The organism is Vibrio sp. 99-8-1, assembly GCF_013114595.1.
In the GTDB taxonomy this organism is placed as follows: domain Bacteria; phylum Pseudomonadota; class Gammaproteobacteria; order Enterobacterales; family Vibrionaceae; genus Vibrio.
In genome coordinates, this window is sequence record NZ_VTXE01000023.1 from 1 (window position 1) to 57,671 (window position 57,671).

Consider the following 57,671-nt stretch of genomic DNA (forward strand, 5'->3'; position numbering starts at 1 on the left):
TGATAGGTTTAAATTGTTAAAGAGCGTTGCTTTAAGTAAGCGGGTTAGCTTCTCAAAGCGGACGGCCATTTTAGCGAGTTAGCCTTCAGTGTCAAACACTTTTTGCAATTTTATTTCACTTAACTAAGAAGGAAATAAAAACCAAACTCATTAACTCTGGCGTCTTGTTATCACTGCGCTTCTTTTCGAAGTTTGCCCTGACAACGGAGGCGCATTATAGGGAGATATTTAGATAGCACAACCCTTAATTTTACTTTTTTTATAAAAAACATTTTGTTCGACTATTATTCGCACAAAATGGCCAATAAAAAGGCGTATCCCCTCTTAATTAGGCCATTTTATTCATTTAGCTAGTTTTATTGATGAGCAACAATGCGGTCTTTGCTCACCTTTAGCTGTATTTTTTTATCAGGATCGACTTTTCCTGCAAGAATAGCTTTTGCTAAAGGATTTTCCACAGCTTGCTGTATTGCCCTTTTTAATGGGCGAGCTCCATAAACCGGGTCGAAACCAACTTGAGCGATAAGATCCAACGCTTTGGGCGTTGTCTCCAACTCATATCCAGCTTCGGCCATGCGATAAGAAAGCTTATCTAACTGTATTGAAGCGATAGACTTAATATGTTCTTTGCCTAGAGGATGGAATACCACACTTTCATCAACCCTATTAAGGAACTCAGGTTTAAAATGTTTAGTGACGACGTCCATTACCTCTCGCTTGATACCTTCGTAGTCCAGTAAAGAGAAATTCTCTTGTATGCTAGCCGACCCAAGGTTCGAGGTCATAATAACAACGGTGTTTCTAAAATCGACCGTTCTACCCTGACCATCCGTTAAGCGGCCATCATCTAAAACCTGCAACAGTATATTAAATACATCAGGATGGGCTTTTTCTACCTCATCCAGCAAAATAACCGAATAGGGTTTCCTTCTAACCGCTTCCGTAAGATATCCGCCTTCTTCGTATCCTACATATCCGGGAGGGGCACCAACCAATCTTGCTACTGAATGTTTTTCCATAAATTCGGACATATCGATCCGTACCATGGCATCTTCACTATCAAACATGAAGTTAGCTAAAGTTTTACATAGCTCTGTTTTACCCACACCAGTAGGACCCAAAAACAGAAATGAACCAATCGGTTGATTCGGATCAGACAAACCAGCTCGACTTCTGCGAATCGCGTTAGCTACGACTTCAACCGCTTCCTGTTGTCCTATCACCCGTTTGTGCATTACCTCTTCCATATGAAGTAATTTCTCTTTTTCGGCTTCAAGCATTTTTGAAACAGGTATCCCTGTCTGCTTAGAGAGCACTTCTGCAATTTCTTCATCAGTAACTTTATTGCGCAGCAGTGTCATCTCTTGCATTTCCGCTTGTGTGGCGAGATCTAACTGCTTCTCAAGTTCAGGAATACGCCCATATTGCAATTCTGACATGCGGTTTAGATCTCCTGCACGTCTTGCAAAATCCATATCCATTCTTGCTTGTTCTAATTCAGACTTTATATGCTGGGTTCCAGAAAGTGCGGCTTTTTCTGCATTCCAAACTTCATCAAGTTCAGCATAGTCACGCTCTTTCTCGCTCAGCTCTTCATTGAGTGAACGTAAGCGCTTGGTGCTGGCATCATCACTCTCATTATTTAGAGCTTGCTGCTCAATTTTTAATTGAATGATTTTTCGTTCTAGCTTATCCAAGGCCTCTGGTTTTGAATCTATTTGCATCCGAATGCTAGATGCAGCCTCATCAATAAGATCGATCGCTTTGTCTGGAAGTTGGCGGTCAGAAACATAACGATGAGACAAACTCGCAGCCGCAACTATAGCAGGGTCGGTAATTTCAACATGATGGTGTAATTCATAACGTTCTTTCAAGCCACGTAATATCGCAACGGTATCTTCTACGGTTGGTTCATCGACAAGCACTTTTTGAAAGCGACGCTCTAAGGCAGGATCTTTTTCAATATATTGACGATACTCATCCAGTGTTGTGGCCCCAACACAGTGAAGCTCACCTCTGGCTAGCGCTGGCTTTAACATATTACCAGCATCCATTGAGCCTTCTCCTTTCCCAGCTCCAACCATGGTATGAAGCTCATCGATAAAGAGGATTATGTTCCCCTCTTCTTTAGAAAGTTCATTCAAAACAGATTTTAAACGTTCTTCAAACTCACCACGGTATTTGGCTCCCGCCACTAATGAGCCCATGTCTAATGAGAGAACTCTACGACCCCGTAATCCTTCTGGAACTTCATTATTGATGATACGTTGAGCCAGACCTTCAACTATCGCTGTCTTACCTACACCAGGTTCACCAATAATAACCGGGTTATTTTTAGTTCTTCGCTGAAGAACTTGAATCGTCCGTCGAATTTCATCATCTCGACCGATAACAGGATCAAGTTTTCCTTGCTCTGCCCGTACCGTAAGGTCAATAGTAAACTTTTCTAATGCTTGGCGTTTCTCTTCAGCATTGGGATCATCAACTTTTTGCCCCCCTCTAACCTGCTCTATCGCATTAGAGAGCGACTCTTCAGTTAGACCAAACTCTTTTAACAATTCGCCAAGAGGACCTTTATCTTCAATGGCTGCAAGTAAAAACACTTCAGATGATATATAGCTGTCTTGTCGCTGCTGAGCCACTTTATCACACAGATTAAACAGTACCCCCATTCCACTCGACAACTGTACGTCGCCGCCAATCCCACTTACTTTAGGTAGTCGGTCGAGTAGCTCTGATAGCTTAGAACGTAATTGAACCACATCAACATCTAACATGGTTAATAGAGGACGAATAGCGCTACCGTCTTGGTTTAGCAACGAAACCATTAAATGGACGGGTTCTATATATTGATGGTCACGCCCAAGAGCCAATGATTGAGCATCAGAAATTGCTACCTGGAACTTACTGGTAAATCTATCTAAGCGCATGGCAACCTCCATAGAGATAAATAACTAATGCTAAAAAGATGGATACAGCTACTTCGTTTTTCAAGGGAGTAAATCTCCCTTAATAAATAAATGAGGGGTTAATCGTCAATCCAGATAAAGGAGGCTTGCCGGCCAGTGATGCCATCTCGTCGGTAAGAGTAGAACTTAGCAGGATCAGAATACGTACACATATCACTGCAAAATACCTGCTCAACACCAACAGCATTTAGCCTTTGTGTCGCGAGAAGATTCATATCAGCAACATATTTTTGATTGCTTTTGCTAATAAATGCCTCTTCTGCTTGAGGGGAGTGCTGAACAAATTGTTGAAACACATCTTGTCCCACTTCAAATGCTTGAGCTCCAATTGCAGGACCAAGCCATGCAATAACTGGCTTATCAAAAGCTTTCACCGCATTTTCTAAAATACCGTCTGCAAGCCCTCGCCAGCCGGCATGAACGGCAGCGACTTTTGAACCTTCAATATCGGTTAATAAAACAGGCAAGCAGTCTGCTGTCATTACACAACAGACCACCCCTTTCACCGATGTAACACTCGCATCGGCATCAAGAGCCTTGCTTGTTGGCCCACCCAGCTCTGCAACCTTTACAGAGTGGGTCTGATTTAACCAGACGGGATCAGAAGGAAAACCGGCAGCCTTAGTCAATAAAGATCTATTTTGTAGAACAACAATAGGATCATCCTCAACATGAATCCCTAGATTCAATCCATGATAAGCATTGGTCGACATTCCACCTTGACGTGTTGAGCTGACGGCTTTGACATGACTAGGTGCATTCCAGTTTGGGATGATCAAATCCATTAAATGTCATCTTCCTTATTAAGTCTGGCATCTTCTCTTAACGCTTCAGCCATTACCACCATATCGTCAGGAACAGGGGCATGGAACTCCATCTCTTCCTTTGTGACAGGATGGATAAATCTTAACATCACCGCATGCAAGGCTTGTCGATCAAACTGTCGAATCATATCCGTCAGTTCGTCGCTTGCACCTTTCGGTATACGAGCACGACCACCATAAGCAATATCACCAAGCAATGGATGCTGAAGGTAGGACATATGAACACGAATCTGGTGAGTTCTCCCTGTTTCGAGTCGCAATCTTATTCTAGTGTGCTCACGAAAATGTTCCGCAACACGATAATGAGTAATAGCTGGTTTACCCAACTCATTCACCGCCATTAACGTTCTCTTCGTCGTGTGACGTCCAATCGGCTTTTCTATCATGCCGCCAGCGGTCATTTTACCAATGGCAATGGCTTCATACTCACGAGTAATCTTACGCTTTTGCAGCGCTCGTACTAAACGAGTTTGGGCAGGAACCGTTTTCGCGACCACCATTAACCCGGTGGTATCTTTATCAAGACGATGAACAATACCCGCACGCGGCACTTCCGCTATCGAAGGATAGTGGAAAAGCAGTGCGTTTAGCACGGTTCCATCTGGAGTACCTGCTCCCGGATGAACAACAAAATCTCGCGGTTTGTTAATGACAATAATATCGTCATCTTCATAAACAATGTTTAGTGGAATATCTTGAGCTTCCCAACGCTCTTCATCTTCAAGTTCAGCATGCACGACAATTACTTCACCGCCCATCACCTTGACGCGAGGTTTTACAACAACCTCACCATCCACCTGAATTTTACCTTCCAATAGCCATTCTTTTATCCTAGAACGGGAAAAATCAGAAAATAGTTCTGCTACGGCTTGGTCTAATCTTTGACCAAGTTGAGTTTCTTTTACTGTATCGGTTAATTCTATCTGCTGTGCCATATCGAACTTTTTAAAAAACTATGAGACTAATGCTCATGACTGTGAAAAAATACCCTATTGCTTTTTATTCTATCTGTTAACTGCTAGAAAGTAACGGAAGCTTAAGATTTAATTTATATCCAAGGAATCTAATTCGGACATGAAATACCGCACTTTATCAGGCTTATTAACCCTTTCACTGCTTTTTGGTTGCTCTACTAGTGACGAAATCGTTCCTGATGTTCCAGCAGCCGAATTGTATTCAGATGCCCAATCATCACTGAGAAGCGGTGCTTGGCTCAACGCGATCGAGAAATTAGAAGCACTTGATTCGCGTTATCCGTTTGGCCCTTACTCCGAACAGGTACAGCTCGATCTCATCTATGCTTACTATAAAAATAATGATCTACCTTTAGGTCTTGCCACTATCGAGCGATTTATCCGATTAAATCCAACTCATCCAAAAATGGACTGGGTTCTCTATATGAGAGGCCTATCGTACATGGCTCAAGATAGAAACTATATGCATGATATTTTGAATATCGATAGATTTGATCGTGATCCTGAACCGGCAAAATCGGCTTTTGCTGATTTTAAACGTTTATTGCAACGATACCCTGACAGCGCATTTACGGCGGACGCACAAAAGAGAATGTCTGCTCTAATCAATCGCTTAGCCAACTACGATCTTGCCACTGCGGATTTTTATCTGCGTCGCAAAGCTTGGATAGCGGCGATAAATCGCAGTCAAGAGCTACAAAAAACCTACCCAGATACCGTTGCCGCCAGAAAATCGTTAGAAATTCAGTTAGAAGCTTATCAACAGCTCAACTTGACTGAATCGGTTGAACGCACAAGACGCATGATGGAATTAAACGCGCTTTAATTTCACACCATCATTAAACCGTTAAACCGTTAAGCCGCTAATCAATAGCGGCTTTTTTATTTTTGCTGCTATTTGCAATTGCAGAGAAAGGATTGATTCGTTAATAGATCAATCTCACAACTTTTAATTGATTAGAATTCAAACAGGAAAGGATTTTAAATCGAACAAAAGCACTAAAAATAGAGGGATTTTCAGTACGCTACTTGTTACCAATGTATAGAGTTTAATTGGGACTACAAGCTTTTTTTATCAAACCAACAATAAAGATTTGTGGCAGATCACATTTACTGATCTATCAATTTCCCCCTTACATTTAGGTGATCAAGATCACATTATTAAATCACTAAAACAGTAATCTGAAGTTAACCCATAAGGGATGCAACAGAGGAAAACATCTATGAAAATAAACATTACTGGTAAAAATATTGAAATCACCTCTGCAATCCGTGCGCATGTTGAAGCGAAATTTAAAAAGCTTGAAAAATGGCAAGTAGACATTATCGGATGCCAAACAAGCGTCAGTGAAGAACCTGGCAAAAAAATGAAATTTGAAGCGAGCATTTCGGTACCCAAAGGCAAACTTGTCGCCTCATCCATTAATGAAGATCTTTATAAAGCTGTGACTGAAGTGGAACAAAAACTTGAGCGTCAGCTAAATAAACTCAGCCATAAGCCCGAATCCCGTCGTGCCTCTCATGCTGAAAAGCCAGAAATGGATGAAATTGAATAATAGTTAAGTATGAATACTGATTTATTAGATAAAGCGCCTTAGGGCGCTTTTTTGCTTGACGGGATAATGCCCCTTGCTTATGGTGTATATTCAAACGCTAACCAATTGCAATAATGACAATGACGCTAAAACCACTGTTTCTTTTTGATTTATTTTTTATCTCCTAATCTGGAGGCTGAGCTCGTTTTAAAAAATAAACCAAAAACGAACAGAAAGCCTCCCAAAGGGAGGCTTTTTTATTACAAGGAAATAGGCAACCAAGATGACGGACAGTAAATACTCTCTCGATGAGATTCGAATTCGATTAAATGACCTAGATGATCAATTATTACAACTTCTTTCAGAAAGAAGAGCTTTAAGTATCGAGGTTGCAAAAAGTAAGATAGAAACAGCAAAGCCAGTTAGAGATGCCAACAGAGAGCAGCAATTGCTGGTAAAACTTATCGAGAATGGTGATAAAAAATACCAACTTGACGCGCAATACATTACTAAACTATTTCACACCATAATTGAAGATTCTGTACTACTTCAGCAATCCTACTTACAAAATATTGCTAATCCAGCACTGAGTCGAAAACCCATCGCTAGAGTCGCTTATCTGGGTTCAAAAGGCTCTTATTCACATCTGGCCAGCCGAGAATACTTCAGCCGAAAAAATACAGAGCTTATCGAGCTAAATTGCCATCACTTTAAAGAAGTGACAAAAACCGTAGAGTCCGGCCACGCTGATTTTGGTGTATTACCCATTGAAAATACGAGCTCAGGCTCTATCAATGAAGTTTACGACTTACTGCAACACACCACTCTCTATATCGTTGGTGAGATAACCCTACCTATCGAGCACTGCATTCTTGCCGATAGCGACATTCGCCTAGAAGAGATTAAAACACTTTACTCTCATCCACAGCCTCACCAACAATGCAGTGAGTTTCTTAGTCGACTTAAAGGGGTATCTTTAGAGTCGTGTGCCAGCACCGCAGACGCAATGAAGAAAGTTAAAGAGATTAATAGCAACGATGTCGCGGCAATTGGTAACGCCTCTAGCGGCAAATTGTACGGGCTGCAACAGATTCAAGGTAACATTGCCAACCAGACAGAAAATCATACTCGCTTTATTGTTGTGGCGCGTAAACCTGTCGAAGTATCCGCACAAATACCAGCAAAAACCACGCTGATTATGTCCACTTCGCAAGAAGCAGGCTCACTAGTGAAAACATTGCTGGTACTACAAAAATATGACATAAACATGCGCAAACTAGAGAACCGCCCCATTATAGGAAACCCTTGGGAAGAGATGTTCTATGTTGATCTTGAAGCTCACTTAGAATCAGAGAGCATGCAACAAGCTATCAGTGAACTGACACAGATCACGCGACATTTAAAAGTTCTTGGCTGCTATCCAAGTGAAAACGTAAAACCGACTCAAGTGAGGTTAGGTCAATGAAAACCGTTATTGTCGCCTCATTAAATCCAGCAAAAATAAACGCCGTAAAAGCGGCCTTTGAAGATGTCTTTAATGATGAACAATTTACCTTTCAAGGTATCAGTGTCGCAAGTGAGGTGCCTGATCAACCTATATCCGACCAAGAAACCAAACAAGGTGCTTTGAACCGAGTTAAAAATGCAAAACTGGCTGATAACAAAGGGGACTTTTATGTGGGATTAGAAGCTGGCAATGAAGGCGATTTTACCTTTGCTTGGATGGTTATTGAATCACACTCACAACGAGGTGAGTCTCGCTCTGCTAGCCTTATGTTGCCGCCCGTTGTGTTAGAAAAACTCCGCACAGGCAAAGAGTTAGGGGATGTGATGGATGAAGTGTTTGCGACTGAAAATATCAAACAGAAAGGGGGAGCCATTGGCTTACTAACCAACCATCTTTTGACGCGAAGCTCGGTATACCATCAAGCATTAATTCTGGCACTGATCCCTTTTATAAATAAAGATCACTTCCCAACAACGTTGTAACGAGACTCAATACAAACGCTATTGATCAATCATCCTTAAATAAAGATATCAGCCTTTGTTGGTATACTAAAGTGACCTCAAGATGCAGGATTCAGAGCGACATCAACAAGTTCAGTTCAAGAAAGATAATTGAAGGAATGGCATTCCCTTTCAAGATTATCTGACGCAGAAATGGGCGTGTTGATGTCACTTGAGTATATCTTTATTCTCAACCAAAAGCTGAAATAAACTCTCTTTTTCTTCATCTGTATGAGACTTAAGCTCGTTAGAACCTCGCGTTATAGTGGCAATGCCAACACCAAGCATTTGGCTTATCTGCCGCTGAGAAATATCCCCTTTAAGTAACTCATTAAAAATATTCACTCTGGCAACAAGTGCGTCTCTTTCATCTTGAGTTAACAATGAGGTCAACAACATCTCATGTTGATCTTTCTCAGCAGCACTTTTCACTAAACGAATGACGTGTTGCCAGTCCGTAAACTCTGGGGATAAAGACATAATTATCACTCTTATTGGCGGTACAAAACTTAATAAAAAAACAAAAGCTGGCTAACGTTAAGTGGTTCCGTCAAGCCAGCTCATCTCATTGAGTATATATAATTTTCAGTTTGGTTTTAAATTAATATTTCGTTAGCAGTTCTTGAGGATGAAGAAACTCCCCTTCAACTCTCATCAACTGACGATAGTAGGTTTCAAACATCAGTATATTCTGCACATATCCCCGAGTTTCTTTATAAGGAATAGACTCTATGAAAGCAAAAGCATCCAGTTTACTGTTACTGCGTTTACGCCATGTTTTTACTCGATGAGGTCCCGCATTATACGCTGCCAAAGCAAAAATTCGGTTATTATCATACTGATTTAAAAGGCTATTAAGATATCGACTGCCTATCTCTATGTTCTTTTTAACATCATAAAGTTCACTGGCACCTTTGTAATTCAACTTAAACTTTTTAGCCGTGTATTTTGCCGTTGTAGGCATGATTTGCATAATACCTCTGGCTCCTACCGGAGAACGAGCCTGCACATCCAGTGCACTCTCTTGTCTTGCTAGAGACATGAGTGTAATCGGATCAACATTGTGTTTGTCGCCATAAAAGTTGAACCACCATTGATGCGCTACAGGGAACCTCAATGCTGTGTGATCCCACATCTCTGCTTCAATGGTCGCTTTTACCGTTAAATGGTGCCAATTTTTCTTTGCCGCATAAAGAGCCAGCGCTTGCTGCTCCTCTTTATCCACTTGCCACAATAACCAATTCCACTCTCGCTTAGCTGCGGCGATTTTATCAACATCAATAAGTTCATTTATCCGCACTAAACTCACTTGATAGGGTTTCAGTATATCTAGCGTGGTGTTAACACGAGACACTTGATAAGTGACAGGCTTATCCAGTGATTTAGCAGCAGCAACACTGTAAAAATTGCGCTTACCTAACAGTTTTTGTAGTCGCTCTATCCCTTCACTCGATGCTCCTAACGCCAGTTCACTTCTGCCCAACCAATACTGCCAACGCATAGAGTTTTGATTGGATTCCGGCAGGTAAGCAATCCATACCGGGATCATAGGCCAGTCCGCTTGACGAATCGCCAAACGAATTCTCTGCTCAATCATGGAGACATTAGTGGAGTGTTTTAATACCTCATCTCGCCACACAGCAAGATAAAGCTCCTCGGTCTCCAGCAATCGAATAGCAATAAAATCTGACAACCTTTGCGCTTGTTCTCCAACTATCTGTTGGGCATCAAGCACAATCGGTAACGTACGCTGTGCTAAGGCAGGATCTTTTCTAGCTAATTTTTTTAAAGCAATTTCAGATTTCTTTCGGTTATCCTCGTTTGCCGGATGCTTTTGTGAAAATTCCGTCACATATTGAGGATTTCTTAATAGATACTTTAGCTCTTTGGCAAGAAACTGACTGCGTTCACTGGTCGTCATTTTTGCCAGATAATTCATTAAGGTAGCGCTATTTCTCTCATAGCTAAGCAACATACGCCGCAGTACCAAATCGTCCGTTCTTAATCCTGCTTTCTGCCATTCAAGAAACAGAGGTTCGCAATTATCGGATACGCTGTTACCACTGAGCCAGAGTTCAGTCGCACCTTTATACGCTCTATCTTCATTACCATTTTTCAGCTGAGCATAATAGAAGCTACAACGATACTTCTCCATCCTAGGCTCTGTTGTCTGATATTGATAAAAAGTTTGCCAATCTCCTTTCTTTATCAAAGCATCTAGATACGCTGCACGGATGCTATTAGAGAAAGGGAATGATTGATGCTGACTAACAAACTGATTGACTTCTTCAGGTGTCCTTTTACCTATATTGACCAGAAATGTTCGGTAATCAACATACGGAGTAAGAGGATAATTGGCGATTTGATCGCGAATTTGCATGTACTTTTCTATCTGTTTCTTATCCAGATATTTTTGAGCTTTTTGATATGTGACTCGCTGCTGTTCTAAAGACGCAGGCGCCGCGAATGCGCCTGTAGAAATAGCCAATATAGGCAACACAGCAGATACAAGTTTGTTCATGCGAAACATTGATTACCCATTTCCTAGCCAGTTAGCTGATGATTGATGGTTATAAACACAATACAGCAGACTGTTTAAATACATGTAACGCTAATGTTAGAAAACTATCATGCTATAGATCAAGCCCTATCTCTCATTATTTTGTCACGAAACCAAGCTTTATTAATCTCATTCTCACTTGAGATAATTTGGTATAAAATAATCCCTCATTTTTTCAAAACATAGGATCAATCGGCAATGGCTGAATACGTCTATACCATGTCGCGAGTGAGCAAAGTCGTGCCACCTAAGCGTCAAATTTTAAAAGACATTTCTCTAAGCTTTTTTCCTGGAGCCAAAATTGGTGTTCTAGGTTTAAATGGTGCGGGTAAATCTACCTTACTTCGTATCATGGCAGGTATCGACACTGACATTGATGGTGAAGCTCGTCCACAACCGGGACTCAATGTAGGTTACCTACCTCAAGAACCGAAGCTTGATGAGTCAAAAACCGTACGTGAAATTGTAGAAGAAGCCGTTGCCGATGTTGCGGGCGCTTTATCAAGATTAGATGCCGTTTATGCCGCTTACGCAGAACCAGATGCAGACTTTGATGCTTTGGCCAAAGAGCAAGGTGAACTTGAAGCGCTCATTCAAGCTAAAGATGGTCACAATCTAGATAACGCATTAGAACGTGCCGCAGATGCACTTCGTCTCCCAGAGTGGGATACCAAAATTGAAGTTCTTTCTGGTGGTGAACGTCGTCGTGTGGCTATTTGTCGTCTATTGCTAGAAAAACCCGATATGCTGTTGCTAGATGAACCTACTAACCACCTTGATGCGGAATCTGTAGGTTGGCTTGAGCGCTTTTTGGTTGACTACAACGGAACCGTTGTGGCAATTACCCACGACCGTTATTTCTTAGATAATGCCGCAGGATGGATTTTAGAACTTGACCGTGGTGAAGGTATTCCATGGGAAGGTAACTACACATCTTGGCTTGAACAAAAAGATGCACGTTTGAAACAGGAAGCTTCTCAAGAGAAAGCGCGTCAAAAAACCATTGAGAAAGAGCTGGAGTGGGTTCGTCAAAACCCTAAAGGCCGACAAGCTAAATCAAAAGCACGTATGGCTCGATTTGAAGAACTGAATACTTCCGATCACCAGAAACGAAACGAGACAAACGAACTGTTTATTCCACCGGGTGAGCGTTTGGGTGACAAAGTGATCGAGGTTAACAACTTAACCAAGTCATTTGGCGATCGCGTACTTATCGATAACCTCTCTTTTAGCATGCCTAAAGGCGCTATTGTCGGCATCATCGGTGCCAACGGTGCAGGTAAGTCGACGCTATTTAAAATGTTAAGTGGTACAGAGCAAGCGGACAGCGGCACCATTGAACTTGGTGATACTGTTCATCTAGCATCAGTTGATCAGTTCCGTGACAGCATGGATGACACTAAAACGGTTTTCCAAGAGATCTCTGAAGGCGCGGACATCATCAAGATCAACAACTTTGAGATTCCGGCTCGTGCATACTGCTCTCGCTTCAACTTCAAAGGTGTTGATCAGCAAAAAGTCATTGGCGAGTTATCCGGTGGTGAACGTAACCGCGTACACTTAGCTAAGTTACTCAAAGCGGGGGGTAATGTACTATTACTCGATGAGCCAACCAATGACCTAGATGTAGAGACCCTACGAGCTCTGGAAGAAGCTTTACTTGAATTCCCGGGCTGTGCCATGGTTATTTCCCATGACCGTTGGTTCTTAGACCGTATCGCGACTCATATTCTTGACTACCGCGATGAAGGACAAGTGAACTTCTATGAAGGTAACTATAGTGAATACACTGAGTGGCTTAAACAGACATTAGGCGCTCAAGCAGCTGAGCCTCATCGTATTAAATATAAACGTATGACTAAATAACTTAGTCACTGTTTCTCATTTAAAGACCGCTTAAATAGCGGTCTTTTTTATTACCTAGAGCAATTTCCTGCGATAAGATCGACAGATTATAACTTTTGTTAACCAAGCGCTCAGTATCTTGAAGTTAGTTAGGTATAGTATTAATCTTATACTAGCTATCCACCATATTAAGAGAGGATATATGAGCGAACGTCGTCGCTTTTCCCGTGTCATCTATCAAGCGCCTGCAGAATTACATCAGGGGCAACTCAAGGTCAGCAGTTCGATCAAAGATCTCTCTTTACACGGTCTGCTACTGGCTACCCCAGATACACCTCTCGACAGCGCACACCCTGTTGATGTCTTTTTCCAAATTCCTGACAGCGACATCATTATCTCATTGCAAGCTGACATCGTCGAAATGACCGATACTTTTATTCGAGTAAGCATTCAGCATATTGATATAGACAGTATTAGCCACTTAAGGCGTTTAGTTGAACTTAATGTCGGTGATGATGAGTTGTTGCACCGAGAGTTAGAACAACTATCAGATCTTGGTGATCACCATTAAACCTTTTAGTTAATGGTAAAAAACCAAATTTAATGGTGATTTTCTATGTTAAAAAAAGAGCCACTTAACTGAGTTAAGTGGCTCTTTTTTTAGCTTAAATTTTCTCTAATTTACGTTATATCTGCTGCTAACACGATTATTGTCACTTAGCCTTACGCTTGGTCAGCATCAATAGGCATGGTGTTAGCACCAGCGTTAACACTGTGGCAAAAGCCAATCCACCAGCAACTGCCGTTGCAAGCTGAGACCACCACTGAGTACTAGGAGCACCAAACTCAATTTTTTGATTAATCAAATCGATATTCATCTCCAGTACCATAGGCAACAAACCTAAAATAGTGGTAACCGTTGTCAGCATTACAGGACGTAAACGCTGAACACCCGTTCTCAATATCGCTTCTTTCCTATCCAAACCTCGGGCTAACAACTGATTATAAGTATCAATCAGTACAATATTGTTGTTAACCACGATGCCCGCCAGAGCGATAACCCCTATTCCCGACATGACAATACCAAAAGGACGCTGGAAAATAAGCAAGCCTGCGAATACTCCAACGGTAGAAAATAGCACCGCACTCAGTATTAAAAATGCCTGATAGAAGCTATTAAACTGCGTAATCAGTATCAACGCCATCACAGCCAACGCAACTAAAAATGCTGATTCCAAAAACGCCGACGACTTCTCTTGATCTTCGTTCTGACCACGTAGCTTAAACTCAACGCCAGATGGCAGCCCGAGCGCGAGTAACTCTTGTTCAATTTTAGGCAACTCTAACGCTAAATTGTGCCCTTCTTTAAGATCCGCCATAACTTGCAGCACTCGACTACCATCAATACGTTTAATGGTGTCCTGCTTTTTGCTTGGCTTAATCTCAGCAAAGTTAGTAATAGGTACTAAGCCTGCGGGTGTTTTCACTCTTAGCTGATCAAAACGACCTATGTCTCTCTGCTCTTGAGGGAAACGAACAAGAATATCCACCTCTTCGTTTGCATCATCCGGTAAGTAATCTCCAATTTTCAGTCCATTAGTGACAAACTGAACCGTGTTGCCCACCAAGGTTGCATCGGCAGCAAAACGACCTGCATCGTCTCTCTTAATGTCAATTTGCCAATCAATACCCGGTTTACTGGAAGAGTCACTTAAATTATTGAAAGCAGAGTAACTGTCCGCCCAATGACGCACTATTTTGGCACTTTCATCCAGTAACATATTGTCTCTAGAGGAGAGTTCAATCACCAAATCGTGATCGCTTGGAGGCCCTGCGTCCGGCTTCTTAAATTCAATTTCAACACCGGCGTAGCCAGAAAGCTTTTCGTCTAACTCAGCAATAATTTCATTTACCGGACGGCGGTACTGCCAATCCACAGGAGTGATCTGAATTTGACCAATGGAATCATCACCCCCGGTTTTGGTATAAACACTCTCAAACTCTTTTCCACCAAGTACTGCCGACTCAATATCCACCATAATACGGTCTTTTTCTTGGATAGATAAATCCCCATAAGAACGCACTTTGATGGTAAATGAAGGAGGATCTACTTCAGGGAAGAACTCAGCCCCTAAACCAGCTTTTGCATAGGTAAAACCCACTCCAATTGAGAGCAAAATAGCACTGAACAGGATCTTCCACGGGTGGTTAACGGCTAGTGCCAAAGTATGATAATAGAGCTTTGTTAGGCCTGTCGCTTTAGAGAAGTCACCATTGTGCAGCGCCACCATTTCTTGTCTAAGTTCAGGTCTAATATACTGTTCTTTACCAATTAAACTGCCTAATACCGGCACAAACAGCAACGCCATAATTAACGATGCCGATAATGTGGCGATCAAAGTCATTGGTAGGTACTTCATAAACTCGCCAGTAACATCTGGCCAGAAAAGCAATGGCGCAAAGGCGGCTAATGTTGTTGCCGTAGAAGCGATAATCGGCCAAGCCATTCGCTTTGCCGCATCGCGATAGGCATCTTGACGCGACATACCTTCATGCATACGCCGATCGGCAAATTCGGTGACAACAATTGCCCCATCCACCAACATACCCACTGCCATAATTAAAGAGAACAGCACGACAATATTGACCGTTAAGCCAAATACAGAAAGAACCAATAAGCCCGTTAAGAAGGAACCGGGAATAGAGACCCCAACAAGAAACGCGGTCCGTACGCCTAAAATGGCAATGATGACAATAACCACCAGAATGATAGCCGACAAGATATTGTTTTGCAGATCACTAAGCATGATCTTGACATCTTTTGACTCGTCCCATGTGTATTTAACCATCAAGTTGCTTGGCCAATCTTCACGTTGCTGCGCTTTTTCCATAACCGTTTTAACAAGATCTACGGTTTCAATAATGTTCTCACCAGCGCGTTTTTTAACATCTAACACCACTGCCGACTCACCATCCAAACGAGCAAAACTATCAGGATCTCGGAAAGAGCGTCGTACCGTCGCAATATCACCAAAGGTGATTACCTGTTTACCATCTACTTTAACAGGCATCTCCAGCACATCTTTTAACGATTCAAACACCGATGGCACCTTAATAGAGAAACGTCCATACCCTGTATCAACGAACCCTGCGGCAACGACTCGGTTATTAAGCGCAATTAGATTGTAAATATCACCTTGATCTAAGTTGTAACTCTCCATCAATAATGGGTCGACAACAATCTCGACAATATCTTCACGATCTCCCGCAATATCAACTTCTAAAACCTGCTTATAGCCCTCTAACTTATCTCTTAACTGACGGCCTACTTGTACTATTGTTCTTTCAGGAACGGTTCCATACAGAACCACCGACAAAATCGGTTGATAGCTAGCCAGTGTCACTTCATTAACAGTCGGTTCATCACTATCCGCTGGAAGTTTAGGCTTTGCCTGATCGACAGCATCACGAACATCTGCCATCGCTTTATCTAAGTTCATACCAACATTAAATTCCAACGTCACTGAGGCATATCCCTCAGAGGCATTGGAACTCATCTCTTTCACCCCTTCGATAGAGCGAAGTTCTTGCTCAATTGGACGAACCAGTAATCGCTCAGCATCGCTGGGAGAAATCCCCTGATGACTCACTCCAACATAAATAATTGGGATAGTGATATCTGGGCTCGATTCTTTAGGTATGGTGATATAAGTGACCACTCCTGCCATCAAAATAAGAATCAGCAAGGTGATCATGGTACGTGAGCGGGACAACGCCGCGTCAATAATCGCTAACATCTTGTTTCTCCGCCTATTGACTTACAGAGTCGACTTTTACCGCAATAACATCATCACCATCACGAACAAAACCTTGTCCTACAGTAATAATATCAACGCTATCGCCTAATCCAGACAGCCACACTCCATCCTGTACAGCTTTAACCAGCTGAATGGCAACGAACTTAACTCGGTTATCTTGCAGCACCTTAACCCCCAGATTGCCATCCTCATCTAAAGCGAGCATCGCAGGAGAGACTTTAATTGCCTTCTTCATTTCAAGGTCAAGCTCTACCTCTGCACTCACGCCCGCAGGTACTCTCTGGTTAGGGTTTGCGATTTCAATTTCAATGGGGAAGGTATTGGTCGCCACGGAAGAGACACGAGACAGATAGCGCAATGTACCTTCAATACGTTCACCATTAATGAGACGAATCTTGGCGGTTTGACCACGTTTTAAACTTTGAACATGTCGTTCACTAACATCGGCTTCTATGACTAATACTTGCAAGTCAATTACCGTTGCAACCGGATCACCCACACCAACATAATCGCCCACTTCAATAAACAGGTGATCGACAATGCCGTCAAAAGGTGCTTTTAATAAACTGTTTCGCAGAGAAAGTCGCACCTTGCTCACATCGGTTTTTGCTTTTACTAATGATGCCTGAGCAGAACTATAGGCAACTTCACCCTGTAACCCTTTGCTCTTTAAAGACTTTGCCGCTTTAAACTCTTTCTCTTTTACATTCAAATTGGCAATGGCCTGCTCTAACTGAATCTCAAGATTGTCTTTATCTATCTGAGCGATCGCTTGGCCTTTTTTTACGCTTGCCCCTTTTTTAACCAGAAGTTTCACCACTTTTCCGGCGACTTCTGCGCCAAGCTTAGCTTGCTTATCAGGAGCGGTACGACCGTATAGATCCACCGTCTTGGCAGTGAGGATAGCGTCAAAAGTGTCATACTGAACTTTCGCTAAAGGCGCGACTTCTGCTTCACTTTCTGTCTTGCTTTCTTCAGCTCGAAGCATGCCCATACCAAGCCAGATGGAGAGTCCAATTAGGAGTATCAGTGAGAGTAACCAAGGGCGTTCAGAGAAAAAACGGCTAACATGACGTATAGGCATAACAAGTCCCTTTATTATATTGTTGTTACTATTTAATTCATTTTTATAAAGTACATTTAAATGAATAAAGCCTTACGTAGTTTTCATTACGCAAGGCCTTAAATTAATTCAGCGCGTCATTATAACATTAAGAAAATGACGTTATTGTGCTATTGATCAGACAGTAAAGTTGATCAGACAGTAAAATTGATCAAACAGCAATATCGATCAATTGGTAAACGGATCAAACACTAAATGATGCACCACAACCACATGTTGTTGTGGCATTCGGGTTATTAACAAAAAAGCGAGCCCCTTCTAGGCCCTCGGTATAATCAACGACGCCACCAATCAGGTATTGTAAGCTCATTGGATCAACAACCAGAGTAACACCACTATTTTCAATTGTGCTATCGCCTTCGTTTACTTTTTCATCAAAAGTAAACCCGTATTGGAAGCCACTACAACCACCACCTGTAATATAAACTCTTAGTTTTAATTCTGGGTTTTCTTCCTCAGCAATCAGAGTTTTCACTCGAATGGCTGCTGCATCTGAAAATGATAATGGTATGGCTACTTCACTCACAATGACTTCTCCTATTGCAATACAAGTTCAATTCTTTACTTATATGGCAATTAACTGCTTATATTCTGATTATTTGACGATTATCTAATACCTGAGTAATTCATTCAAGTATTCTTGCTTTCTTTATCTCAGCTTATTATCGTTGTTGTGATTCACTAACCTCAACTAATTTGCAAATTTAGTAAAAAAAGCTAAAGCAAATCGACGAATAATCGTTACAATTCAGACTTATTGCTCCAAATTATAAAGATTAAGGATAAGCCCATGACCAAGTCGTCAGAACTATATCAAAAAGCACAAAAAACCATTCCCGGTGGTGTTAACTCTCCCGTCAGAGCTTTCAATGGCGTAGGTGGATCTCCCATCTTTGTTGAGAAAGCCGATGGCGCATACATGTATGACGCAGATGGTAAAGCTTATATCGATTATGTTGGCTCATGGGGACCAATGATACTTGGTCATAATCATCCAGATATTCGTCACGCGGTTATTGAAGCAGCGGAACGTGGCCTGAGTTTTGGTGCACCAACAGAAGTTGAAGTTGAAATGGCCGAACTTGTTTCTCAGATCGTTCCTTCGATGGAACAGTTGCGTATGGTGAACTCAGGAACTGAGGCGACAATGAGTGCGATTCGTTTGGCTCGTGGCTACACTGGCCGAGACAAAATCCTCAAGTTCGAAGGCTGCTACCATGGCCATGCCGACAGTCTGCTAGTTAAAGCGGGATCGGGAGCATTAACATTGGGCCAACCAAGCTCTCCTGGTGTGCCTGCCGACTTTGCCAAGTACACACTTACAGCAACCTTTAATGACTTAGCCTCTGTTCAAGAGCTGTTTGATGCCAATAAAGGTGAAATCGCCTGTATTATCGTAGAACCGGTTGCTGGCAATATGAACTGCATTCCGCCACTAAAAGGCTTTCATGAAGGGCTACGAGAGATCTGTGATAAAGAAGGGGCTTTATTGATCTTTGATGAAGTCATGACAGGTTTCCGTGTCGCTCAAGGCTGTGCTCAAGCTCATTACAATATCAAACCCGACCTGACTACATTAGGAAAAGTTCTTGGTGGTGGTATGCCTGTAGGCGCCTTTGGTGGCCGCAAAGAGGTAATGCAACACATCGCTCCAACGGGTCCGGTTTATCAAGCAGGTACGCTATCAGGCAACCCAATTGCCATGGCGGCAGGTCTAGCTTCACTTAAAGCGCTCACGGTAGAAGGTAATGAACAGAAACTTGCGGACATTACCAAACAGCTAGCCGATGGTTTTAAACAGTTGGCAGATAAACACGCGATTCCAATGTTAGTTTCTCAAGTTGGGGGGATGTTTGGCTTCTTCTTTACCGATCAAGAAAAAGTAACTTGCTACCAAGACGTTGCGAAATGCGATGTGGAAAGATTCAAAACGTTCTTCCATCTAATGTTAGAAGAAGGTATCTATCTAGCGCCTTCAGCTTTCGAAGCAAGCTTTACTTCTCTGGCACACGGAGATAAAGAGATTCAAGCGACCTTGCAAGCTGCCGATCGCTGCTTTGCTAAACTTGCCAACTAGATTTTAAATTCTTGTCTTAAATAAGCCCTAAAGCATATTGGCTCTAGGGCTTATTTTTTTACAATGTCGATTTCCCAGTGCGTTCAAGATAGATCTTTCACCTGTAAACCGACTTCTTATCCATTTATCGCCAATTAAAAATCACTAACACGACCAAGACGGCAATAAAGCAACGGAACCATGGAACTCTTCTCATTTTCCTTGGTGATTGTTTCGCACAACCTTTATCATTTCCACAGCAAGCCATTATATTTCCAAAGATTTATTGAATAACGGACGGTATCATATACCAAACTAAGCTGAATATGCAGAATTTAGAGCGATACCAGTACCGTTAATTTAAGAAAGATATCGGTGTGATAAGGTTTCCGAGAACCAACCATCTCCTCTGCAACTTCAAGTAACAAGAGTATACTTATAATATACTTAGCGTGATTCACTTTGTTATGCTTACACCACTATTAAATTAAAGAGAATACCCGTGTCAGAAAATAAAAAGATATCGTCTAGCCACTATGTATTGATTGCTGCACTGCTCGTTGCCGCTTATGCCTGTTACCTGATAGTGCAGCCATACATGAACTCAATCATCATGGCATTTATCATCTCTTTACTTATGTTTCCAGTTCATGAATGGATTGAGAAAAAAGTACCTAATAAACCCAACTTAGCCTCTCTTTTTTCTTGTACTGTATTGACTTTTATTATCGTCGTTCCACTTCTGGCAGTCTTTGCAGCCATAGTACAACAAGGCTCCGTTGCGACTCAGGGAATCTATTTGTGGGTGACGAGCGGCGGTATCGATGAGTTTTTCAAACAGCCTTGGATAATCAAAGCGGTCGATCTGGCAAACACCTATTCGCCATTTGACAAAATTGACCCACAAAAAATAGCAGAAAAAATCGCTCAGTTGGCCACCAGCTTTGGTTCAAATTTGGTTGCTATTAGTGCAAAAATACTGGGTGATGCAACCAGTTTTCTAGCCAGTTTCTTGCTGATGCTATTTGTGCTGTTTTTCTTACTACGAGACCATGACAAGATCATCCGTGCATTACGTCATATATTGCCGCTTTCTCGCAGTCAGGAAGATCGGTTACTCAACGAAATTGAGCAAGTTTCCAAATCCGCAGTGTTAGGTTCTTTTTTAACGGCAATAGCACAAGGTATTGCCGGAGGTATCGGCATGTGGATTGTTGGATTCCCGGCGCTATTTTGGGGAACCATGTTTGGATTTGCTTCATTTATTCCTATTGTCGGTACCGCACTGATTTGGATTCCAGCCACCGCATATTTGCTCATCACTGGTGATACCAATTGGGCCATCTTTTTTGCCATATGGAGCATGGCGGTTGTCGGTTCAATCGATAACATTCTTCGCCCTCTGTTAATGCAAGGCAGTGCGGGAATGAACACCTTAATGATTTTCTTCTCTCTATTGGGCGGTATTCAACTATTTGGTCTTATTGGCTTAATATATGGACCACTAATTTTTGCTATCGCCATTGTGCTGTTTAATATTTATGAAGAAGAGTTTCACGGTTTTCTAAAAAACCAAGATAAAAGCTAATATAGTTAAAGTCACCTTAAGACGGATGATTCAGTGAGACTGGAAGTTACTTGTCTATAACAGCATAAATCACTTCATGCACCGGCCAGATTATGCGAAAATCTGGCCACTTTTTTGTCACCCATTTTTGGACGTATTATGTCAGCCTATACCACTCCCAGTCAGATCGCTCAACGCCAATTGGCGTTATTCAAAGACAAGAATGTACTCGTAGCGGGAGAAGCGGAAGACCTGTTTCCCGTTGAGTTAAGTGAACATTGCCGCTCTGTTTCGGTATTTACTACCAACTATGGATATTATCGTCAGCTCGCCAGTCATTCCGCCATCTCCTGCGATTTTGCTGTGGAAATCAGTCCCCAAAGCAAAGCTGACTTGGTATTGCTATATTGGCCAAAAGCCAAAGCAGAAGCCGATTATCTATTGGCTATGCTTTTTGCCACCCTCGGCGCTGGTACTGAAATTGTGGTTGTAGGGGAGAATCGCTCTGGAGTCAAAAGCATCGAGAAGATGTTTGCGCCATACGGCCGTGTGATTAAGCATGACTCAGCACGTCGCTGTTCGCTCTATTGGGGGGAGTGTGAACATGTCCCAGCTAAATTTGAACTTGAGGATTGGTATAAAAGCTACTCTCTAGATGTGGGTAATCAAAACATCGAGATTCAGAGTCTACCCGGTGTATTTAGCCATGGTCAGTTTGATGTAGGTAGCCAATTACTATTGGACTCCTTACCTAGCTTAAAAGGCAAAGTACTTGATTTCGGCTGTGGAGCGGGCGTTATAGGATCAATTTTAGCCTTGAAAAACCCCAATATTGAACTAGAAATGTGTGACATAAGTGCACTAGCGATTGAATCATCAAAGAGAACGCTACAAATCAACGGCGTAAAAGGAAAAGTATTTGCCTCAGATGTTTACTCCGATACTGCAAATAACTACAACTTCCTTATCAGTAACCCCCCTTTTCATGCCGGGCTTGATACCAACTACAGTGCAAGCGAAACTTTACTATCTCAAGCGCCAAAACATCTGGCCCGCAATGGTGAGTTATTTATTGTGGCTAACAGCTTCCTTAAATACCCACCCATCATTCAGCAAGGTTTTTCCAACTGTGAAACCGTCAATAAAACCAACAAATTTGCCATTTACCACGCAGTTAAACAGTAACCCATAAATCTCATTTATCTTCACAGACTAGCGCTCGTTTATTGCTAGTCTGTGAGGTTTAGCTTAAGCGCTAAACACCATAGCACCTTCTTCCGCCACACCAATATGCACTCGATCATTTACAGACAAGCGTTGAGTTGATGTTGCTAATATTTTAATGCCTTCCACTTCAATAGCATAACGACAGTGATCCCCCATAAACTGCTGCTCAATCACTTTAGCGGGACCATCACTGCTTTTACTTAGCAGAATATGTTGCGGGCGCAATAATAGCTGACAACTATCACCTATGGCGATATGCTCACTTTGATCTATATTGATCATCCCCAACGGTGTTTCATAGCTCGACTCTGTTATCTTTTCCGCCGCTAGGTAACTTCCACCACCAAGAAAGTCAGCAACAAACTTACTGGACGGTTGATGATAGAGCTCTGAAGCGCTACCAAACTGCTCAATAACCCCTTTGTTCATTACCGCCATTTTGTCAGAAAAGGCGAAGGCTTCTTCTCGACTATGGGTGACAAAAATAGCAGTGACACCTTGCTGCTTAAAAATCTTACGAATCTGTAAAATAAGTTCATGTCGAACCTGAGTATCAATATTGGAAAAAGGTTCATCCAATAGCAGTAGATCAGGCTTGTAAGCGAGGGAACGTGCAATCGCCACCCGCTGTTGCTGACCACCAGAAAGCTGATGAGGGTATCGCTCTCGGTAATCCGAGAGATGTACCATAGAGAGCATCTCTTTTACTCTCTGTGATGTCTCTTCCGCAGAGTGGTTTCTTAAACCAAATGCAACATTCTCTTCAACGGTGAGGTGGGGAAATAGAGCGTAGTCCTGAAATATCATACCGATATTTCGCTGCTCAGGTGCCAACCAAGTCTTGCCATCATCTAACAAGGTGCCGCTAAGGCTTAATGTGCCGCCACTCAAAGGGAGTAAACCTGCGATCGCTTTTAGCAATGTCGTTTTCCCACAACCACTCGCCCCTAACAGACACACGATTTCCCCTTGATCTACCTTTAATGATAACGACTCTAATACCGTCTGATCATCATAACGACAGATAAGGTTATTAATAAAAAGTTTGCTTTTCATTAGTGGGCTTGCTCCAGAGAACGATTAATAACAATAAGTGGGATAAGGCCAACAAAAACCAGTAGTAAAGCAGGCATTGCCGCTAACTCTAACTGCTCGTCAGAGGCAAAGTTGTATACATAAGTAGCCAGAGTTTCAAAGTTGAAAGGCCTTAACAGCAACGCTGCATTCAGTTCTTTCATTGACTCAATAAATACCAGTAAACCAGCAACTAATATACCTCGTCTTATCAATGGCAAATGAATACGTTTTAACATGGTCGGCGTTGTGCATCCCATGGTTTTACTTGCCATATCCAACGACGGTGAGATCTTATTTAAACTACTTTCAATAGCGCCAATAGCAACCGCAGAAAAACGAACCACCATAGCGAACACTAATGCAAAGATGGAACCAGATAAAACCAGCCCCGGACGGCCCCACTCCATTATTTTGGCTATGTCATTGATCCAATGATCAACAGTCAACACAGGAGCCATCACTCCTATTGCCAATACCGTCCCCGGAACAGCATACCCAAGTGAACCAACTCGAGTAAACATGACGCTGCTTCTATCTGCCCGAATGCGTACGCAAAAATTCATTATCAGCGCGACAAACACCGCGATAATCGCCGCCAGAAATGACACGTTTAAGCTGTTTAAGGCGTATTGCTGAAATTCAGCCGTCCAGCTCTGAGCAAAATATCGATAGGCATAGATAGCCAGTTGCATTAAAGGCAAAGCAAAAGCGACCAATACAATGCCCCAGCACCAAACAAGTGCAAGCCACTTTTTCCAGCCTTTGAGCAAGTAACGAGCATCCTCATGGCTACTAAAAGTGCTCTGATACAGTTTTTGTCTCCGACGGCTATACCGTTCTGCACTAATCAATAGCACAATGACCAATAACATAATGGCAGAGATCTTTGCCGCGGCATTCAGGTTTGAGTAGCCAAGCCAAGTATCGTAAACAGCGGTCGTTAAAGTGTTAACCGCAAAATAACTTACCGTACCAAAATCACCGATGGTTTCCATCGCCACCAGAGAGAGTCCTACCGCAATAGAAGGGCGAGCCAGCGGCAGAGAGATTCGTTTAAAACTTTGCCAAGGCGAGCACTTTAGAAGACGAGCAGACTGTAACAGAGTCACGTTCTGCTCCATAAATGCTGCACGGCACATTAGATAAACATAAGGATATAGCACCAAGGCCAAGATGGTGATTGCGCCGGGAAGAGTACGTAAATCAGGGAACCAATATTCTCCTCCTTGCCAGCCAGTAAGCTCCCTTAAATAGAGTTGAATGGGGCCTGCAAAGTCGAACCAATCCGTATAAACATAACCAATAATGTAACCTGGCATGGCGAGAGGTAAAACGAGAGCCCACTGTAAAATCCCTTCTGTCGGCAAACGGCACATAGCCATTAACCAAGCGCAGGGAACACCTATAATAAAAGTAAGTACTAACACACCTAAAACTAAGACAACGGTATTATAAGTGTAAGTCGGTAAAACGGTGGCAAGTAGATGTGAAAACAGCTCTCCAGAGTCACCAAGAGATAAATAGAATATCGCCACAATAGGCAAAACCAGTAGCAGAGCTAGGCTTCCACTACTGGTTGATAACAATAGGTTTTTTTCTTTCATTTACAACATCATAAAAAAGGGAGCGCGCTCCCTAAATGTTACAGGTCAAACTTCACTTCATCCAGTAACTTAACTGCTTTACTGTGGTTCTGTGCAATTTTCTCTAACGGCAGTTCATCCGCTTTAAAGTCACCCCAAGAAGCAACAAGTTCAGAACGTTTAACGCCTTCTTTCACTGGGTACTCATAGTTAACTTCAGCATACATTTGCTGCGCTTTTTCTGCGGTTAAAAATTCCATCAGTTTTTGAGCATTGGCTTTGTTTGGAGAGAATTTCGCCATTGCCATGCCACTAACATTGACGTGTGTGCCAGAGCTCTTTTGGTTAGGGAAGTTAATGTACACCGAATCAGCCCACGCTTTTTGGTCTTTATTATTAACCATTTTTCCTAAGTAATAACTATTACCTAAAGAGACATCACATAACCCCTCTTTAATGGCCTTAACTTGGGCGCGATCATTACCTTGAGGTTTACGAGCTAAATTTGACTTCACACCTTGCAACCAGCTTTTGGTTTCGGCTTCACCTTTGTGAGCAATCATAGAAGCAACAAGTGAAATGTTATATGCGTGCTTACCACTTCTTGTGCAAATTTTGCCTTTATATTCAGGCTTTGCTAAATCTGCATAGTTAAATTCTGATGCCAGTTTGCCAACTCGATCACGAGACGAGTAAACATTACGAGAGCGTAACGTTAGTGCAAACCACTCATTATCACTGTCACGATATTGGGCTGGAATATTAGCGGATATCACATCACTTTGAACTGGCTGTACAACTTCTTTATTCACTAAATCCACTAAACGGCTAATGTCAGTCGTCAGTATCACATCAGCTGGGCTATATTCACCTTCTTGAACTAGCTTTTCTGTTAGCCCTTTTTTGGCAAATTTTACGTTTACTTTAATACCCGTCTCTTTGGTGAACTCATTAAACATAGGTTCAACTAAAAATGGTTGACGATATGAATAAACATTTACCTCTTCCGCAGCAAAAGATTGCGGAGCAACAGTCGTTAAAGCAACAGCGGATAGCGCCAGAATTTTCTTCATCATAGATCCTTAAATGTTTATGCGAGTGATAATAATTCTCGTTCGCTATTATATTAAAGAAATACAAAAACGCAATAGTATCTTTATTTTTATCTCTATCAATAAAAAGCCCGCTTAACTATAAGCGGGCTATCAATTTAGCTATAAATATTTCTGTATAGAAAATTCTATTGTTAATCTATCTTACTTTAGAGAAACAAATTCAGGATAAGCACCAACACCACAATCATGCATATCCATCCCTTCAATTTCTTCCTCTTCTGTTACTCGAATACCTACCGTTGCTTTTAGTACTGCCCAAACAACAACACTGGCTGAAAATACCCATGCGAAAATCACCGCAGCACCAAACAGCTGAGAAGTGAACGCAGCATCAGCATTACTTACGGGAACAACCATCAAACCAAAGAAACCACACACACCATGGACAGAGATGGCACCAACTGGATCATCAATTTTTACTTTATCCAGAGCGATAATACTAAACACCACGATAACACCAGCCACACCACCAATAATCACTGAATACACCGGAGATGGAGACAATGGGTCAGCGGTAATAGCAACTAATCCGGCAAGAGCACCATTTAAAATCATGGTTAAGTCAGCTTTACCCCAAGTTGTACGACATACCAAAAGAGATGCGATTGCCCCTGCTGCTGCTGCTGCATTGGTATTTAAGAAAATTTGTCCTACTGCTGTTGCGTTTTCAAAGTCAGATACCATTAACTGCGATCCACCGTTAAAACCAAACCAGCCAAACCACAAGATAAAGGTGCCGAGAGTAGCAAGTGGCATGTTAGAGCCTGGGATAGGGTGAACTTCACCATTTTTGCCATACTTTCCTTTACGGGCACCAAGCAGTAATACACCAGCTAATGCAGCTGCTGCACCAGCCATATGTACGATACCAGAGCCAGCAAAGTCGCTAAATCCTGCTTCAGATAAGAAACCGCCGCCCCAAGTCCAGTAACCTTCAACTGGGTAAATAACGCCGGTTAAAACCACAGAAAACAGTAAGAACGCCCACAATTTCATACGTTCTGCTACAGCCCCAGAGACCACAGACATTGCTGTTGCAACAAACACCACCTGGAAGAAGAAATCAGACTCTAAAGAGTGATCTGCCCCCTCTCCTTGTGTTCCAATCAAAGCACCGATGGATGGAATAACACCCCCTTCAGCGTTATCAACGTACATAATGTTATAACCGACCAATAAGAACATGGTGCAAGCAATAGCGTAGAGCACAAAGTTCTTTGTGAGAATTTCCGTGGTGTTTTTTGAGCGTACAAGTCCTGCCTCTAACATGGCAAATCCCGCCGCCATCCACATCACTAACGCACCAGAGATAAGAAAGAAAAAAGTGTCCAGTGCGTAACGTAGTTCCGTTACTGTAGTTAATAGTTCCATTATATATTCTCCAGTTCCTTAAAGTGCTTCTGTATCCATTTCGCCAGTACGAATTCGAACAACCTGACTTAAGTCATAAACAAAAATCTTACCGTCACCAATTTTTCCGGTATGGGCAGCGCCACTAACTGCTTCAATAACGCGCTCAACATTTTCTGCTTGCGTCGCTATCTCAAGTTTTACTTTCGGTAAAAAATCCACTTGATACTCTGCACCACGGTACAACTCGGTATGGCCTTTTTGACGACCAAATCCTTTTACCTCTGACACTGTCATGCCTTCAATACCAACATCGGAAAGTGCTTCACGCACATCGTCTAATTTAAATGGTTTAATAATTGCGTTAATAAGCTTCATTGCATCCCCTTTGATCGCTAATTCCTGTTAACAGTAAGGTAACAATCAAGAGGCGTGCCAATTAATTAACTCATTGTTTTTATTTATATAGTTGAATTTTTTAACACTATTAGAGAATAGAACGCACCATAAAAGTGCGCTTGTTTCACTGAAATGAGGCGGGAGTGGTATTTTTAGCAATCTATTGATTGCTATATAATCAATAGATATAAAAGAATGTATTTAGTGTTCGTTGATACTCTATTACTCACTTAGCGATATTCTCTAACAAGATCAAAATAGCCCTTATAAAAGGGCTATTTATTGGTGTAACTTTTCGGTTATTAACAACAAAACACTATTTCCACTTATCACTTACCCACCCGTCAATATGCTCATCAAAATGATGTCCAACAAAGTGCTGCTGCCTCATATTTACTTCACTCTGAACCGAAGGGCTATCAGTGAGTAAATGTTCAATATGTCGAACCATAGGGTTGTCACTTAAACTGCGTTCACGGTGTTCCACGGTTTCCTTAATTAATTGTAAGCGATAGGTCTTGCTGTTTCTTTTCATCTGGCTATCCTCATTTCCATCTCGGCTAAAAAATTGGTCAATAATTAACCATAGGAAGCAAATTGAAAAGCGTCAAATCTGTTAGATAGCGTTTCAAAAGGAGAGAATCAATAAGCAACATTACGTCCAAATAGGTGGACTCTACAGAGATGCGATGACTGAAAGAGTAAATAGATTACAAATAGATGTCGAGCCTGCGTCAATATCACTCCATTCTTAAAAGTAAGACAAGCTGACAAGCAAAGAGGGACCGTTAGCGAATAAACACCAGCCATGATCGAAGTAACTGCTCAAAGTCTTCCAAACCACAACCTGCGGAGCTTTCACTATTGTAAAAATCAAACTCATTATCATCGAGTTCTTGCTCAGTAGATAATACGTTCTCTTCGATAATTACTTCACCCTGTAACATAGACAATGAGATCTCTTTTCCTCGATAGCAGAACTCTTGACCATCGCCCGCTTTTATCTGTTCAATGGTAGCGAGAATGTCATTAATCTTCGCTTTGTCTGTATACACCTCTTGTTCTAACCAACGTGCAACGACTTCATGATCCATACTGCATTTAATTCGGTACTCGCCCGTTAACGTTCTAGTAAATTGATATTCCAAACTCAACTCCAATCGTTATGTTCATCAAACCATTCATCTTCAAAAATGCTCGTTTGCAAAAACAAATGGGGTCAGACCTTAATAGAGTCTGACCCCATATCTTATACTAATAAAAATCTCTTACGCTTGTGGTCTCATCGCAGGGAACAAAATCACATCACGAATAGTATGAGTATTGGTAAACAACATCGCCAGACGATCAATACCGATACCTTGACCTGCTGTTGGTGGTAAACCGTGCTCTAGCGCTGTAATGTAGTCAGCATCGTAGTACATCGCTTCATCATCACCTGCGTCTTTCGCTTCGACTTGTGCTTTAAAGCGTGCATCTTGATCCTCTGCATCATTAAGCTCAGAGAAACCATTGGCCACTTCACGACCACCAATAAAGAACTCAAAACGGTCAGTGATAAACGGGTTTGTATCATTACGACGAGCCAGTGGTGAGATATCCGCTGGGTACTCTGTAATAAATGTTGGTTGAATCAGTTGAGGTTCAGCCGTTTCACCGAAGATCTCTTCGAGCAACTGCCCACATGTCCAAAAGTCTTCTACAGCAACATGCAGTGATTTCGCAATGCCAACCATAAAGTCACGATCTTGCACATTTTCGTATGTCATGCTTTGGATATCTTCGCGATCTGGATTGTATTGCTTAATCGCATCCAGCATGCTCATACGTGGATAAGTTCCGCCAAACTCTACCATCTCTTCGCCATAAGGCATTGCTGTAGCGCCTAAAACTTCTACCGCTACAGTGCGAAGCATCTCTTCTGTCAGATCCATAAGATCATTGTAATCAGCGTATGCCATATAGAATTCCATCATGGTAAATTCTGGGTTATGACGTGGAGATAAACCTTCGTTACGGAAGTTACGGTTGATTTCAAATACGCGGTCAAAACCACCAACCGTCAAACGCTTCAAGTACAACTCTGGCGCAACACGGAGATACATATCGATATCTAGCGCATTGTGATGCGTAATAAATGGACGTGCTGTTGCACCACCAGGAATGACATGCATCATTGGCGTTTCAACTTCCATGAACTGCTTGGAGACCATGAAGTTACGGATAGCCGTAACCAACTTTGAACGAATGATGAAAGCAGTACGAGAATCTTCATTAACAATAAGATCAACGTAACGTTGACGGTAACGCATCTCTTGATCTGTTAAACCGTGGAATTTCTCTGGAAGTGGACGAAGAGCTTTAGTCAACAGTTCATACTCTTCCATATTCACGTACAAGTCACCTTTACCTGACTTATGCAATGCACCTTTAACACCAACGATATCGCCGATATCCAGCCCTTGATACTGCTCTTTAAGCTCTTTCTGCACAGGTTTTGCTGCATATGCTTGAATGCGGCCAGAGGTCTCTTGAATAACAAGGAATGGACCACGTTTAGCCATTACACGACCAGCAATAGCAACAATTTTATTTAACTCTTCTAGCTCTTCTTTACTTTTATCACCAAACTCAGCCTGCAGATCACCCGCTAAGCTGTCACGACGAAAGTCATTTGGGTGACCGTTCGCTTTACAGTTTTTACGGATGTGCTCTAGTTTTGCACGACGCTCGGCAATCAGTTTGTTTTCTTCTTGTGCATTTACTTCTGAGTGAACTTGTTCAGTCATTTTATTATTACCTTATTAACGCGCTTACAGACCTGATTTCAGGCTGGCTTCGATAAATTTGTCTAGATCACCATCAAGAACCGCTTGAGTGTTACGGTTCTCAACTCCGGTGCGTAAATCTTTAATACGAGAATCATCCAATACATAGGAGCGAATTTGGCTACCCCAACCGATATCAGACTTAGCATCTTCGTTCGCTTGCTTCTCTGCATTTTGTTTTTGCAATTCAAGCTCAAACAGTTTTGCTTTTAGCTGTTTCATCGCTTGGTCTTTGTTTTTATGCTGCGAACGATCATTCTGACACTGCACAACAGTATTGCTAGGTAGGTGAGTAATACGTACCGCTGATTCTGTTGTGTTTACGTGCTGACCACCAGCTCCTGACGCACGATAAACATCAATACGCAGATCACTAGGGTTTATGTCGATAGCAATATTGTCATCAATCTCTGGGTAGATAAATGCAGAGGCAAAAGAGGTATGGCGACGGCCACCTGAATCAAATGGCGATTTTCGTACTAAGCGGTGCACACCTGTTTCTGTGCGTAACCAACCATAAGCGTACTCTCCCACGATTCGAATCGTTGCCGATTTCAATCCTGCGACATCCCCTTCCGACACTTCAATGACTTCCGTTTTAAAGCCTTTGGCTTCAGCCCAACGCAAATACATACGAAGTAACATTGATGTCCAGTCTTGTGCTTCTGTCCCACCAGAACCCGACTGTAAGTCGATATAGCAGTCAGACTCATCATGATCACCCGAGAACATACGACGAAACTCAAGCTTCTCTAGCTTACCTTCAAGTTCGACAAGTTCAGGGTCAATTTCATCAAACGTTTCTTGGTCTTCGGCTTCAATAGCCAACTCCAACAAACCTTCTACGTCGTCAACACCTTGATCTAACTGATCGATGGTCTCTACAATCGCTTCTAACGACGAACGCTCTTTCCCTAACGCTTGTGCTCGTTCAGGTTCGTTCCAAACATCTGGCTGCTCTAACTCTGCATTAACTTCTTCTAAACGCTCTTTCTTAGCGTCATAGTCAAAGGTACCCCCTCAGGATATCTGTACGTTCAGATACGTCCTGTAAGCGGTTTTTAATAGGATTGATTTCAAACATGTTTGCTCAACAATAAGTGTAGATTTTAACCGCAGAATTCTACTGAAAAATGTGACGAAGATACAGGAAAATATTTCATGAAAGCCGCGACAAAACCCTGATTTTTTCAGCGACTCAAGCATAGTTAAGCGCTATCCCATGCAAATAGCGAATCAACACGTCACCCTCTATCGTTTAAGCATTTGATAAAATAAGTATCGCAAACAACACCCAATACCATAAATTAGATATATGCTTGAATAAATATACCATGATTTAAAATTGATAAAAATTATGCTTACTCTAAAAAAATGCCTGTTTATCACATTGTTGCTCGTCACAACTCCTCTGCTTGCAGAGCCTTTTGCTTACTGGAAATTTGACAGTAACCGTAATGGTATTTCCATCTATTCACGAGAGCATAGTGATGGTTTAGTGGAGATTCGAGCACAGATGTTCACACCCACCAGTTATGGAGCTTTTCTATCCTTATTGGAAGACAGCAAAAACGTGCCAAACTGGATAGCGAATGTGAGCAGTAGCCAAGTTTTAAAGCAGATCTCAGCAACTGAAAATATTGTCTATACTCAGTTTGCCGCACCTTGGCCTGCAACAAATCGTGATATGGTGACCTACTCTAAATACTCTATTGAAGATAGCGCTTTTACCCTGAGTATTAAAGATGCCCCCTTATCCACATTCCCGCCGCAACAAGGGTATGTCCGTGTTCATTCCGTCACGGCGACTTGGCTATTACAAAAGCTGACTAACGGCTTAACCGTCATTGAATACACCGCGTTTGCTCATCCCGGTGGCGATCTTCCCGATTGGCTGATCAATAAACTGGCCATTGAGAGTGCGCGTGAAACATTTGAAGGGTTGAGAGCACAGCTTCCAAACTACCAAACCCGTTCTCACCCGCAAATACAAGAGTAGTACTTCTGAAAGTAGTTCTTCTGAAAACTATGCTTCTGAAGTGTCGCTAAAGCAAACACTCCACCATTAACTGTAACGACTGATTTCCACGAAACTCATTAATGTCCAGTCGATACGCCATATGGACCGTTTTAGTGGCAGGATCAGGCCAGCGACGTAGATCAACATTAAAAGCGATAGCATCTATGGTTATATTACTTGGGTGCCCTTTAAATAATGGTTCCACCATCATTTTTAGATGCTTCTCCCCCACTAGTTTTTGATGCAATATTTTGAATTCACCATCAAACACCGGTTCGGGAAAGTTTTGCCCCCACGGGCCCCCATCTCGTATCAACTGAGCAACATGCATGGAGAACTCTTCAGGTAATAACTCACCATCAGATAACACCACGCCTTGCAAAGCACTTTCATCGAGTTCATCTCTCACGACTTGATCAAACAGCTGACAAAATAAATCGTAGTGCTCTTCTTTGATGGTTAACCCTGCTGCCATGGCGTGACCACCAAACTTGGTAATAATATTTGGATGTTGAGTATCAATTCGATCCAGTGCATCTCTCATATGTAAACCGGGTATAGAGCGACAAGAGCCTTTGATGAAGCCATCCCCACCATCAGCAAACGCAATCACCGGACGATGAAATTTGTCCTTAATTCGCGACGCAACGATACCAATCACCCCTTGATGCCAATCTCGCTGAAATAGAACTAATCCATAAGGGAGTTGTGACGCTTCGTTTAACTGGAGTCGTTCGCAGATGGCAATAGCTTCTTGCTTCATCCCTTCTTCTATTTCTCGTCGAGTCTGGTTTAGTCCATCAAGTTCTGTGGCCATACGCCGAGCTGCGTGTATGTTGTTACACATCAACAGCTCAACACCAAATGACATATCGTCTAAACGACCCGCGGCATTAATTCGTGGACCCAACGCAAAACCAAAATCGGACGCCACTAATCTTCTTGCGTCTCTTTTGGCCACTTCAATCAGAGCTTGAATTCCCGGCCGAGCTTTCCCGGCACGAATTCGTTGCACGCCTTGATGCACCAAAATGCGATTATTTTCATCTAGGGAGACCACATCCGCCACAGTACCCAGTGCCACCAAATCAAGCAGTTCTGCCAGATTAGGCTGTAAAATATTTTGTTGAGTAAACCACTCTTTCTCTCGCATATACGCTCGGAGAGCCATCATTAAATAGAATGCGACTCCTACGCCGGCTAATGCTTTAGAAGGAAATGAACAGAGTTGTAAATTGGGGTTAACCATCGCATCAGCAATAGGCAGTTCATCCCCCGGTAAATGGTGATCAGTAACAATAACATCAATACCTTTGGATTTTGCATAGCGAACCCCTTCAATGGAAGAGACGCCATTATCCACGGTCATGATAAGCTCCGCTCCAAGTTCTATCGCTTGATCCACCACTTCAGGACTTAAGCCATAACCGTCTTCAAAACGGTTAGGCACTAGGTAATCAACATTCTGACTACCAAAACTGCGTAACGCTAACACTGACAAAGCGGAGCTGGTTGCGCCATCAGCGTCAAAATCTCCCACAACAATGATACGACGTCCAGCGCCTATTGCTGCATAAAGCAGTTCTACCGCCTTCTCAATACCATGTAACGACTGATAAGCATGTAGTCCTTTTGCTCCTTTATCTAACTGACTCATGTTCCTAATTCCCCGAGCAAGATAAATACGGCGTAAAAGAGGAGGAATAGTATCGGAAAGCTGCGAAAGATCTTGTGCCGGACGCTGAGTAATTTTATTCATAACAAGTCAGTTGTTCTCATATCGTATAGGAGCAATAGGGAGTATTAGAAGAGGAAGAACTCGGCCTAGCTATGAGGCCAGACCGAGCTTAGGATGTTTACTTATCCATTTCTGCGCGAAGGCGAGTAATCATTTTTGCTGGAGGCATATAACCCGCAACAAGCTTACCATTTGGTAGATAAATGGCCGGAGTCCCAGAAATACCTAACTCTCTGCCTAAAACATACTGATCCATAATTTTTGTTTTACACTGTTCAAGGTTATCGACCTGTTCCGTAAAATTACGCTCTATCTTGGCTTTATTCATTGCAGCCGCTGGCTCTTTTGCACACCAGATACGCGCCATCTCTTCAGCCACTTCTCCTTGCGGACCTTGACGGGGATAAGCCAAATAACGAACTGTAATACCCAACTCATTATAACCGCTCATCTGGCTGTGTAATTTCACACAGTAACCACAAGTAGTATCAGTAAACACGGTAATGACATATTTTTCATCGTCCGCTGGATATACAATCATATCCTGTTCAAATTGAGCAATTTTTGCTGCATTCAATGGCGCTTTTCGCTCTTCTATTAAGTTGACGTATTGACCATCGCCATCCAGAGAATACAGAGCACCAGCGATAAATTGTTCACCCGCTGCATTGGAGAAAAACAGCCCACCATTGGTTTCAATTTCCACCAAACCGTCTATGGTTGCAGGCGTGATGCTTATAACTTTTACACCCATTTTTTCAAAGCGAGCAGTGAGCATTTCTTTGTCAAACAGAGTGTCTCTCACTGTTGCAGCTTGCGTTTCTGTCGAAGTTTCAGTTTTGGCTTCTTCCGCATTACAAGCGGCAACCAGTAGAAGGGTTGTCAGAAAAGTTAATCGGCGTAAAACGCTCATTTGTACCACCTTTTTTATCATTATAATTCACGCCCGTGGATGATGCTGTTCATGAATCTGTTTAAGTCGCTCTGTTGCTACATGAGTATAAATTTGAGTTGTCGATAAGTCACTATGTCCTAACAACATCTGTACTACCCTAAGGTCTGCACCATGATTAAGCAAGTGTGTTGCAAATGCATGCCTAAGAACATGGGGAGAAAGCAGCTCTGTATCAATTGCTGCGATTACTGCGTAATGCTTTATGCGATGCCAGAAAGTTTGTCTGGTCATCTGCCTCGCCCGCTTACTTGGAAACACAACATCGGAACTCTGCTCACCTAACAGTATTGGTCTGCCTTGTTCAATAAAAGTTTCAATCCAATCGACCGCATTTTCTCCCATTGGAACCAAACGTTCTTTATTGCCTTTGCCTATTACTCGCACAACACCTTGACGAAGACTGATATTCTCCATGGTCAAGCTCACTAACTCAGTAACACGTAAGCCTGTTGCATAAAGCAGCTCCAACATAGCTTTATCTCTTAACTCTATTGGGTCATTACAATCAGGAGCATCAAGTAGGTCATCCACCTGAGTCTCGGTTAAGTCTTTAGGTAATCGTGTCGGCAGCTTAGGGGCAATAAGTAAGGTACTTGGGTCATCTGAGCGCAGGTTTTCACGATATAGATACTGAAACAGACGCTTCATGGCCGACAACATTCGAGCACGAGAGGTCTGTTTATACCGCCGATCCACCAACCAAGCTTGGTACTCTTGTAACTCATGAGTTGACACAGATAACAACTGATATTGCTGCTTGGTCATCCACTCAAAAAGCCGTTTTAAATCATTTCGATAAGATGCAACGGTATTCTCAGATAACCCTTTTTCCATCCATATGGCGTCGAGAAATCGTTCTACAATTGCTAAATCTTTATCCATTGCTCAACCATAAAGTTACTTTCAGCATTTGAGTATACCTGTTTTATAGGTAGAATCAGCGCAATAATGAATAAAAGAATAATGCACTTACTATGAAAATTGGACTATTTTACGGCTCTTCTACCTGCTATACAGAGATGGCAGCAGAAAAAATACGCGCAGTCATTGGAGAAGAGTTGGTTGATATTCATAATGTTAAAGACGTGTCATTAAGTAGAATGAACGACTACGACTTTATTATTCTTGGTATATCGACATGGGATTTTGGTGAAATTCAAGAAGATTGGAACGCTATTTGGCAAACGGTCTCTACCGTTTCACTCAACAATAAATGTGTTGCGCTATTTGGTCTTGGTGACCAAGAAGGTTATGGCGAGTGGTTCTTAGATGCGATGGGCCTACTGCATGATGAGTTGCAACCGACCGGTGCTAAATTTATTGGATACTGGCCAAATATAGGTTACCAATTTGATGCCTCGAAAGCGTTAATAGAACAAGGAGACTATTTTGTAGGACTTGCTCTGGACGAGGACTCGCAATACGAGTTAAGTGATGATCGTATTGCCACTTGGTGCGAACAGATATTAGTTGAGTATCAACAAACACTTTAACAAGCCAATAAGTTCTTGTTACGCAGCGTTTCGCTAAACCAATAACTTATCTGAAAACAATAACTTATCTGAAAACAATAACTTATCTAAAAACAATAAAGGGAAGGCAATCGCCTTCCCTTTAAGATATTTATCCAAGCAAAATTACGCGGTTTCTTCTGTTAATGCCTGCTGACGCTTGCCACCAATAAATAACATCGCTACCAAAGTGATGGCTGTCGGCAATAACCATCCCATGCCATAGTCAAACAATGGGATAAAGTTCAATGCAGAAACATCAACGCCGGCAACTTTAATCGCATCAATTAGAGCAAACAGCAACGAGACTAAAATCACTGTACGGTATGCCAATTGACGGTTTGGCAGTAAGTTACGGAAGAAGGTTAACGCCACCAATGCAATCGCGATTGGATATAGCAAGAATAGAACAGGAACAGAAAGGCTGATCAACTGAGATAACCCTACATTTGCCACTAACGTACAAGCCAGACCAACAATAATCACCCAAGCTTTATAAGGCACTTTACATAGAGAACTAAAGAAGTCTGAACAAGCCGATATTAGGCCAATCGCTGTTGTTAAACATGCCAAAAGCACAATGCTAGATAGGACAAACTGACCAGAAGCACCAAACAGTGATTGAACATATTCACTTAAGATCACACCGCCATTGTCAGCATTAACAGATACACCACCACTTGTAGCCCCCAAGTAGAACAGCGAAATATAGATAAATGCTAATCCACTTGCGGCAACAACACCTGCAATGATCAAATATTTAGTAATGGCGGTTTTTTCTGTAATACCTTTGCCTTTAAGCGCATCAACTATCAACATACCAAACATCAGCGAAGCAAAGGTATCCATTGTGTTATAGCCTTCTAGGAAACCTTTCACTAACGGTTGGGCAATGTAATCACCTTGAGGTGCCATAATATCTCCTTGCGGATCAAGGAATACACTGACGGCAAGAACAACCAAACAGATAAATAGAACGGGTGTTAGGAGTTTACCAATAACATCAATCAGCTTACCTTGAGACCAAGCAAAGAACATCGCGACAGCAAAAAAGACAATAGAGAAAATGGTAAGGTCCATTTGCGCGGCATCAATAATAAATGGTTTTACGGCCATTTCGTACGCAACCAGCCCAGTTCGTGGCGCCGCAAAAGCAGGACCAATGATGATAAACATCAATAACGCCATGATAGTCGACGCTTTTTGAGGAAGATCTTGAGTCAGTTTTTCCCACGTACCACCAGCAACAGCAATGGCAACAATAGTAATAAGAGGCAAGCCAACTGCTGTAACCAAGAATCCAAACATAGCAGGTAATGAGTTCTCTCCTGCTAACTGACCCGCGAGTGGTGGAAAAATAATATTCCCCGCTCCTAAGAAAAATGCGAATAGCATAAAACCTACTGCTATTATGTCAGTTACTTTTAACGTCTGACTCATAAATAAATCCTGTGATAATGTGTTACATTTTGAACAGTTGACAGATTATTCAACTAAATTAAGGTGCGTGATAATGACGAAATAGAGCTGATTGGTCAATAGATAGTCAAAAAACGATATTTAAAACCATTTAACAAGCTGAGTAGCAGTTAATGACGCTATTATTTCTAGCATTAATAGATGATCATCAACGAAGCTTGGGCAGTTAACACTACAGAATATCAGCGCATTAGTTCAACAGAAGTCGTTATAACAGTTATTAACACTCATCAATTCTAAAAGAACAGCAGATCATGAGTAACATCAAAAATAAGACCAAAGACTTTAAATTCAAGAAGTTCGACATTATTGGAGGCTTCTCCGGAATGCCTGTAAGCACGGATGGCGTGTTGTTGGGGGCATGGGTTGATATAAATCAAGGAGAGTCCATATTAGACATTGGAACAGGCACTGGCTTACTCGCGCTCATGTGCGCGCAACGATTTTCGCAAGCAATAATTTCCGCCGTTGAGATCGACAGTGACGCTTTTCAAGCAGCCAAAAACAATTTCTCTCGTTCAATTTGGTGCTCCCGGCTCTCACTTTATCAACAAGATATTCTTCTTTGGAGCAGCAAAAGAACCTTTGATTGTATTGTCTGCAACCCTCCCTATTTCAATTCAGGTGAGCAGTCTAAGTCTCAGCAACGAGCAAAAGCCCGTCATACAGACACCCTTACTCATCAGCAACTATTAATAAGATGCAAGGTTCTGCTCTCAAACAACGGAACAGCCAGCTTTATCCTTCCTACTGAAGAAGCAGAAAACATGATTGCAATGGCAATATCTAGCGGCTGGCAGATAAAAAGAGTTTGTCGAGTACAAACAAGCCCAAATAAGCCAGTAACACGACTCTTATTTGAACTGAGTAAACAGAAGTGCCAACGCATAGATTCCGAGTTAATTATTCAAAATTCAGGGGATTACAGCAGTGACTTTATCGCATTAACAAAAGAGTTCTATTTAAAGATGTAGAATTATCTTTTGATCAACTATAATGCGCGACCAAACTGTTAATTACCCGCTTGTGGAGATCCTATTGTGGTCAGAAAATTTTCCGAACTAGACCTAGATCCAAACCTTTTAGCTGCAATAGAAGAGATGGGTTATGAACGCCCTACTCAAGTGCAGGCAGAGGCGATCCCTCAGGCTCTCGAAGGTAAAGATATTCTTGCCTCTGCGCCAACTGGCACAGGTAAAACCGCCGCTTTTGTCTTGCCGGCCTTGCAGTATTTACAAGACTTTCCACGTAGAAAAGCTGGCCCTGCTCGTGTATTAGTATTAACCCCAACGCGTGAACTCGCTATGCAAGTGGCTGACCAAGCTAGAGAGCTTGCGAAACACACCAACTTGAAGATCTTCACCATCACTGGTGGTGTTATGTATCAAGACCATGCGGATATTTTAGCGACAACTCAAGATATTGTGGTGGCAACACCTGGGCGTCTAATGGAATATATTGAAGCCGAGCGCTTTGATTGTCGAGCCATTGAATGGTTGGTGCTGGATGAAGCCGATCGTATGTTAGATATGGGCTTTGGTCCTGTCGTCGATCGTTTATCGGGTGAGTGTCGCTGGCGTAAGCAGACCATGCTCTACTCTGCCACATTGGAAGGGAGAGGGGTTGAAGGCTTTACCGCAGACCTACTTAACGAACCTGCCGAAATCACCGCAGAACCTTCTCGCCGCGAACGAAAAAAAATCACTCAGTGGTACCACAGAGCAGATACGCTGACTCATAAAGTTGAGCTGTTAAAACATATATTGACCGAAGAAGCAGAACGCTCCATCGTGTTTATTAAAACACGTGAACGTTTAGGAGAACTTCGCGATCAATTAGAAAGTGCACAAATTCCTTGTAGCTGGATTCAGGGAGAGATGCCTCAAGATCGTCGTAATAATGCTATTCGTCGTTTTAGAGATGGTGAAGTCAACGTATTGCTAGCAACGGATGTAGCAGCAAGAGGGATAGACCTTCCTGACGTGAGTCACGTCATCAACTATGATATGCCTCGCACTGCCGACGTTTATCTGCACCGTATTGGCCGAACGGCTCGCGCTGGGAAAAAAGGTAATGCGGTTGCTCTAGTAGAAGCTCATGATCAAGCCATGCTAGAAAGAGTCGCTCGATACACCAAAGAAGAGATCAAAGAACGCTTTGTCAAAGGCATGCGACCAACACACAAAAAACCGAGTGTGACAAAGAAAAAGAAAAAAACCAAAGAGAGCGCGAAAAAGAAATCATCTACTAAGAAAACGTCGGTGAAGAAGAAAAGCAGCAAGAAAAAGTAGCTCTGAACTAACCTAAAAAAACCGCTTAATAAGCGGTTTTTTTGTATCTAAATCAAACGAACTGCTACTTATGCAATTCAGCATCGATAGCAGCTCAGCGATAAGAATATGAGTAGAACTGAACCAGATTCCGGTCGCTATGACTGTTCGTCTCGTTTAAAGACCAACTCAGTCGCTGTAGATTCACTCTCAGCGAAGTAATAACCTGCCACTGTAAACTTCGTCAGCTCTTCGATGGAGTTAACTTGGTTATCAATGATATAGCGAGCCATCATCCCTCTCGCCTTTTTAGCAAAGAAGCTAATCACTTTATATTGACCATTTTTGCAATCTTTAAACACAGGAGTAACGATTGAGCCATCTAGTCTCTTTTTCTGTACCGATTTAAAATACTCATTAGACGCTAGATTGACTAAAATATTGTCACCCTGATCTGCCATCGCTTGGTTGAGTTTATCCGTTATTACATCACCCCAAAATTGATAGAGGTTACTTCCTCTTGGATTCGCTAGCTTACACCCCATTTCCAATCGATACGGTTGCATAAGGTCAAGTGGTCGTAATACGCCATACAAACCAGATAACATTCTCAAATGAGATTGTGCATATTCGAAATCCGATTCCGTCATGGTCTCAGCGGCTAATCCAGTATATACATCCCCTTTAAAGGCCAATATAGCGGGACGAGCATTGTCCAAAGTAAACTCTTCATTCCACTGCTGGAAACGCGCCACATTCAAACCGGCTATTTTGTCGCTCACCTTCATTAGATTGGCGACATCAGCAGGTGTCATTTTACGACACTCAGCAATCAACTCTTTTGAGTGTTCCGTTAACTCGGGTAAGGTGTGCCTCTTTGTCACCAAAGGTGACTCATAATCTAAAGTTTTCGCGGGTGAAACAACGATAAGCATGGTGAACTTCCTGACTGGTTTTGTAATTATGCTCCCTAGCATAGTAAAAAAGCCACGCTGAGTCAGCATGGCTTTTTCTATTTATTTGATAGGGATTATCAATTACGCATTAAGATTCTTTCTTGTTGCCATCCCAAATACCTTCTTCCAACTGTGATTTCAGCTCTGGAAACTCATTTGAATCAAAGGTTGGAACCTTACCCTCAGCCAACTGACGGTTATAATCTTTTGCCAGTTTTATCACTATGCCAGAGAGCAGAATAATCGCCACCAAGTTCACTATCGCCATCAATCCCATTGACACATCCGCCAGCGACCAGATAACAGGAAGTGAACCGATCGAACCAAACATGACCATTCCTAATACAATCACACGGAAGATCTTTAGACCACCTTTGTGGTTATGCTCTAAGAAAATCAGGTTAGTTTCTGCATACGAGTAGTTAGCGATAATTGACGTAAATGCGAAGAAGAAAATCGCTACCGCTACAAAGATAGAGCCCCAATCACCCACTTGTGAACTTAATGCACGTTGCGTTAACTCGATACCTGTCACTTCACCGTGAGGAACGTACTCACCAGAAACAAGAATGATCGCAACCGTTGCCGTACAGATAACCATGGTATCCATAAACACCCCTAGCATCTGTACATAACCTTGAGAAGCTGGGTGAGGAGGATATGGTGTCGCTGATGCAGCGGCGTTAGGTGCCGAACCCATACCCGCTTCGTTTGAGAACAAACCACGTTTAATACCATTAATCATTGCTTGAGCAATGGCATAACCTAGTCCACCTGCTGCAGCTTCTTGAAAACCAAATGCACTTTTGAAAATGAGAGCAAAAGCACCTGGCACTTTATCAAGGTTCATCGCTACAACAAACAGTGCTAATGCCAAGTAGAATAGCGCCATAACAGGAACGATAAGCTCTGCTGTTTTTGCAATGGTTCTAATTCCACCAAATATAACAACCGCTGAGATCGCTACGATGCCGATACCAACATAAAGCGGTTCCCAACCAAATGCCGTTTTCATTGCACCCGCGATGGAGTTTGCTTGCACAGCATTAAAGACCAGACCGAATGCAATAATTAGGAAGATCGAGAACAGCACTCCCATCCAACGCATTCCAAGCCCTTTCTCCATATAATATGCAGGGCCACCACGATAATTTCCATCATCATCTTTGGTTTTATATAACTGAGCTAAGGTACTCTCCGCAAAAGACGTTGCCATACCCAACATAGCAATGAGCCACATCCAGAATATTGCACCGGGTCCACCAGCTGTTAATGCAACAGCAACACCCGCCATATTTCCGGTACCAACACGGGCAGCCAAGCTAGTACAAAGAGCTTGAAAAGATGAGATACCTGACTTATCCGCTTTACGACTATTTTTAAGAACGCTAAACATGTGGCCAAAGTGGCGAATTTGGATAAAACCCAAACGGATAGTGAAGTAAATCCCTACTCCAACTAAAAGGTATACAAGAATAGATCCCCACAGGAGATCGTTCATTAAGTTAATTATGTCTGTCATATGAGCCTCTTGTTAAATTAAGCGACAATCGTCTATCGCTTATAAGAATTAAGCCACATTGGTTGGTATTATTTAAGGAAACCCGTTTATCTTGATGTGACTTAATGGATTGCAACGATCAATCACCAAGTGAAGAAAAAACTAGTTGCATATCTTTATATCTGTTGACCGCAGGATAATGCAGCTCATGAGCAGAAAAATCAATACCAAACAAGTTGCTTAGCAAAGTGTTTTTTACTTCATTAACACAATAATTTAACAATATACCCCACATTATTTTCTAAAAATTTCTACAACTATTCATTAACGAACCGCAGCGGTTTAAAGTAAAAAGCACCAACGATTAACCCTAGCTCAATTTGCAATAAGCTCCTTTTGTTAAAGGAGTATTGAGGTAAACCACAAAAATCTGAGCAAGCGCATTATCACCCCTCTCAAAAACAGTAAACGGTTAACACCACCAATACCCAATAAATCCACTTGTACAGGTTATTAACAACTCAATCACGGCAATAAAAAACTACGCCGCCTTTTCAACTGCGCACTATTTGAGCGATTTATCTTAATAAACTGTGAATTCCGATAAATTTTCTAATAAAAACTTCATCGAAGAGAAACATTTGCGAAACACATCATAGTTATTCTTACCTCCCTTATGGTACTTAATTGATTACAGTCAGACGAATCTTGATAGGAGTTTTGTACGGCTGTCAGCAAATAAAAAACAATAAAGAGAGGTCAACATGGAAGGCTTTCTACTAGATAACATCATGATGGAGATAGGAAATCACCAAACTCGTTCAAGCCGAGCAAAACCGGCAAAGCGAAAGTGGCGTGAAATAGAAGCAATAAAAGACCGTCAACGATTACAAAAAGAGCTGATGGATATGGATGTCTGCAACGACTACAGTTTAGACGATATAGACTTATAACAGATATATAAAAACAGGCACCTTGAGGTGCCTGTTTTGTCATTTATCGTCTTAAAACAGTCGCCGAATACTATCTGACAGTCAAACGAACGGTCTAACTATATTACCTCAGCTTCCGTTTGACGTACTCTTTGCGCCAACTGTTTATATTGATCAGCGATGGTCTCTCCGAATACAGGATCATCTTCACTGTGATCCCATAGCTTCTCTACTTGCTGCCAATCTTCCGTGGTAAATGTTTGCTTAATCAACGGCAATATCTCTTTCTCTTCGAGATCCAAATGTTCGCGCTGAGCCACAATAAACGACTGTAACTTCTCAGCGAAAATCTCTAATGGAACAACAGCATCTTGAAGAATCATCTCTACAGTCAGTAAAAACTCGCTGGTATCCTGAGACAGCTTAATATGTTCCGCTTCCAAGTTCTTTATTTGGTTACTTGCTGGATAATGCTCTACAAAGTATCGATATAGGATGTCTTCTTTTGGGTGGTGAACTTTCTCTGAATGCGAAGATAAATACTCAACTATCTCTTTGATTAGTGTGAAGTTTACAGCTTCTTCAGCATTGATACTGTGACACTTTTTTTTCAAGATCGCTAAAAGACGTACCATATAACCATGCTCACGATGGATCTGCTCTAACATCATCACTTACTCCTTATTTCCCTATAATTAAACTCTTCAGCTCTCCCAACGAATTGTTGAGGACGTATTAATTCTCTTAACTGTTATGTCAGATAAAATGATGAACGATAAAGCAAGGAAATATGGAGGTGCCCTCCAAGTGATCAATAACAACCGAAACTAACAAGAGCTTGCGCAATCGAACCCACTTTAACCATGCTTCACTCATGGTTAATTCGACTTAGTAGTATATCCAAATACCATCAAGCCGCTTATTTAGCGAGAATTTATTGGCTTCTATCGAGGCACCGATTTGAAGCCACTTTGCTATAACTGTAGTGCATAAAAAGCGGAATAACCACATATTGACTACGGTTAAATGATCAGCTAATCAAGAGAAGGTTGCCAATTAATGCTATTGGAACCCTGTTTGGTTAAGATGCGATTGGTTTCGGAGAAGTGACCACAACCTAAAAAACCTCGATGAGCAGATAATGGCGAAGGATGAGGAGCCGTTAACAGGTGATGGCGAGTTTGATCTATTGCTTTACCTTTTTTTTGTGCGTGTGCCCCCCAAAGTAGAAAGACCACACCAGAACAGCGTTGATTAACTACGTCAATGACACGATCTGTAAACGTTTCCCAGCCTGTTTTTGCATGAGAGTGCGCCATACCCTGCTCTACCGTTAACACGGTATTCAGTAGCAGGACCCCTTGATCCGCCCAACTTTTTAAATAGCCATGATCAGGGATTTGAAAGCCATCAATATCACTGGCGAGTTCTTTGTAGATATTGACAAGAGACGGTGGAACCTTCACTTCAGGAAGAACAGAGAAACAGAGACCATGAGCTTGCTTCGGTCCATGATAAGGATCTTGGCCAATAATGACGACTCTGACATTGGCTAACTCTGTGAATCGAAAAGCATTAAACACATCTTGCTCTGGAGGATAGATGATTTTCCCCTGCTCTCGCTCATTCTCAACATAGCTCAGTGTTTGTTGAAAATAATCTTGCTGCTTCTCATGCTCAATCACATCATGCCAAGTAACTTGCTCTACCATACTCAATCTCCTGTATACGACGGTGAGCATTGTATACTTAAAACAGGCTAATGCAGACTATTGATAACTAAATCTGTTATTTCATTGGCGACAACAAAAATGCTGCGCCAATGTGTTACTCAACAAGCATAAGGTCAAATATGACACTACTTTGTTCTCTGAGGCGTCCGAAAATGTCCTCTACCCTGAATATGGCGATTAGGGACCGGGCGGGGATTTATTAAAGTGGTGGTATATAGTGATTTACTACTCATATTGGCATCCTCTTTTCATTAGTGAACAGCTCACAATGTGATGTATGAAAGAAAGATGCCAATATTGTTGTTCTGAGTAATTAATCTAGAATAACTCGTTCAATTCAGGTGTTTTTTAATTCTAAATGACGTAGTGCTTGAATTTCATCAGGCCAGATTTCTGGTTCTATTGTCTCTAAAATCAATGGGATAGAGTTAAATCTAGCGTCTTTCGCAATATATTCGAAACAGTCCCAACCTATTTCCCCTTTACCTAACGAATGGTGACGGTCCACCCTACTGGCAAATTTTACTTTAGAATCATTAAGATGCATTGCACGAAGATAGTGCATACCAACAACCCTATCAAACTCTGCAAACGTCTCTTCACACGCTTGTTTGCTTCTGAGATCATACCCTGCGGTAAATGTGTGGCAAGTATCGAGGCAAACACCTACCCTCGTTTTATCTTCAACTTGGTGGATGATTTCCGCCAAATGTTCAAATCTCCAACCTAAATTTGTACCTTGTCCTGCGGTATTTTCAATAACAGCAACAACATTATCCACCGATTTATGGGCAATATTGATGGACTCAGCAATCGTAGCGAGACACTCTTCCTCGGACACCTTTTTTAGATGGCTACCCGGATGAAAATTCAGCAAAGTTAAACCGAGTTGATTACAGCGTTCCATTTCATCAATAAATGCAGCTCGAGATTTCTCTAATTTTTCAGCTTCAGGTGCTCCCAAATTTATTAAATAGGAATCGTGCGGCAATATCTGCTCGGCAGAAAATCCATACTGGGCACAGTTTTCCTTAAATGCCTTGATGCTCTCTTCCGTTAATGGCTTAGCCACCCACTGCCTTTGATTTTTGGTGAATAATGCAAAGGCATTCGCTCCAATCTCTTTTGCACGAATAGGAGCATTCTCTACTCCACCAGCGGCAGACACATGGGCTCCAATATATTTTTGACTCACGATGACTTTATCCTTTCTTATATACCCAAGAGATCTCTAAACGCCAAACTCATAAAGAAACAAGCGCGTTAAAGTTAATGGGAGATGTTTGCAACATTTGTCTCTTTTATTAGCAATTTTTTCAGTAAATATCCAAATAAAACTTGTTAATAAAACATTGCCAAATTGTTGTAAAATTACTACAAAACCAGCTTGGTAAAATTTATTTTAATCTCTCAAATTTAATTGAATTCATTGAATTGAAAGACTTTTTGATTCAAATCAACGAAAACACCTTAAAATAAACAAGGTTTTTAGTTGTATTTTGACCTAAATCAATATTATTATAGCTTACATAGCGTTACGCAACATGCTCAACAATTTAATAAATTACATCACTTTATGTGAATGAGGAGAAAGTAATGATCCAAGGTATTCAAATTACAAAAGCAGCGAACGACAATCTACTTAACTCTATCTGGCTTCTTGATAGCGAAAAAAGTGAAGCACGCTGTGTTGCTGCAGTTTCAGGTTTCGAAGCAGATCAAGTTATCTCAACATCTGAACTTGGCGAATTCGAAAGCCGTGAAGTGGCAATTGAAACAGCACCTCGCGTTGAAGGTGGCCAACACCTGAATGTTAACGTATTAAAACGTGAAACATTGGAAGATGCCGTCGCTAACCCAGAAAAATACCCACAGTTAACGATTCGTGTATCTGGCTATGCTGTGCGCTTTAACTCGCTCACTACAGAGCAGCAACGTGACGTTATCGCTCGTACATTTACTGAGTCACTATAAGCTCATAAACTGTACTCTTTATTGAATAAAGGCGCATCTTGCGCCTTTTTTGATCCCTAATTAAGCGATCCTCTACTTAGGTTACAGACTATCTAACCAGACAAAAAAGAGCCCGCAACTAACTTAGTTACGGGCTCTTTTTATCACTAACAAGCTATTTTTGTACTTTGCGCAGTACCACTTTCAATGCATCAAAGTCTGCATCCAGCTCTTCAGACAACAGCTCCATGGCAGCATGTTTTGCCAATGGCGCAGGAATATCAATATCCGTCGCTAATACCTCGTCCACAACTTCTTTAAACTTAGCAGGATGAGCAGTACACAAGAACAGTCCTGTTTCACCCGTTTGAAGTTGCTGATCCAGTCCTCGATACGCAATCGCACCATGTGGCTCACAAAGATAACCTTGCTCATATAGCGATTTCACTGACTCTGCACTTTGTTCATCCGTTACTACGGCTTTACCCAGCTCATCTAATCCCCAGCCTTTAAGGCGGCATAACTCTTCAATACGTGGCCAGTTATTTGGCTGACTAACATCCATAGCGTTAGAAGTTGTAGCAATGGTTTTCTTCGGAGTCCATTCACCCGTTTCGAGATAACGTGGAACCGTATCATTAACATTGGTCGCAGCAATAAAACGTTTTACCGGTAGACCGAGAGCTTTAGCAAGTAGACCGGCTGTCAAATTACCAAAGTTACCGCTAGGAACAGAAACAACAAGGTTTTCGCGCTGCTGCTCCGTTAATTGAGACGCCGCTTCAAAGTAGTAGCAGATTTGAGCCATTAATCGGCTGATATTAATGGAGTTTGCGGAATTAAGACCAATCTCTTCTCGCAACTCTTGGTCATCAAATGCTTGCTTAACCAAAGCCTGACAAGCATCAAAATCACTATTGATTGCAACGGTATGAATATTTTTCCCAAGGGTGCAAAACAGTTTCTCTTGTAACGGACTGATTTTGCCTTTTGGATAAAGAATCACAACATTAATGTTTTCCATACCGTAGAAAGCATGGGCAACAGCTGCTCCTGTATCACCAGAGGTAGCGGTTAAAATAGTAATCTTACCACCGTCAGAGACAGCAGCTAGAGACTGAGCCATAAAGCGGCCACCAAAGTCTTTAAACGCCAATGTAGGGCCATGAAAGAGCTCTAATGCATAGACACTCTCTTTTACCTTATTGATAGGCGCAGGGAACTGAAAGGCGTTCTCAACCAGTTCTGTGACTTGTTCTTTAGAGAGTTCATCACCAATTAACGCTGATAATATTTTGCTGCTGCGAGAGGTAAAATCCTCATCAAGCAGTGCATTTACGTCATCAAATGTTGGCAGTTCTGATGGAAAGAACAGCCCTTGGTTTTTACCTAGCCCTTGGCGTACTGCTTGACCAAACGAGACTTGTTCATCATTTTCTTTAATATTGTACAGCTTCATAACTCACTTCCTGTCACAATCGAGCCCTGTTTATCCAATCGACAAACATGCACGAATCCTTCTTCATTTTGTACGTAATGCAGTTCTAACCAGCGAGCAACTCGCTCGGCAACATCTTGTTCTTTACATATGCTAAATAACGTTGGTCCTGAACCGGAAATCCCAGTCGCTAACGCACCTGCTGATTTGGCGTATTCACGCGCCTGTTCAAAACCTGGGAGTAGTTTCGCACGATATGGTTCGGCGATCACGTCTTTGATCAATTTGGCAGCAAGCTCTGGCTGACCAGAATGACATGAGTGGATAAACCCAGCCAGATGACGACCATGAGCAATCACATCTTGACGGCGATACTGCGAAGGTAATATTTCACGCGCTTCTGCTGTGGATACTTTTATGCCGGGATACGCCATAACCCAGTACCAATCATCAAAACATGGAACTTCTTGACTGATAATACCTAACTCTTCCAACATCAATTGCAAACCACCTAGATAACAAGGTGCGACGTTATCATAATGGATGCCACCAGAAATTTTACCTTCCATCTCGCCCATTAATGCCAGTAGCTCCATCTCATTAAGTGGTTGATCATGAAAACGGTTAAGGGCATCAAGGGCCGCAACAATAGAGCAAGCACTTGATCCTAGTCCTGAGCCAATCGGCATATTTTTTTCTAATGTCATCTGCAGCGGCTTTAGAGCGACCGATTTTTTCTCTAGCTCTCGAGCAAAAACCAGCCAACAGTCATAGACAATGTTCTCTTTCGCTTCAGTGGGTAACTTTGACACAAAGCGACCAGCTGTCGTTAAGGCAAAAGGTGACTCTCCTGCCTTCACTAATACTCGATCACCAAGCAAGGTGCCGTCGATCGGTGACACCGCAGCACCAAGTACATCAAAACCAACGCTAACATTACCAATTGAGGCCGGCGCATAAACCACAACACCATTATCTGCTGAGCTCATTTTACACTCCTAATTTCCAGCCAAGTGTACGCATTACATCCGAAAATACACCTGCTGCGGTGACTTCAGTACCGGCACCATAGCCACGCAATACCAACGGAATTGGTTGATAATATCGGCTATAAAATGCCAATGCATTCTCACCATCTTTAATCTTGTACATAGGATCATTCTCATCAACCGCTGCGATCCTAACTTTACATTTTCCGTTGTCGATTTCACCAACGTAACGCAGTACTTTACCCTCTTCAGCAGCCTGTTTAGATAACGCCAAGAAGTACTCATCTGCTTCAGGCAAACGAGACATAAAGTCTTCGATAGAGCCAGTGTCGTCAAACTTAGGAGGAAGCGCTTGCTCTACTTCAACATCATCAAGTTCTAGCTCTAACCCTGTTTCACGCGCCAGAATCAATAGTTTTCTTGCCACATCCATACCAGACAGATCATCTCTCGGATCGGGTTCGGTAAAACCATTATCTTTGGCAATATTCGTTGCCTGACTTAGCGTCATACCTTCATCCAACTTACCGAAGATGTAAGAGAGTGAGCCAGAAAGAATACCGTTAAATTTCTCCAGCTCATCACCGGCTGAAATAAGGTTTTGTAAGTTCTCGATAACCGGCAGCCCTGCCCCAACCGTTGTTTCATACATCAACTTACGGCGTGAACTCTGCGCAACTTTACGCAACTGGTGGTAGTAGGCCATGCTTGCTGTATTGGCCTTTTTATTTGGCGTAACAACATGGAATCCAGCACCTAGGAAATCGGTATACTGCTCTGCGATCTCTTCACTAGAAGTACAATCGACAAGGACAGGGTTAATAATATGGTTACGCTGAACCATGGCGATCAACTTAGCTAGGCTGAAATCTTCACTTACATTGCCCATTCTGTCACGCCAGTTATCGAGCGGTAATCCTTTGCTGTCTGTTAACATCCCTTTGCTATTGGCTAGACCACAAACACGAAGCACGATGCCTTTTTCTGCTAGTTTCGCTTGTTGACGTTGAACTTGATCCACCAGTTCGCCACCAACTCCGCCCACGCCAACAACAAATAGGTCAAGGAAGTGTTTAGAGTTAAATAGATTTTCGTGACACGCTTTCACCGCCTCAGACACTCTATCTTCTGGAATAACGGCTGAAATAGCACGTTCAGAAGAGCCTTGAGCAATGGCAACAATATTGACATTCACTTCTGCCAATGAAGAGAAGAAACGTGACGCAACACCGCGAGAGGTGCGCATACCATCACCAACTAAAGTGACAATGGAGACATCGTCAATGAACTCAACCGGTTCAAGTAGGCCATCTTTCAGTTCAAGTTCAAAAGCATCTCGAAGAACTTGCTCTGCTTTTGACTTATCAATAGCTTCGATACAAAAACTGATGCTGTACTCTGATGATGATTGGGTAATCAACACAATGGATACACCGGCGGACGACATAGCGCCAAATACTCGGCTTGCCATTCCAACCATGCCTTTCATACCTGGTCCAGATACGTTCACCATCGTAAGTTTACTTAATGTGGTGATACCTTTGATTTCGAGGTTATCTTCACCGGTATCTTGACCAATTAATGTTCCAGCACCTTGAGGGTTAAAGCTGTTTTTAATCAGACAAGGAATATGGAATTGAGCAATTGGAGCAATCGTCTTAGGGTGCAGAACGGACGCACCAAAATAGGAAAGCTCCATCGCTTCCTGATAACTTAGGGATTTCAATAAACGAGCATCATCAACAAGTCTTGGGTCGCAGTTATATACGCCATCAACGTCCGTCCAGATCTCACAGTAATCAGCTCTCAAACAAGCGGCTAGCACTGCGGCAGAATAGTCTGAACCATTGCGGCCTAAAGTAACCAATTCCCCTTGGTCATTACCCGCCGTAAAACCGGGCATAATATTAACGTGACCCGCTGGTAGAGGATCTTTTTTAAAGTTCAGCGTAGAGGCGTCAACATCAACCATCGCTTCTAGATGGTCACCTGAGGCCACTAAGTATTTAACAGGGTCTATCAGGCTGGCTGGTTGTCCTTTAGCTTGTAGAACCGCCTGCATCAACTTAATAGAGATCCGTTCACCTTTACTGATGATTCTTGCATTCGCATTGTTTGGGCACATACCAAGCAGCGCAATACCATGTACAAATTGACGAAGCTGTGTCATTGAAACATTGACTTGCTCATCAAACGATACGTTATCAACATTTGGCAGCACAGCTTTAATCTCAGCGAACAGCTGGGCAAAAGAGAGTTCTAACTCAGCAATTTGTAGATCCGCATCCCCATTTCTTAATGCTCCTTCAATTACGGCAACCAATTTATTGGTTGTTTTGCCTGGTGCTGAAAGCACCACCGCAACTTCTTCCTGTTGAGCATTATTAGCAATAATATCTGCCGCTCGTAAAAAACGGTCCGCATCTGCTAATGATGAACCTCCAAACTTGAGTACTCGCATCTCTACCTCCGGTGTAGTTTTAATCTATATAAAAAAAGGCCTGTATCTTCGTGGGATACAGGCCTTTTTTTGAATTTTTTCTCGTTCAGCAGCCTGCCCCAACATTGGTCATGTTGGTAATAATAATGGTGGTCATCATCATGTGGCTGTGTACTGTTGTCATTTTATTAATCTATATTTTGCATTTTGTGTTTGCTAGACCATACGTTTACCGATTTTCACTTACATAGTCAATTGAAAGTTCAATTTTTTTTCGCTCAAGATCTAAAAAAACAATATTTCTCTCTTTTGCGATCATTCGACTAACACACTGTTTTTAAATCTAAAAGCCCCCAAAAAGGCCACTCAACAAGCAAAAACGACAAATAATTGAGAACATTAAAGGATCTTATTGTCAAATTTTGTGTTTTAATTAATAAATCGGCATAGGAAATCCATTGGATAACAGAGCCTAATTTCATTAAGTTACACATATCACTTACTAAGGAGAACGCTATGAGAATATTCTTGTTTATCGCTCTTCTTATGTCTATTTCAAGTGCGATGGCCAATGGATTACCTGACCTATCCCCTAATAACGCAAATTCTCCGCATAAGCTATTTATCTCTAGCCAAAATAAAACCTCTAATGAGTTTGATACATGGAAGATAGATAGCGGATACTCTTACTCCATTTTTGACTCGATTGATGTTTATGTGGGGGCAAGGGTAGATAACGCGTCGGAACAGTATAGTGAACGAGGCTTTCTTAGTGGAGTGAGTTACAGTTTAGGTGAAAAATTCTCGTTAAAAAGCACCTTACACACCAACCAAGAAGTTCTCAGTAATGGCCAGCAGACTCAATCTGTCGGTGCTGAAGTGAGTAGCCGAGTACAGCTGTCTGACAATATAGATTTGCATGCCACCCTTGATTATCAAGAGTGGCAGCAAGGTATTGAGTTTGGGTTGGGCTTTCGCTTCTAACTCATACCATTTACAGTTCTAACGCTTTGCTCGATAACAGAGTACCGTTCCAATCAGCGTAAATATAATCTCCGGGATGTACCATCTGTCTGCTTATGGTTAAGCATACGTCGATTTCTCCAGCACCTTTCTTCTCTGTTTTAAATGGGCAAGCAGCTAATGCTTTAACCCCTAAGTCCATTTCAGAAAGTGCCGCTACATCACGCACCGCACCATTGACAATAATGCCTTCCCAGCCATTTTCAATTGCAAGGATCGCCAATTGATCGCCTAATAGTGCTTTTTGACAGGACCCATTCCCGTCAACAAATAGAACTTTACCTTTTCCGTCTTGTGCCAGAACTTCTCTCACTTTAGAGTTATCATGGAAACAACGTACTGTGACAATCTCACCCCAAAAAGCGTATCGTAATCCGAAGCTTTGTAGTGGAAGATCCAACAGTGTTACTTGATCTTCATATTGGTCACAGATATCTGGAAGTATATCGTTCATTTTTCCTCCTTGATTGCTCGCCATCATTTAAATACAAAAATAGACAGCGAATGATTTTAATTCTGTTTCTTCAAAATGGATGAAGACAGTTTTAACAGAGACAAATCCTATTCTCTCAGCTAAAAATTGAAATCGTACAGGGCATTTTTTGCGCAGGCTTTATTGAGGCTAATAACTCTTTTTAGTCGGTATTTTGTTCACTCAACTGCTTTTTTCGCCGCCAACTGTACAACAAATTTTAATTTTCATCCCGATAAAATAGCAAAAAAACGTCGAATGACATATCTGCCATTACTGATTTATCTTAACTTTATAGCCATTCTGTTCGCATACAGATTCAGTTAACATTGTGAAAAATCGTCAAAAACATCAAGATAAGCTACTGTTTATTCAATGAAAATAGTCGTAAGATCATAGCGTCGACTAGAAGAGTAATACTCTCGTTTTTTGATAGATGACTTAATTACTATCTAAATATGTAATATTTTGTCACTTGATGTAAATCAACAAAGTGAAAAGAATTAACAAACTGTTATTGTTGCAATACCGTTAAGATAATAAAATCCAACGCATTAATGGCAAATTTGTAAAGAGACTAAGCAGGAGCCATATTGTCTCTCTACTAGGTAAAATCCATGGAAGGCGTACCTAATTTTAAGTGTTAATCAATGTTTTTTGTTACTTATCATCGCAAACACTTTACCCATATGTTATTTTTTGCCTAGAATTCTTTTAATATTTACAATTTAGTAACAATTTAGGTGCTGCCAATGCAAACCCCGCAGATTCTCATTGTTGAAGATGAGCAAGTAACCCGCAATACGCTGAAAAGTATTTTTGAGGCTGAAGGTTACAACGTATTTGAAGCGAGCGACGGTGAAGAGATGCACAATGTGCTTTCTGACCATCAGGTAAACTTAGTTATCATGGATATCAACCTTCCTGGTAAAAATGGCCTGCTGCTTGCCCGTGAACTTAGAGAGCAAGCCAATGTCGCTCTTATGTTCTTAACTGGTCGTGATAACGAAGTAGATAAAATTCTAGGATTAGAAATTGGTGCAGATGATTACATCACTAAACCTTTTAATCCTCGTGAGTTAACTATTCGTGCTCGTAACCTATTAACTCGCTCTATGACAGGTAGCGCATTACCTGAAGAGAAAAGAAGCGTTGAAAAGTATGAATTTAACGGTTGGATATTAGATATCAATAGCCGTTCTTTGGTTAGTCCACTTGGAGAAGGGTATAAACTACCTCGTTCTGAGTTCCGTGCTCTTCTACACTTTTGTGAAAACCCAGGTAAGATACAAACTCGTGCCGATCTTCTGAAAAAGATGACAGGCCGAGAGTTGAAACCGCATGACCGTACTGTTGATGTTACTATCCGTCGTATTCGTAAGCACTTCGAATCCATTACAGACACACCAGAGATCATCGCAACTATTCATGGTGAAGGCTACCGCTTCTGTGGAGACCTTGAAGATTAATCTTCATCACTATTAAAAATAAAAGCTCCTTCTAGGAGCTTTTATTTTATCTCGCGTTTCTCTTAATAACGTTAATCTCTGCTATTTAACCATGTTTTTAGTACTTCGATATCGTGTTGATACTCGTTCTTAATCTCTTCAACCCAGTCTTCAATATTTTCCCACCATGCAGGCATTTGTGGTGACTGCGCTTTTTGAGCGACCCGCTGAATATGCTGTAATCCAATCGACCCTGCGGCACCTTTAATTTTATGCGCTTCAGAAACAATACCATCTTGATCTTTAGCGATCATATTTGAGTCCAGAATATCAATATAACCTGGCATCATATCTTCAAACATCTGAATACTATCTAACACAGGTTTCGATCCCACAATATCGACATAAGACTCAAGCATTTCTAAGTCCAATATTGTTGAAGTGATATCGACACTTACCGGAGCTTGTGACTCAACCACCGCTTTTACAGGCTCAGTTTCCTTGCTGCCAAGACAATGTTTTTCTATCACTTGTTGAATCGCTTTTACAGACAATGGCTTACTCAGCGCATCATCCATTCCTTTCTGAATATAGTCCTTTTTATCCTTCATGACGTTCGCCGTTAACGCCACCAATGGTGGAATATGGCTATACTGTTTTCTATAAAACGAAGCGATATCAAACCCTGTCATATCAGGCAATTGAATATCCAATAATACAAGATCAAAGTTGTTAGGATCGAAAGCAGCGATCGCTTCTTCACCATTCATGGCGATTTCTACGCTGTGACCTAAGCTTTCAAGCAATGAGCGAGCAACCGTCACGTTTAATTCAATATCTTCCACCATAAAGATACGCTGACTCTGCTGCTGTTTAGGTCGTTTTTTCACTTCGTCTACTGAAGCATCACTAACAGGAACACGAATATTGACGGTAAATACGCTGCCAAAGCCCTCTTCGCTGCTGACAGAAATATCTCCCCCCATCATCTTAATCAGCTGTTTAGATACCGCTAGCCCAATTCCTGTGCCCACTGCATGAAGATTATCTTTGCCTGATTTAACCTGATAATACATAGCAAAAATCTTATCTAACTCATCTTCTGGGATACCAATGCCGGTGTCTTCTACTTCAAAGGTAATATCAGCCATGCCGTAAGCGACTTCAGCACTGACACTCATTATGACACTGCCCTCTTTAGTAAACTTGCTGGCATTGCCGATTAAGTTCCACAACACCTGTCGTAAGCGTGTTTCATCCACTTCGATTTGACTAGGGAAATCCGTCAGTCTTTCAAGGTCAAACTTAAGCCCTTTTTGCTGGGCCATTAGTCCTGAAATACTTTCTACTTCTAATATAAAGTCCTCAAAGTGAATCGCTTTAGGCAACAGCTCTAACTTACGTCGATCAAACTTATCCATATCAATAATATCGTTGAAGATATTGCCAAGGGTAATAGCGCTTACATTGATCGTTTGAAGCTGTTGACGTTGCTCTTCGTCAAGTTTGGTATCCAATAGCATTCGGCTTAAGCCAACAATTCCGTTTAGAGGGGTCCTTAGTTCATGACTAACCGTGGAGACAAAGGTTGTTTTATCTCTGCTGGCCTTCTCTAGTGCGTCTTGATATTTCTTCCGTTCTGTAATGTCACGACCATACCCAACCAATCCTAGATGACGACCATCTTTGCTGTAAAAAGGCACTTTACGCAATTCAAAGTACACTTTTTTACCGTCAGGGTACTCAAGCCACTGCTCGTAAGTTAGTGCTTCATTATTGCTAAACACCTTTTGGTCGGTCTCAACCACCAGTGACGCGACTTCTTCGCTATATACATCCCATGGCGTTAGCCCAACTAAGTCCGCTTCACTTTTACCAGTAAGATCTTCGATGGCTTTATTACAGCCAGAGAACTGACCCTCTTCGTTTCGGTAATAGATTAAATCAGGAGACGCA

At 41.9% G+C, this 57,671-nt stretch carries 48 protein-coding genes and 2 other annotated features (1 of these 50 running past the window's edge); of the genes, 17 read left to right on the plus strand and 31 right to left on the minus strand.

The window, feature by feature from the left end; genetic code table 11:
- Nucleotides 1–356: 356 nt before the first annotated feature.
- The 3 genes from clpB to rluD all read right to left on the minus strand — a co-directional run bounded on the left by clpB (nucleotide 357) and on the right by rluD (nucleotide 4,728).
- Entirely contained in the window at nucleotides 357–2,930 is a 2,574-nt protein-coding gene (clpB, locus tag F0227_RS13665; RefSeq protein ID WP_171753777.1) for an ATP-dependent chaperone ClpB, read from the minus strand.
- A 98-nt stretch (nucleotides 2,931–3,028) separates the two neighbouring features.
- Nucleotides 3,029–3,748, minus strand: a complete 720-nt coding sequence (gene pgeF / locus F0227_RS13670) for a peptidoglycan editing factor PgeF (RefSeq protein WP_171753843.1) — start codon at nucleotides 3,746–3,748, stop codon at nucleotides 3,029–3,031.
- A 5-nt stretch (nucleotides 3,749–3,753) separates the two neighbouring features.
- Nucleotides 3,754–4,728 carry a 23S rRNA pseudouridine(1911/1915/1917) synthase RluD gene (rluD, locus tag F0227_RS13675; RefSeq protein WP_171753778.1) on the minus strand — a complete coding sequence of 325 codons (975 nt, stop codon included), beginning with the start codon at nucleotides 4,726–4,728 and terminating at the stop codon, nucleotides 3,754–3,756.
- A gap of 139 nt (nucleotides 4,729–4,867) precedes the next feature.
- On the opposite strand from rluD, the gene F0227_RS13680 reads away from it, so the two are divergent.
- The 4 genes from F0227_RS13680 (at nucleotide 4,868) to yjjX (ending at nucleotide 8,291) form a co-directional block, all read left to right on the plus strand.
- A complete protein-coding gene (locus F0227_RS13680; protein ID WP_171753779.1) occupies nucleotides 4,868–5,593 on the plus strand; it encodes an outer membrane protein assembly factor BamD in 726 nt (241 codons plus the stop codon).
- A 397-nt stretch (nucleotides 5,594–5,990) separates the two neighbouring features.
- Nucleotides 5,991–6,323 carry a ribosome-associated translation inhibitor RaiA gene (gene raiA, locus F0227_RS13685; RefSeq protein WP_171753780.1) on the plus strand — a complete coding sequence of 111 codons (333 nt, stop codon included), beginning with the start codon at nucleotides 5,991–5,993 and terminating at the stop codon, nucleotides 6,321–6,323.
- 121 nt (nucleotides 6,324–6,444) lie between these two features.
- Nucleotides 6,445–6,564, plus strand: a sequence feature (Phe leader region).
- Nucleotides 6,565–6,585: 21 nt separating this feature from the next.
- A complete protein-coding gene (gene pheA, locus F0227_RS13690; protein WP_171753781.1) occupies nucleotides 6,586–7,767 on the plus strand; it encodes a prephenate dehydratase in 1,182 nt (393 codons plus the stop codon).
- Entirely contained in the window at nucleotides 7,764–8,291 is a 528-nt protein-coding gene (gene yjjX, locus F0227_RS13695) for an inosine/xanthosine triphosphatase (protein WP_171753782.1), read from the plus strand. Before pheA ends, yjjX begins: the two co-directional genes overlap by 4 nt.
- A gap of 186 nt (nucleotides 8,292–8,477) precedes the next feature.
- Here the strand turns inward: yjjX and trpR are convergent, their stop codons facing one another.
- Together trpR and F0227_RS13705 are read right to left on the minus strand one after the other, a co-directional pair.
- Nucleotides 8,478–8,789, minus strand: a complete 312-nt coding sequence (gene trpR / locus F0227_RS13700) for a trp operon repressor (protein WP_171753783.1) — start codon at nucleotides 8,787–8,789, stop codon at nucleotides 8,478–8,480.
- Nucleotides 8,790–8,910: 121 nt separating this feature from the next.
- Nucleotides 8,911–10,830 (minus strand): transglycosylase SLT domain-containing protein, encoded by a 1,920-nt coding sequence (locus F0227_RS13705; protein WP_253822103.1) that lies wholly within the window; start codon nucleotides 10,828–10,830, stop codon nucleotides 8,911–8,913.
- Between the two features lie 237 nt (nucleotides 10,831–11,067).
- Here F0227_RS13705 and ettA point away from each other — a divergent pair, with 237 nt between their 5' ends.
- Together ettA and F0227_RS13715 are read left to right on the plus strand one after the other, a co-directional pair.
- A complete protein-coding gene (gene ettA, locus F0227_RS13710; RefSeq protein WP_171753785.1) occupies nucleotides 11,068–12,735 on the plus strand; it encodes an energy-dependent translational throttle protein EttA in 1,668 nt (555 codons plus the stop codon).
- Between the two features lie 181 nt (nucleotides 12,736–12,916).
- Nucleotides 12,917–13,285 (plus strand): PilZ domain-containing protein, encoded by a 369-nt coding sequence (locus F0227_RS13715; RefSeq protein WP_171753786.1) that lies wholly within the window; start codon nucleotides 12,917–12,919, stop codon nucleotides 13,283–13,285.
- A gap of 142 nt (nucleotides 13,286–13,427) precedes the next feature.
- On the opposite strand, the gene F0227_RS13720 is transcribed toward F0227_RS13715, so the two are convergent.
- The 3 genes from F0227_RS13720 to erpA all read right to left on the minus strand — a co-directional run bounded on the left by F0227_RS13720 (nucleotide 13,428) and on the right by erpA (nucleotide 18,181).
- Nucleotides 13,428–16,511 carry an efflux RND transporter permease subunit gene (locus tag F0227_RS13720; RefSeq protein ID WP_171753787.1) on the minus strand — a complete coding sequence of 1,028 codons (3,084 nt, stop codon included), beginning with the start codon at nucleotides 16,509–16,511 and terminating at the stop codon, nucleotides 13,428–13,430.
- 13 nt (nucleotides 16,512–16,524) lie between these two features.
- Nucleotides 16,525–17,616, minus strand: a complete 1,092-nt coding sequence (locus F0227_RS13725; protein ID WP_171753788.1) for an efflux RND transporter periplasmic adaptor subunit — start codon at nucleotides 17,614–17,616, stop codon at nucleotides 16,525–16,527.
- A gap of 223 nt (nucleotides 17,617–17,839) precedes the next feature.
- The gene (erpA, locus tag F0227_RS13730; RefSeq protein ID WP_171753789.1) at nucleotides 17,840–18,181 is read right to left on the minus strand and encodes an iron-sulfur cluster insertion protein ErpA; all 342 of its coding nucleotides are present in this window, start codon (nucleotides 18,179–18,181) and stop codon (nucleotides 17,840–17,842) included.
- 264 nt (nucleotides 18,182–18,445) lie between these two features.
- Here erpA and hemL point away from each other — a divergent pair, with 264 nt between their 5' ends.
- From hemL to rsmC, 3 genes are all read left to right on the plus strand, one after another.
- Complete coding sequence (hemL, locus tag F0227_RS13735) at nucleotides 18,446–19,732, plus strand: glutamate-1-semialdehyde 2,1-aminomutase (RefSeq protein WP_171753790.1); 1,287 nt, start codon at nucleotides 18,446–18,448, stop codon at nucleotides 19,730–19,732.
- A gap of 481 nt (nucleotides 19,733–20,213) precedes the next feature.
- The gene (locus F0227_RS13740; RefSeq protein WP_171753791.1) at nucleotides 20,214–21,299 is read left to right on the plus strand and encodes an AI-2E family transporter; all 1,086 of its coding nucleotides are present in this window, start codon (nucleotides 20,214–20,216) and stop codon (nucleotides 21,297–21,299) included.
- Between the two features lie 138 nt (nucleotides 21,300–21,437).
- Nucleotides 21,438–22,463 (plus strand): 16S rRNA (guanine(1207)-N(2))-methyltransferase RsmC, encoded by a 1,026-nt coding sequence (rsmC, locus tag F0227_RS13745; protein ID WP_171753792.1) that lies wholly within the window; start codon nucleotides 21,438–21,440, stop codon nucleotides 22,461–22,463.
- Between the two features lie 63 nt (nucleotides 22,464–22,526).
- Here the strand turns inward: rsmC and F0227_RS13750 are convergent, their stop codons facing one another.
- The 9 genes from F0227_RS13750 to prfB all read right to left on the minus strand — a co-directional run bounded on the left by F0227_RS13750 (nucleotide 22,527) and on the right by prfB (nucleotide 31,941).
- Nucleotides 22,527–23,561: an ABC transporter ATP-binding protein gene (locus F0227_RS13750; protein WP_171753793.1), complete on the minus strand. Its 1,035-nt coding sequence runs from the start codon at nucleotides 23,559–23,561 to the stop codon at nucleotides 22,527–22,529.
- Nucleotides 23,561–25,186 (minus strand): iron ABC transporter permease, encoded by a 1,626-nt coding sequence (locus F0227_RS13755; RefSeq protein WP_171753794.1) that lies wholly within the window; start codon nucleotides 25,184–25,186, stop codon nucleotides 23,561–23,563. Before F0227_RS13755 ends, F0227_RS13750 begins: the two co-directional genes overlap by 1 nt.
- A gap of 38 nt (nucleotides 25,187–25,224) precedes the next feature.
- Nucleotides 25,225–26,238, minus strand: coding sequence for a Fe(3+) ABC transporter substrate-binding protein (locus tag F0227_RS13760; protein ID WP_171753795.1), 1,014 nt, complete (start codon nucleotides 26,236–26,238; stop codon nucleotides 25,225–25,227).
- Nucleotides 26,239–26,421: 183 nt separating this feature from the next.
- Nucleotides 26,422–27,651: an ammonium transporter gene (locus F0227_RS13765; RefSeq protein WP_171753796.1), complete on the minus strand. Its 1,230-nt coding sequence runs from the start codon at nucleotides 27,649–27,651 to the stop codon at nucleotides 26,422–26,424.
- Nucleotides 27,652–27,669: 18 nt separating this feature from the next.
- Nucleotides 27,670–28,008, minus strand: a complete 339-nt coding sequence (gene glnK / locus F0227_RS13770; RefSeq protein WP_171753797.1) for a P-II family nitrogen regulator — start codon at nucleotides 28,006–28,008, stop codon at nucleotides 27,670–27,672.
- 337 nt (nucleotides 28,009–28,345) lie between these two features.
- Nucleotides 28,346–28,564, minus strand: a complete 219-nt coding sequence (locus F0227_RS13775; RefSeq protein ID WP_171753798.1) for a hypothetical protein — start codon at nucleotides 28,562–28,564, stop codon at nucleotides 28,346–28,348.
- A 253-nt stretch (nucleotides 28,565–28,817) separates the two neighbouring features.
- Nucleotides 28,818–29,177, minus strand: coding sequence for a YacL family protein (locus tag F0227_RS13780; RefSeq protein WP_171753799.1), 360 nt, complete (start codon nucleotides 29,175–29,177; stop codon nucleotides 28,818–28,820).
- Nucleotides 29,178–29,297: 120 nt separating this feature from the next.
- Nucleotides 29,298–30,818, minus strand: a complete 1,521-nt coding sequence (gene lysS, locus F0227_RS13785) for a lysine--tRNA ligase (protein ID WP_171753800.1) — start codon at nucleotides 30,816–30,818, stop codon at nucleotides 29,298–29,300.
- Between the two features lie 24 nt (nucleotides 30,819–30,842).
- A protein-coding gene (gene prfB / locus F0227_RS13790; RefSeq protein ID WP_171753801.1) for a peptide chain release factor 2 occupies nucleotides 30,843–31,941 on the minus strand; the annotation gives its coding sequence in 2 pieces (ribosomal slippage) (nucleotides 30,843–31,865 and nucleotides 31,867–31,941; 1,098 coding nt in all).
- A gap of 273 nt (nucleotides 31,942–32,214) precedes the next feature.
- Here prfB and F0227_RS13795 point away from each other — a divergent pair.
- Nucleotides 32,215–32,856, plus strand: a complete 642-nt coding sequence (locus F0227_RS13795) for an START domain-containing protein (RefSeq protein WP_171753802.1) — start codon at nucleotides 32,215–32,217, stop codon at nucleotides 32,854–32,856.
- Nucleotides 32,857–32,902: 46 nt separating this feature from the next.
- Here the strand turns inward: F0227_RS13795 and recJ are convergent, their stop codons facing one another.
- From recJ to xerD, 3 genes are all read right to left on the minus strand, one after another.
- Entirely contained in the window at nucleotides 32,903–34,636 is a 1,734-nt protein-coding gene (recJ, locus tag F0227_RS13800; protein ID WP_171753803.1) for a single-stranded-DNA-specific exonuclease RecJ, read from the minus strand.
- 97 nt (nucleotides 34,637–34,733) lie between these two features.
- The gene (locus F0227_RS13805) at nucleotides 34,734–35,528 is read right to left on the minus strand and encodes a thioredoxin fold domain-containing protein (RefSeq protein WP_171753804.1); all 795 of its coding nucleotides are present in this window, start codon (nucleotides 35,526–35,528) and stop codon (nucleotides 34,734–34,736) included.
- A gap of 27 nt (nucleotides 35,529–35,555) precedes the next feature.
- The gene (gene xerD, locus F0227_RS13810; protein WP_171753805.1) at nucleotides 35,556–36,452 is read right to left on the minus strand and encodes a site-specific tyrosine recombinase XerD; all 897 of its coding nucleotides are present in this window, start codon (nucleotides 36,450–36,452) and stop codon (nucleotides 35,556–35,558) included.
- A 92-nt stretch (nucleotides 36,453–36,544) separates the two neighbouring features.
- Here xerD and fldB point away from each other — a divergent pair, with 92 nt between their 5' ends.
- Nucleotides 36,545–37,063 (plus strand): flavodoxin FldB, encoded by a 519-nt coding sequence (gene fldB, locus F0227_RS13815; RefSeq protein WP_171753806.1) that lies wholly within the window; start codon nucleotides 36,545–36,547, stop codon nucleotides 37,061–37,063.
- Between the two features lie 144 nt (nucleotides 37,064–37,207).
- Here fldB and brnQ read toward each other — a convergent pair whose 3' ends face one another.
- Complete coding sequence (gene brnQ / locus F0227_RS13820; RefSeq protein WP_171753807.1) at nucleotides 37,208–38,521, minus strand: branched-chain amino acid transport system II carrier protein; 1,314 nt, start codon at nucleotides 38,519–38,521, stop codon at nucleotides 37,208–37,210.
- A gap of 293 nt (nucleotides 38,522–38,814) precedes the next feature.
- Between brnQ and F0227_RS13825 the strand changes: the two genes are divergently transcribed.
- Both F0227_RS13825 and srmB read left to right on the plus strand, forming a co-directional pair.
- Nucleotides 38,815–39,534, plus strand: coding sequence for a methyltransferase (locus tag F0227_RS13825; RefSeq protein WP_171753808.1), 720 nt, complete (start codon nucleotides 38,815–38,817; stop codon nucleotides 39,532–39,534).
- Between the two features lie 66 nt (nucleotides 39,535–39,600).
- Nucleotides 39,601–40,851: an ATP-dependent RNA helicase SrmB gene (gene srmB / locus F0227_RS13830; protein ID WP_171753809.1), complete on the plus strand. Its 1,251-nt coding sequence runs from the start codon at nucleotides 39,601–39,603 to the stop codon at nucleotides 40,849–40,851.
- A 137-nt stretch (nucleotides 40,852–40,988) separates the two neighbouring features.
- Here srmB and yaaA read toward each other — a convergent pair whose 3' ends face one another.
- The gene (yaaA, locus tag F0227_RS13835) at nucleotides 40,989–41,765 is read right to left on the minus strand and encodes a peroxide stress protein YaaA (protein ID WP_171753810.1); all 777 of its coding nucleotides are present in this window, start codon (nucleotides 41,763–41,765) and stop codon (nucleotides 40,989–40,991) included.
- A gap of 109 nt (nucleotides 41,766–41,874) precedes the next feature.
- Entirely contained in the window at nucleotides 41,875–43,308 is a 1,434-nt protein-coding gene (locus F0227_RS13840; protein WP_171753811.1) for a sodium:alanine symporter family protein, read from the minus strand.
- Nucleotides 43,309–44,051: 743 nt separating this feature from the next.
- Between F0227_RS13840 and F0227_RS13845 the strand changes: the two genes are divergently transcribed.
- Nucleotides 44,052–44,240 carry a DUF3545 family protein gene (locus F0227_RS13845; protein ID WP_171753812.1) on the plus strand — a complete coding sequence of 63 codons (189 nt, stop codon included), beginning with the start codon at nucleotides 44,052–44,054 and terminating at the stop codon, nucleotides 44,238–44,240.
- 98 nt (nucleotides 44,241–44,338) lie between these two features.
- Here the strand turns inward: F0227_RS13845 and F0227_RS13850 are convergent, their stop codons facing one another.
- The 3 genes from F0227_RS13850 to nfo form a co-directional block, all read right to left on the minus strand.
- On the minus strand, nucleotides 44,339–44,890 hold the full coding sequence (locus F0227_RS13850) for a hemerythrin domain-containing protein (protein ID WP_171753813.1): 552 nt from the start codon (nucleotides 44,888–44,890) through the stop codon (nucleotides 44,339–44,341).
- Between the two features lie 363 nt (nucleotides 44,891–45,253).
- A complete protein-coding gene (gene ung, locus F0227_RS13855; protein ID WP_171753814.1) occupies nucleotides 45,254–45,931 on the minus strand; it encodes a uracil-DNA glycosylase in 678 nt (225 codons plus the stop codon).
- A gap of 358 nt (nucleotides 45,932–46,289) precedes the next feature.
- The gene (gene nfo / locus F0227_RS13860; RefSeq protein ID WP_171753844.1) at nucleotides 46,290–47,150 is read right to left on the minus strand and encodes a deoxyribonuclease IV; all 861 of its coding nucleotides are present in this window, start codon (nucleotides 47,148–47,150) and stop codon (nucleotides 46,290–46,292) included.
- A 398-nt stretch (nucleotides 47,151–47,548) separates the two neighbouring features.
- On the opposite strand from nfo, the gene grcA reads away from it, so the two are divergent.
- Nucleotides 47,549–47,926, plus strand: a complete 378-nt coding sequence (gene grcA, locus F0227_RS13865) for an autonomous glycyl radical cofactor GrcA (protein ID WP_171753815.1) — start codon at nucleotides 47,549–47,551, stop codon at nucleotides 47,924–47,926.
- Nucleotides 47,927–48,080: 154 nt separating this feature from the next.
- On the opposite strand, the gene thrC is transcribed toward grcA, so the two are convergent.
- The 3 genes from thrC to thrA are packed head-to-tail and all read right to left on the minus strand — an operon-like array spanning nucleotide 48,081 to nucleotide 52,793.
- Entirely contained in the window at nucleotides 48,081–49,364 is a 1,284-nt protein-coding gene (gene thrC, locus F0227_RS13870) for a threonine synthase (protein WP_171753816.1), read from the minus strand.
- Complete coding sequence (gene thrB, locus F0227_RS13875) at nucleotides 49,361–50,332, minus strand: homoserine kinase (protein WP_171753817.1); 972 nt, start codon at nucleotides 50,330–50,332, stop codon at nucleotides 49,361–49,363. Before thrB ends, thrC begins: the two co-directional genes overlap by 4 nt.
- 1 nt (nucleotide 50,333) lies before the next feature.
- Entirely contained in the window at nucleotides 50,334–52,793 is a 2,460-nt protein-coding gene (gene thrA, locus F0227_RS13880) for a bifunctional aspartate kinase/homoserine dehydrogenase I (protein WP_171753818.1), read from the minus strand.
- Nucleotides 52,794–52,822: 29 nt separating this feature from the next.
- Nucleotides 52,823–52,937, minus strand: a sequence feature (Thr leader region).
- Nucleotides 52,938–53,288: 351 nt separating this feature from the next.
- Here thrA and F0227_RS13885 point away from each other — a divergent pair.
- Nucleotides 53,289–53,756 (plus strand): ribonuclease regulator, encoded by a 468-nt coding sequence (locus F0227_RS13885; RefSeq protein ID WP_171753819.1) that lies wholly within the window; start codon nucleotides 53,289–53,291, stop codon nucleotides 53,754–53,756.
- A gap of 10 nt (nucleotides 53,757–53,766) precedes the next feature.
- Here the strand turns inward: F0227_RS13885 and F0227_RS13890 are convergent, their stop codons facing one another.
- The gene (locus tag F0227_RS13890) at nucleotides 53,767–54,249 is read right to left on the minus strand and encodes a putative 4-hydroxy-4-methyl-2-oxoglutarate aldolase (RefSeq protein WP_171753820.1); all 483 of its coding nucleotides are present in this window, start codon (nucleotides 54,247–54,249) and stop codon (nucleotides 53,767–53,769) included.
- Nucleotides 54,250–55,019: 770 nt separating this feature from the next.
- On the opposite strand from F0227_RS13890, the gene arcA reads away from it, so the two are divergent.
- Nucleotides 55,020–55,736 (plus strand): two-component system response regulator ArcA, encoded by a 717-nt coding sequence (arcA, locus tag F0227_RS13895; RefSeq protein WP_171753821.1) that lies wholly within the window; start codon nucleotides 55,020–55,022, stop codon nucleotides 55,734–55,736.
- A gap of 71 nt (nucleotides 55,737–55,807) precedes the next feature.
- Here arcA and arcB read toward each other — a convergent pair whose 3' ends face one another.
- Nucleotides 55,808–57,671 carry the 3' portion of an aerobic respiration two-component sensor histidine kinase ArcB gene (arcB, locus tag F0227_RS13900; protein WP_171753822.1) on the minus strand. The gene runs 485 nt beyond the window's last position, so only the last 1,864 of its 2,349 coding nucleotides appear in the window; the start codon falls outside the window, past its right edge; the stop codon is at nucleotides 55,808–55,810.

Excerpts from the sequence above, each read along its gene's own strand:
- clpB (WP_171753777.1), bottom strand. The coding sequence starts at position 2,930 with ATGCGCTTAGATAGATTTACCAGTAAGTTCCAGGTAGCAATTTCTGAT.
- rluD (WP_171753778.1), bottom strand. The coding sequence starts at position 4,728 with ATGGCACAGCAGATAGAATTAACCGATACAGTAAAAGAAACTCAACTT.
- F0227_RS13680 (WP_171753779.1), top strand. The coding sequence starts at position 4,868 with ATGAAATACCGCACTTTATCAGGCTTATTAACCCTTTCACTGCTTTTT.
- raiA (WP_171753780.1), top strand. The coding sequence starts at position 5,991 with ATGAAAATAAACATTACTGGTAAAAATATTGAAATCACCTCTGCAATC.
- pheA (WP_171753781.1), top strand. The coding sequence starts at position 6,586 with ATGACGGACAGTAAATACTCTCTCGATGAGATTCGAATTCGATTAAAT.
- yjjX (WP_171753782.1), top strand. The coding sequence starts at position 7,764 with ATGAAAACCGTTATTGTCGCCTCATTAAATCCAGCAAAAATAAACGCC.
- trpR (WP_171753783.1), bottom strand. The coding sequence starts at position 8,789 with ATGTCTTTATCCCCAGAGTTTACGGACTGGCAACACGTCATTCGTTTA.
- F0227_RS13705 (WP_253822103.1), bottom strand. The coding sequence starts at position 10,830 with ATGAACAAACTTGTATCTGCTGTGTTGCCTATATTGGCTATTTCTACA.
- ettA (WP_171753785.1), top strand. The coding sequence starts at position 11,068 with ATGGCTGAATACGTCTATACCATGTCGCGAGTGAGCAAAGTCGTGCCA.
- F0227_RS13715 (WP_171753786.1), top strand. The coding sequence starts at position 12,917 with ATGAGCGAACGTCGTCGCTTTTCCCGTGTCATCTATCAAGCGCCTGCA.
- F0227_RS13720 (WP_171753787.1), bottom strand. The coding sequence starts at position 16,511 with ATGTTAGCGATTATTGACGCGGCGTTGTCCCGCTCACGTACCATGATC.
- F0227_RS13725 (WP_171753788.1), bottom strand. The coding sequence starts at position 17,616 with ATGCCTATACGTCATGTTAGCCGTTTTTTCTCTGAACGCCCTTGGTTA.
- hemL (WP_171753790.1), top strand. The coding sequence starts at position 18,446 with ATGACCAAGTCGTCAGAACTATATCAAAAAGCACAAAAAACCATTCCC.
- rsmC (WP_171753792.1), top strand. The coding sequence starts at position 21,438 with ATGTCAGCCTATACCACTCCCAGTCAGATCGCTCAACGCCAATTGGCG.
- F0227_RS13750 (WP_171753793.1), bottom strand. The coding sequence starts at position 23,561 with ATGAAAAGCAAACTTTTTATTAATAACCTTATCTGTCGTTATGATGAT.
- F0227_RS13755 (WP_171753794.1), bottom strand. The coding sequence starts at position 25,186 with ATGAAAGAAAAAAACCTATTGTTATCAACCAGTAGTGGAAGCCTAGCT.
- F0227_RS13760 (WP_171753795.1), bottom strand. The coding sequence starts at position 26,238 with ATGAAGAAAATTCTGGCGCTATCCGCTGTTGCTTTAACGACTGTTGCT.
- F0227_RS13765 (WP_171753796.1), bottom strand. The coding sequence starts at position 27,651 with ATGGAACTATTAACTACAGTAACGGAACTACGTTACGCACTGGACACT.
- glnK (WP_171753797.1), bottom strand. The coding sequence starts at position 28,008 with ATGAAGCTTATTAACGCAATTATTAAACCATTTAAATTAGACGATGTG.
- F0227_RS13775 (WP_171753798.1), bottom strand. The coding sequence starts at position 28,564 with ATGAAAAGAAACAGCAAGACCTATCGCTTACAATTAATTAAGGAAACC.
- lysS (WP_171753800.1), bottom strand. The coding sequence starts at position 30,818 with ATGACTGAACAAGTTCACTCAGAAGTAAATGCACAAGAAGAAAACAAA.
- F0227_RS13795 (WP_171753802.1), top strand. The coding sequence starts at position 32,215 with ATGCTTACTCTAAAAAAATGCCTGTTTATCACATTGTTGCTCGTCACA.
- recJ (WP_171753803.1), bottom strand. The coding sequence starts at position 34,636 with ATGAATAAAATTACTCAGCGTCCGGCACAAGATCTTTCGCAGCTTTCC.
- F0227_RS13805 (WP_171753804.1), bottom strand. The coding sequence starts at position 35,528 with ATGAGCGTTTTACGCCGATTAACTTTTCTGACAACCCTTCTACTGGTT.
- xerD (WP_171753805.1), bottom strand. The coding sequence starts at position 36,452 with ATGGATAAAGATTTAGCAATTGTAGAACGATTTCTCGACGCCATATGG.
- fldB (WP_171753806.1), top strand. The coding sequence starts at position 36,545 with ATGAAAATTGGACTATTTTACGGCTCTTCTACCTGCTATACAGAGATG.
- brnQ (WP_171753807.1), bottom strand. The coding sequence starts at position 38,521 with ATGAGTCAGACGTTAAAAGTAACTGACATAATAGCAGTAGGTTTTATG.
- F0227_RS13825 (WP_171753808.1), top strand. The coding sequence starts at position 38,815 with ATGAGTAACATCAAAAATAAGACCAAAGACTTTAAATTCAAGAAGTTC.
- yaaA (WP_171753810.1), bottom strand. The coding sequence starts at position 41,765 with ATGCTTATCGTTGTTTCACCCGCGAAAACTTTAGATTATGAGTCACCT.
- F0227_RS13840 (WP_171753811.1), bottom strand. The coding sequence starts at position 43,308 with ATGACAGACATAATTAACTTAATGAACGATCTCCTGTGGGGATCTATT.
- F0227_RS13845 (WP_171753812.1), top strand. The coding sequence starts at position 44,052 with ATGGAAGGCTTTCTACTAGATAACATCATGATGGAGATAGGAAATCAC.
- F0227_RS13850 (WP_171753813.1), bottom strand. The coding sequence starts at position 44,890 with ATGATGTTAGAGCAGATCCATCGTGAGCATGGTTATATGGTACGTCTT.
- ung (WP_171753814.1), bottom strand. The coding sequence starts at position 45,931 with ATGGTAGAGCAAGTTACTTGGCATGATGTGATTGAGCATGAGAAGCAG.
- grcA (WP_171753815.1), top strand. The coding sequence starts at position 47,549 with ATGATCCAAGGTATTCAAATTACAAAAGCAGCGAACGACAATCTACTT.
- thrC (WP_171753816.1), bottom strand. The coding sequence starts at position 49,364 with ATGAAGCTGTACAATATTAAAGAAAATGATGAACAAGTCTCGTTTGGT.
- thrB (WP_171753817.1), bottom strand. The coding sequence starts at position 50,332 with ATGAGCTCAGCAGATAATGGTGTTGTGGTTTATGCGCCGGCCTCAATT.
- thrA (WP_171753818.1), bottom strand. The coding sequence starts at position 52,793 with ATGCGAGTACTCAAGTTTGGAGGTTCATCATTAGCAGATGCGGACCGT.
- F0227_RS13885 (WP_171753819.1), top strand. The coding sequence starts at position 53,289 with ATGAGAATATTCTTGTTTATCGCTCTTCTTATGTCTATTTCAAGTGCG.
- F0227_RS13890 (WP_171753820.1), bottom strand. The coding sequence starts at position 54,249 with ATGAACGATATACTTCCAGATATCTGTGACCAATATGAAGATCAAGTA.
- arcA (WP_171753821.1), top strand. The coding sequence starts at position 55,020 with ATGCAAACCCCGCAGATTCTCATTGTTGAAGATGAGCAAGTAACCCGC.